Genomic DNA, 56,390 nt, shown 5'->3' with positions numbered 1-56,390 from the left:
GATCCAGAACATCATCCCCACCGCCTTCTTCAACACCACCGGCTGGGCCGCACCCTGGCTGGGCGTGATCGGCAGCCTGTTCGTGTTCAGCGTCGGCATGCTGTTCCTCCGCCGCCAGGCCGGCAAGGCACGCGCCGCCGGTGAAGGCTACGGCACCGAGTTGCGCAACGAGCCGGAAACCGCCGACGACATGAAACTGCCCAACCCGCTGCTGGCGCTCTCGCCGCTGGTGCTGGTGGGCGTCGCCAACCTGCTGTTCACCCACTGGATTCCCCAGGTCTACGGCAAGACCCACAGCCTCCAGCTGGCCGGCATGGCCGCGCCGGTGGCCAGCGACGTGGCCAAGCTGACCGGCATCTGGGCGGTGCAGGCGGCGCTGCTGCTGGGCATCCTGCTGGTGCTCGTGAGCAGCTTCCGGGTCATTCGCAGCAAGATTGCCGAAGGCAGCAAGACGGCCGTCTCCGGCGCACTGCTGGCGGCCATGAACACGGCTTCGGAATACGGCTTCGGCGCGGTGATCGCCTCGCTGCCGGGCTTCCTGGTGCTGGCTGACGCGCTGAAGAAAATCCCCGATCCGCTGGTCAACGAGGCCATCACCGTCACCACCCTGGCCGGCATCACCGGCTCGGCGTCGGGCGGCATGAGCATCGCCCTGGCGGCCATGTCCGAGCAGTTCATCGCTGCCGCCCACGCCGCCAACATCCCGCTGGAGGTGCTGCACCGGGTAGCGGCCATGGCCTCCGGCGGCATGGACACCCTGCCGCACAACGGCGCGGTCATCACCCTGCTCGCGGTCACCGGCCTGACTCACCGCGAAGCCTACAAGGACATCTTCGCCATCACCCTGATCAAGACCCTCGCGGTGTTCGTGGTGATCGGCACCTTCTACGCCACCGGAATCGTATAAGCCGGTTGTTTCCAAGCGGTCGCCACGCGGCGGCCGCCCCGTTCCAGAGGAGATTTGCATGACTCTCAAAGGCAAGACCGCACTGGTCACCGGCTCCACCAGCGGCATCGGCCTGGGCATCGCCGCCCGGCTCGCGGCCGCGGGCGCCAACGTGGTGGTCAACGGTTTCGGTGATATCGACGCAGCGGTGCGCGAGCTGTCGGTGCACGGCACGCGCATCGGCCACCACGGCGCGGACATGGCGCAGCCGGAACAGATCGCCGAGATGATCGCCTACGTCGAGCGCGAGTTCGGCGGCCTCGACATCCTGGTCAACAACGCCGGCATCCAGCACGTTGCGGCGCTGGAGGACTTCCCCGTGGAGCGCTGGAACGCGATCATCGCCATCAACCTCTCCTCGGTGTTCCACACCACCCGCCTGGCGCTGCCGGGCATGCGCCAGCGCGGCTGGGGGCGCATCCTCAATATCGCCTCGACCCACGGGCTGGTTGCCTCGGCAGGCAAGAGTGCTTATGTGGCCGCCAAGCACGGCGTGATCGGCCTGACCAAGACCACCGCCCTGGAAACCGCCACCAGCGCCATTACCTGCAACGCCATCTGTCCCGGCTGGGTGCTGACGCCGCTGGTACAGCAGCAGATCGATGCGCGCATCGCCGGCGGCGCCAGCCCCGAACAGGCGCGCCACGACCTGCTGGCGGAAAAGCAACCGTCGCTGGATTTCGTCACCGCCGAACAGTTGGGCGAGCTGGCGCTATTCTTGTGTTCAGAAGCCGCCGCCCAGGTCCGCGGCGCCGCCTGGAACATGGATGGCGGCTGGGTCGCGCAGTGATTCCCGAGCACCACCGAAGCACTTGCGGCGATGCTTCATGTCAAGATGATGGGTACCGCCTGTCGGCGGTGCCCACCGATCCTTCGCTGGAGTCGTCGTCAATGAACCCACTGCTCTGGACACCCTCCCCCGAACGCATCGCCGCCACCCGGATGGACGCCTTCCGCCGCAAGGTGGCGCAGCAGCACGGCCTCGACCTGCCCGACTACGCCGCCCTGCACGCCTGGAGCATCGCCGAACGCGAAGCTTTCTGGCTGGCCATCGTCGACACCTTCGGCGTGCAGTTCCACGAAGCGCCAACGGCGGTCCTCGAAGAAGGACCGGAAATGCCCGATGCACGCTGGTTCCCCGGCGCCACCCTGAACTTCGCCGAACACCTGCTGAGGCGCCGGGACCACAAGCCGGCGCTGATCGCCATCAGCGAAGATGAACGCCGCGAGGTGATCAGCCATGCCGAACTGGCCGCCCAGGTCGCCGGCCTGCAACGCTCCCTGCGCGAAGCCGGCGTCGGCATCGGCGACCGTGTCGCGGCCTTCATGCCCAACACCTGGCAGACCGTGGTCGGCATGCTCGCCACCACCAGCCTGGGCGCCACCTGGTCAAGCTGCTCGCCGGACTTCGGCACCCATGGGGTGATCGACCGCTTCGGCCAGATCGAGCCCAAGGTGCTGATCGCCGGCGCCGGCTACCGCTACGCCGGCAAGGTGCTGGATCTCACCGCCAAGCTCAATGAAATCCTCGCCCAGCTGCCCAGCCTGGAACAGCTGGTAATCGTCCCCTATGCCAATGGCCATGCCCGCCGCAGCGACTTCCAAACGCCGGCGCGGGTCAGCCTCTGGCAGGACTTCTTCCACAGTGGTGGCGAACCGGTGTTCACCCCGGTGCCCTTCGACCACCCGCTGTACATCCTCTACTCCTCCGGCACCACCGGCGTGCCCAAGTGCATCGTCCATGGCACCGGCGGCGTGCTGCTGCAGCACCTGAAGGAACATGGCCTGCACGTCGACCTGAGCCACGACGACACGCTTTTCTACTACACCACCTGCGGCTGGATGATGTGGAACTGGCTGGTCTCCGGCCTCGCCATCGGCGCCACGCTGGTGCTCTACGACGGCTCGCCCTTCCACCCCGGCCCCGAGCGACTGATGGACCTGATCGACGCGGAGAACATCAGCGTGTTCGGTACCAGCGCCAAGTACATCGCCGCGCTGGAGAAGGCCAATGTGCGGCCGCGCGAGACCCATTCGCTGGAGCGTCTGAAGACGATCCTTTCCACCGGTTCGCCGCTGGCCCAGGTCAGCTTCGATTACATCTACAGGGACGTGAAAGCCGATGTCTGCCTGTCATCGATCTCCGGCGGCACCGACATCGTTTCCTGCTTCGCCATCGGCAATCCCGCCGCGCCGGTGTGGCGCGGGGAAATGCAGTGCAAGGCGCTGGGCATGGCGGTGGAGGTCTGGGACGAAGCCGGCAAACCGGTGCGCGGCGAGAAAGGCGAGCTGGTCTGCGTGCGGCACTTCCCGTCGATCCCCGTGGGTTTCTGGAACGACGAGAACAACGAGAAATTCCTCGATGCCTATTTCGCCACCTTCCCTGGTGTCTGGGCCCATGGCGACTACGCCGAGGAAACCGAGCACGGCGGCCTGGTGATCCATGGCCGTTCCGATGCCGTGCTCAACCCCGGCGGCGTGCGCATCGGCACCGCGGAAATCTACCGCCAGGTGGAAAAGATCGAGCAGGTGCTGGAATCCATCGCCATCGGGCAGGACTGGCAGGGTGACGTGCGCGTGGTACTGTTCGTGCGCCTGCGTGACGGCGTGGAGCTGGACGACACGCTGCAGGAGCGCATCCGCCAGACCATCCGCGCTAACACCACGCCTCGTCACGTACCGGCAAAGATCCTCGCGGTCGCCGATATTCCGCGCACCATCAGCGGCAAGATCGTCGAACTGGCAGTGCGCAACGTGGTGCATGGTCAGCCGGTGAAGAACACCGACGCGCTGGCCAATCCGCAGGCGCTGGAGTTGTTCAGGGACAGGAAGGAGCTGGAGAGCTGATCGGGGGGTGGGGTAGAGGCACAGCATGGGTATCGCTTCGCTCCACCCATCCTACGAGCACCCAACCCACGGCATGCGCCTGCGAGCGCTACTTGAGACGCTCATACCCAGGCAGGCAGACCTCCGGATGCGTGGTCCGGAGGTCGCTGTGCAGGAGGAGTGGAGCGAAGCGATACTCATCGAGCCCGTAACGGGTTACGGCTCCAGCGACTCGGTGCCCAGCTCGTCCCACACCGCCTCGGCGAGGTGGAAGGTGGCGTTGGCCGCCGGAATGCCGCAGTAGATCGCGCTCTGCAGCAGCACTTCCTTGATCTCCTCGCGGCTCACCCCATTGTTGCGCGCAGCGCGCAGGTGCAGCTTGAGCTCGCCCTCGCGGTTCATGCCGATCAGCATGGCGATGGTGATCAGGCTGCGGGTGTGGCGCGGCAGACCGGGGCGGGTCCAGATGTCACCCCAGGCGTGGCGGGTGATCATTTCCTGGAACTCTTCGTTGAAGGCGGTGCGGTTCTGCAGGCTGCGGTCGACGTGGGCATCGCCCAGCACCGCGCGGCGGACCTGCATGCCGGCTTCGTAGCGTTCTTTCTCGTCCATCTCAAACTCCCATCAAATCCCGCGTAGGATGGGTGGAGCGCAGCGATACCCATGCTGTCGTCGCACAGAACCGATGGGTTTCGCTGCGCTCTACGCCATCCTACGAAGAGCAGTTAACCGCGCAGGAAGTGCAGCACACGCTGGCTGAAGGCATCGCCGGCCTGCACGTTGGACAGGTGCGCAGCGCGGAATTCCGCAAGCTCCGCGCCGGGAATGCGCGCCTGCAGGAAGCGGCCGTCCTCGGTGGTGGTCACCGGGTCGGCAGCGCCACAGACCACCAGGGTCGGCGCGGTGATCGCGCCGATCTCGCCCCGGAAATCGGCATCGCGCACGGCCGCGCAGTTGGCCGCGTAACCTTCCGGCGAGGTCTGCGCCAGCATGCCGACGATGGGCTCGACTTGATCCGGATAGCCTTCCGCAAAGTCAGCGGTGAACCAGCGCGAAATCGACGCATCACGCAGGTTGCGCATGGCCTCGGCGCCGCCGCCGAGCACGGTGTCGATGCGTGGATTCCAGATTTCCGGCGTGCCGATCTTGGCGGCGGTGTTGCACAACACCAGGCGCTCGATGCGCTCCGGCGCATGAATGCCCAACCACTGGCCGATCAGCCCGCCCATGGACAGGCCACAGAAATGCGCGCGCGGGATGTCCAGCGCATCCAGTAGCGCAAGCACATCGCGGCCGTTCTGCTCGATGCTGTACGGGCCGGGAGTGACCAGCGAGCCACCGTGGCCACGGGTGTCGTAGCGCAGCACGCGGAAGTGCTCGGTGAAGGCCGGGATCTGCGCGTCCCACATGTGCAGGTCGGTGCCCAGGGAGTTGGACAGCACCAGCACCGGCGCGCCGGCCGGGCCTTCCAGTTGATAGTTCAGGTCGCCATCGGCGAGACGTACGGCAGGCATGCAAGGCTCCTATCGCGACTGTTATCGCAAAGACAATTCTTTGTGTTCGGCCAACGCGCGCTCGACCCAGCGGCGCGCCTGGCCCAGGTAATGGGCGGGATCGAGTAGGCGATCCAGCTCCCCGGCATTCAATTGCGCGGCGACTTCGGCGTTGGCGCCGAGCACCGCGCGCAAGTGCGCGCCCTCCTTCACCGCCTGCTTGCAGCATTGCTCCACCAGATGGTGTGCGGCATCACGGCCAATGCACTGGGCCAGGGCGATGCTGACCGCCTCGGCGAGCACCAGGCCGCGGGTCAGGTCGAGGTTTTCCAGCATGCGCTCGGCATCGACTTCCAGGCCCGGCACGAGAGACAGCGCCTGTTGCAGCGAACCGGAAACCAGGCAGCACAGCTCCGGCAGGCTTTCCCACTCGGCGTGCCACAGGCCGAGGCTGCGCTCATGCTCCTGGGGCATGGCGGCGAGCAGGGTCGAGACCAGACCCGGCGCACGGGTCGCCGCGCCGATCAGTACGGCAGCGCCCACCGGGTTGCGCTTGTGCGGCATGGTGGAGGAACCACCCTTGCCCGGCGCGGAGGGTTCGAAGGCTTCACCGGCCTCGGTCTGCATCAGCAGGCTGAGGTCGCGGCCCAGCTTGCCGAGGCTGCCGGCTATCAGGCCAAGCAGACTGGCGAATTCCACCAGGCGGTCACGCTGGGTGTGCCAGGGTTGTTCAGGCAGTTGCAGGCTCAGCTCTTCCGCCAGCGCTTGGGCCACATCGAAACCCTGGTCTCCAAGTGCGGCGAGGCTGCCGGAAGCGCCGCCGAACTGCAGGCACAGCAGGCGCGGCTTGAGCTCATTGAGGCGTTGACGATGGCGGGTGATCGCGCCCAGCCAGCCGGCGATCTTCATACCGAGGGTGACGGGCGTGGCGTGTTGCAGCCAGGTGCGGCCGACCATGGGCGTGCCGGCGTGGGCCTGCGCCTGAACCGCGAGCGCGTCGGCCAGTTGGGCGAGATCGCTTTCCAGCAGTTCGATGGCGGCACGCAGTTGCAGGACCAATCCGCTGTCCATCGCATCCTGGCTGGTGGCGCCCAGATGGACGTAGCGCTCGGCCTCGGCATCCACGGCGGCGATGCGCTTGCCCAATGCCTTCACCAGCGGGATCGCGGAATTGCCGGCGCTGCAGATGGCATGGGCCAGTGCATCGAAATCATAGAGTTCGGCGCGGCAGGCGGCGGCGATGGGCGCCACGGCACTCGCCGGGATCACACCGACGCGAGCCTCGGCACGGGCCAGTGCGGCCTCGAAGTCGAGCATGCCCTGCACTCGGCCGTGGTCATTGAAGATCGCGCGCATGGCGGGCTGGGTGAAGTAGGCGTCGAACAGAAGGTTGGTGCTCACGTGCAGCTCCGAAAATCGGCGGGCGTAGTCGGGACAGTATGATCGCAGAGGACGACTCTGTAGGAGCGAGCTTGCTCGCGAACCTGAGCCCCGCAGCGGGGGTTGTTCGCGAGCAAGCTCGCTCCTACAAGAGCTAGACGCGCTCGACGACCAGCGCCACGCCCTGCCCCACGCCCACGCACATGGTGCACAGGCCGAGCTTGCCGCCGGACTTCTGCAGCTGATGCACGGCCGTCAGCACCAGGCGAGCGCCGCTGGCACCCAGCGGGTGGCCGAGGGCGATGGCGCCGCCGTTGGGGTTCACCCGTGCGTCGTCATCGGCGATGCCGAGTTCGCGGGTCACCGCCAGGCCCTGGGCGGCGAAGGCTTCGTTCAGCTCGATGACGTCGAACTGGCTGACCGACAGGTTCAGGCGCTCCAGCAGCTTGCGCACCGCCGGCACCGGGCCGATGCCCATCACGCGCGGGGCGACGCCGGCGCTGGCCATGCCAAGCACTTTCGCACGCGGCGTCAGGCCGTGTTTCTTCACCGCTTCGGCACTGGCGAGGATCAGCGCCACGGCGCCGTCGTTGACGCCCGAGGCGTTGCCGGCGGTAACGGTCTTGCCCTCGCCGTTGACCGGTTTCAGTTTGGCCAGCGCTTCGGCGGTGGTGTCCGGGCGCGGGTGTTCATCGGTATCGACAACGGTCTCGCCCTTGCGACCCTTGATCACCACCGGGACGATTTCCTCGGCGAAGTACCCGGAAGCCTGGGCAACGCCAGCGCGCTGCTGGCTGCGCAGGGAGAAAGCGTCCTGATCGGCGCGATTGACCTGGTACTCGTCAGCCACGTTGTCGGCGGTCTGCGGCATGGCATCCACGCCGTACTGCGCCTTCATCAGCGGGTTGATGAAGCGCCAGCCGATGGTGGTGTCCTCGATCTTCTGCCCACGGCCGAAGGCACTGTCAGCCTTGCCCATCACGTAGGGCGCGCGGGACATGGACTCGACGCCCCCGGCGATGACCAGTTCGGCCTCGCCGCTGGCGATGGCGCGGAAGGCGGTGCCCACCGCGTCCAGGCCCGAGGCGCAGAGACGGTTGAGGGTCACGCCCGGCACGCTTTCCGGCAGGCCGGCCAGCAGCAGCGCCATGCGCGCCACGTTGCGATTGTCTTCGCCGGCCTGGTTGGCGCAGCCGAGGTACACCTCGTCCAGCGCGGCCCAGTCGACCTGCGGGTTACGATCGACCAGCGCCTTCACCGGTACGGCGGCGAGGTCGTCGGCGCGCACGCCGGAGAGCGAACCGCCGAAGCGGCCGATGGGCGTGCGTACGGCATCGCAGATGAAGACCTCGCGGCTCATTCCTCACCTCCCAGTTGGCCGTGGGCGGCGGCGGTACGGGCTTCCAGGGCGCGCAGGGCTTCCAGCTCGACGTCGGTCGGTGCGATGGTTTCGCTCACCTGCTCGGCGAAGCGGATCGCCCAGCCGGTGTTCTCCACCACCTGCTCGCGGGTCACGCCCGGGTGCAGCGAGGTAACGATGAATTCGTTGCTGCCGGCTTCCGGCTCCATGATGCAGAGGTCGGTGATGATCGCCACCGGACCCTTGCCGGGCAGGCCGAGCTGCTGGCGGTGGTCGCCGCCCTCGCCGAAGCCGACGGAGGTGACGAAGGCCAGCTTGTCGACGAAGGTGCGGTGGGACTGCTTGAGGATGATCAGCACTTCCTTGGCGGAACCGGCGATCTCCGGTGCGCCACCGGCGCCGGGCAGGCGAACCTTGGGCTTGTTGTAGTCGCCGATGACGGTGGTGTTGATGTTGCCGAAGCGGTCGACCTGGGCCGCACCGAGGAAGCCGACGTCGATGCGCCCGCCCTGCAGCCAGTAGCGGAAGATTTCGCCGGTGGGCACCACGGTGTCGGCGGTTTCGGCCAGCTCACCGTCACCGATGGACAGCGGCAGCACGCTGGGCTTGGCGCCGATGGGGCCGGATTCGTAGATCAGGACCACGTCGGGGGAAGCGGTCAGGCGCGCCAGGTTGGCGGCCTTGGACGGCAGGCCGATGCCGACGAAGCACACGGCGCCGTTCTTCAGGCGGCGGGCGGCGGCCACGGTCATCATTTCATTGGTGCTGTAGGCGCTCATTACTTGGCCTCCGCGAGTTTGGCTTTGAACTCAGAGAAGTCTTTCGTGCCGCGGATGTAGGTATCGATCCAGGCGTTGAAGGTGTCGCGGTCGCGGGCGATCGGGTCCCAGGCCTGGTAGAAGCGGTTGTCGCGCTCGGAGTAGCCGTGGGCGTAGGACGGGTGCGAACCGCCGGGCACCAGGCAGACGGAGGACAGCGCCCAGGTCGGCAGTACGCAGGAATTCATCGGCGCATTCAGGTCATCGACGATTTCTTCGACGGTGACGATGCAGCGCTTGGCGGCCAGTGCGGCTTCCTTCTGCACGCCGAGGATGCCCCACAGCAGCACGTTGCCCTTGCGGTCGGCCTTCTGCGCGTGGATCACGGTGACGTCCGGGCGCACCGAAGGCACGGCGGCCAGTTGCTCGCCGGTGAACGGGCAGTTGATGAACTTGATGTTCGGATTGACCTTCGGCAGGTCGGAACCGGCATAGGCACGCAGCACGGCGAACGGCAGGCCCGAGGCGCCGGCGACATAGGAGTTGGCGAGGTCAGCGTGGCTGTGCTCGTCGATCTCGAGCTCGCGCGGCCAGCCCTTCTCCACCGCGTCACGCAGGCGATGCAGCGAACCGACGCCGGGGTTGCCGCCCCAGGAGAAGGTCAACTTGCGCACGCAACCGGCGCCGATCAGCAGGTCGTAGACCAGGTCGGGGGTCATGCGCACCAGGTGCAAGTCTTTCTTGCCCTGGCGGATCAGCTCGTGGGAGGCGGCGGTCGGGATCAGGTGGGTGAAGCCTTCGAGCGCGACGGTGTCGCCGTCGTTGACGAAGCGCTCGACCGCTTCGCGGAGGGTGAGGAGTTCAGCCATGGTCGGTCTCGTTGTGTAGGGGGTGCCGATGGGAAAACAGTACCGTCGGGGGGATGGGTGAACAATGCGATAATCGACTATTGGTGCGAATATCGAACACTTCTCTTAGGGGGCTAACGGACGTCATACCACTCTGCCGTCCTGGCTCACGGGCCCATCTGGAGACAGGCACAGCGACGAAACGATCGCGGACGGAGTCCGCTCCTACGATCCTGGCGAGGAAGGTACCGGGGGCGTAGAAGCGGACTCCGTCCGCGATTGCTCCTCGGCCACGCCGAGGTCATGCGGCGAGAAGTTCGCGTCAGGCTTGCTGCAGCGCGCGGGGACGGCTGCTGCGGTCCTCGGCATCGGCGGAAACGGCCTGCTGCAGCTGGAAGTCGAACTCGATCTCGGCGAAGCGCCCTTCCACACCACGGGCCTTCGCGGCCGCTGCGTCGTCGACGAAACGCACCTCCCCCACCAATCCGTCACGGGTCGCGTAGGCGAAGTCGTCCCAGAGGTACTGGTCACCGGCGAGGTTGATCTGCGTGGTCAGGTGGCGATGGCCCGGTGCGGAGATGAAGAAGTGGATGTGCGCCGGACGCTGGCCGTGGCGGCCGAGCTGGTTGAGCAGCTCCTGGGTCGGGCCGTCCGGCGGGCAGCCGTAACCGCTGGGCACGATGCTGCGCGCCTTGTAGCGGCCTTCGGCGTCGGTGACGATGCGCCGACGCAGGTTGTACTCGGACTGGCTGCTGTCGAAGTACGAGTAGGTGCCGTTGGTGTTGGCATGCCAGAGATCGACCACGGCGCCGGCCAGGGGCTTGCCGTCGAGGTCGAACACGCGGCCGGAGAGGAACATCACGGTGCCCGGGTCCTTGCCGTCGTCCATCCGCGCTTCGCCTTCGGACAGCGGTGCGCCGGCCACGTACAGCGGGCCTTCGATGGTGCGCGGAGTGCCGCCGCCGATGCCGGCCGCCGCGTCCTGGGCGTCCAGCAGCAGGTCGAGGTAGTGCTCGATACCCAGGCCCGCGACCACCAGGCCGGCTTCCTGGCGGGCGCCCAGGCGGTTGAGGTAATCCACGGCTTTCCAGAACTCATCGGGGGTGACGTTCATGTCTTCGATCAGTTTGGCGGTGTCCTGCAGGATACGCAGGACGAGGTTCTTCACGCGCGGGTTGCCCTGATCGTTCAAGGCGCCGCTGGCTTCTTCGAAGAACTTCTGGATGTCGGCAGTCTGGGAAATCTTCACGGTCATGGTGCGATCCTCAAGTCTTGTTCTTGTTGAGTCGTACGGAACGACAATCAGCGGTCGTCGGAATGGATCGAGGACGGATGGCGGCAGAGTCCGTCGACCTCGATGTCCATGTAGGGGAACAGCGGCAGCTGCATCAGGGTGTCGTGCAGCTCCTCGACACTGGCGAGGTCGAACACGCTGTAGTTGGCGTAGTGCCCGGCAATGCGCCACAGGTGGCGCCATTTGCCCTCGCGCTGCAGGCGCTGGGCCAGTTCCTTCTCGTCGGCCTTGAGCTGGGCGGCTTTCGCCGGGTCCATGTCGACGGGCAATTTCACGGTCATCTTCACGTGGAACAGCATCGGGGCTTCTCCTCTATCGGGCAGTCGGGAAAGGTTGCAAATCAGGTGCGGCGGAAGCGCGCCAGGCGCTCTTCGTCCAGGGTCAGGCCCAGGCCGGGCGTGCGCGGTACGTGCAGCTGGAAGTCGCGGTAGAGCGGCGCCTCGGTGACGATTTCCTCGGTGAGCAGCAGCGGGCCGAACAGCTCGGTGGCCCAGGTCAGCTTCTCCAGGGTGAGGAAGGCGTGGGCCGAGGCCAGGGTGCCGACGGCGCCTTCGAGCATGGTCCCGCCGTACAGCGCGATGCCGGCCGCCTCGGCGATCTGCGCGGTGCGCAGCACGGCGCGCGGGCCGCCGTTCTTGGCGATCTTCAGGGCGAAGATGCTGGCGGCGCCGTCGGCAGCGAGGCTGAAGGCGTCGGCCACGCTCTCGATGGACTCATCGGCCATGATCGGTGCCGGGCTGCGCTGGTTCAGGCGCACCTGGCCGCTGCGGTTGATCCGCGAGATGGGCTGCTCGATCAGGTCGATGCCATTCTCGCCGAGCACCTGGCAGCCACGGATGGCCTGGGATTCGTCCCAGCCCTGGTTGACGTCCACACGCACGCTGGCGCGCTCGCCCAGGGCCTGCTTGATCGCCACCACGTGCTTGAGGTCCTGCTCCAGCGGGTTGGCGCCGATCTTCAGCTTGAAGATGCGGTGGCGGCGGATGTCCAGCATCTGCTCCGCCTCGGCAATATCGCGGGCGGTGTCGCCGGAGGCCAGGGTCCAGGCCACTTCGAGGCTGTCGCGCACGCGGCCGCCGAGCAGTTCGCTGACCGGCAGGCCGAGGCGCTTGCCCTGGGCGTCGAGCAGCGCACTCTCGATGCCGGAGCGAGCGAAGGTGTTGCCCTTGATCGACTTGTCCAGGCGCTGCATGCAGGCGTTGATGTTGCTGGCGTCCTGGCCCTTGAGCAGCGGCGCGAAGTGCGCGTCGAGGTTGGCCTTGATGCTTTCCGGGCTCTCGTTGCCATAGGCCAGCCCGCCGATGGTGGTGGCTTCGCCGATACCCTCGACGCCGTCGGAGCAGCGCAGGCGGATGATCACCAGTGTCTGCTGCTGCATGGTGTGCATGGCCAGCTTGTGCGGGCGGATGGTCGGCAGGTCGACGATGATCGACTCGATGCGTTCGATGACGGGGCTACTCATGGACGGCGTTCCGGTCTGGGGTTCAAGGGGCGGGCTTCTTTCGATACCCAACAGGTCTTTTCACGGATGAAGAAGGATTGCTTCGGGGCGTGCGGGCAGTCCAATATCGTTGCCATCTTGTTGCATACCCTGGAGGTATCATGGAGCTGAGACACCTGCGCTACTTCCGCGAAGTGGCCGGCACCCTCAACTTCACCCGCGCCGCCGAGCGCCTGCACATCGCCCAGCCACCGCTGAGCCGGCAGATCCAGCAGCTCGAGGAACTGCTCGGCGTGCCCTTGCTGGAACGCGGCCGGCCGTTGCGCCTGACCGATGCCGGGCGCTACTTCCATGAGCAGACCGGCACCCTGCTTTCGCAGCTGGAAAGCATCTGCGAGAGCACCCGGCGCATCGGCCGTGGCGAGCGCCAGTGGTTCGGCATCGGCTTCGCACCCTCGACGCTGTATGACGGCCTGCCCGAGTTGATCCGCGAACTGCGCGGCGACGCCGGGCTGGAACTGGGGCTGCAGGAAATGACCACGGTGCAACAGGTCGAGGCGCTCAAAAGCGGGCGCATCGACATCGGATTCGGGCGCATCCGCATCGACGATGCGGCCATTACCCAGCAGGTATTGCGCGAGGAGCCCATGGTTGCCGTGCTCCCGGCCGGGCATCGCCTGCTCGGCGCGCCGCTGAGCCTTGCGCAACTGGCCGGCGAGGACTTCGTGCTCTACCCCGCCAACCCGCGTCCCAGCTACGCCGACCATGTGCTGGCGCTGTTCGCCAACCACGGCCTGAGCGTGCGCGTGACGCAATGGACCAACGAGCTGCAGACCGCCATCGGGCTGGTCGCCGCCGGCCTGGGCGTGGCGCTGGTGCCGGCGTCGGTGCAACAGCAGCACCGCGCCGACATCGGCTACGCCACGCTGACCGACGCCGAGGCGGTCTCGCCGATCATCCTCAGCCAGCGTCGCGGCGACGTCAGTGCGCCGTTGCAACACTGCCTGCGACTGATCGGCGCGCAGCTGCCGTAAGGGCATCATCGCGGCGCCTCAGCCCAGGTCGCCGCCACCCACCGGCAGGGTCACGCCGGTGATGTAGCTGGCCTCGTCGGAAGCGAGGAAGAGGATCGCGCCGACCTGTTCGTCGATGCTGCCGTAGCGCTTCATCAGGCTGCTGTCGAGGGTCTGGTTGACGATCTGCTGGTACCAGAGCTTCTCCTGCTCGCTCTGCTGCGCCGCGTTGCGCGGGATGCGCCGTGGCGGCGCTTCCGTGCCGCCGGGTGCGGTGGCGTTCACCCGTACGCCGCGCTCGGCGGTCTCGAAGGCCAGGCAGGCGGTCAGCGCGTTCACCCCGCCCTTCGCCGCACCGTAGGGCACGCGGTTAACGCCACGGGTGGCGATGGACGAAACGTTGACGATGGCACCCGCGCCCTGCTCCAGCATCGGCACCAGTGCCGCGCGGCAGCACCAGAGGGTGGGGAACAATGAACGGCGCACCTCGGCCTCGATCTCCTCTTCGGCGTAGTGCTCGAAGGGTTTCGCCCAGATGGTGCCGCCGACGTTGTTGACCAGGATGTCGAGGCGGCCGAAGCGCGCGAGCGCCTGGTCGACCACGCCCTGGCAGTCGGCGAAACGCTCCAGGTCGGCAGTCAGGGTCAGCACCTCGCCGTGCTGGCCGAGGACGTCCTGCAGTTCGTGGACGATCTCGGAGCGGTCCACGGCGATGACCCTGGCCCCCTCTTCCACCAGCCGCTCGGCGACGCGCCGACCGATACCCTGGGCGGCGCCGGTGACGAGGGCGATCTTGTTGTTGAATCGGTTCATGGTGACCTCATGACGTCGGGGCAAACCCTGTAGGAGTAAGCTTGCTCGCGAACCAAGCCCCGCTGTGAAGCGGTTCGCGAGCAAGCTCGCTCCTACAAAGGTCCGTCACGCCCAAGTTTTGGTTGTCGAATTCAGGCCGCGCTCGCCGCAAACTTCTCGTAATAGAAATTCGCCGGCGTGATGCCCTGGGAACGGATGTACTGGCTGACCGCCTCGACCATCGGCGGCGGGCCGCAGAGGTAGAGGTCCACCTCGCCGTCGTTCAGGTGCGCGGGCTCGATGTGCTGGGTGACATAGCCCTTGCGCGGGTAATTGCTCTCCGGGCTGGCGACGCAGGCACTGAAGGTGAAGTTGGGAATGCGCGCAGCGAAGGCTTCCAGGCGGTCCATTTCCACCAGGTCGAAGTCGTGGGTGACGCCGTAGATCAGGTGCAGCGGATGCTCGCTGCCACGTTCGGCGATCTGCTCCAGCATCGCTGTGAAGGGCGCCAGGCCCGTGCCGCCGGCCAGCAGCAACAGCGGCCGCTTGATCTCGCGCAGGTAGAAGCTGCCCAACGGACCGGCCAGGGCCATGGCGTCGCCGGCCTTGGCCAGGCCGGTGAGGAAGCTGCTCATCAGCCCGCCCGGGACGTTGCGGATCAGGAAGCTGACTTCACCGTTCTTCTGCAGCGAGCTGAAGGAATAGGCGCGGGTCTGTTCGCTGCCCGGCACCTGCAGGTTGACGTACTGCCCGGGCAGGAAGGCCAGCTTGCTCAGCGACTCCCCCTTGATCGACAGCGCGATAGTGCTTTCGGAGAGCTGGCGTACTGCGCTGATGCTGGCCTCGAAACTGGCCTGGGCAGTCTTGCAGACCTGCGAGGACGCCGGTACGCGCACCACGCAATCGCTCTGCGCACGCATCTGGCAGGTGAGCACGTAGCCCTGCTGGGCTTCGTCCTCGGTCAGGGCATCCTCGATGTAATCCTGGCCCAGGTCGTAGCGGCCCGCTTCGGCAAAGCACTTGCAGGTACCGCAGGCGCCGTCGCGGCAATCCAGCGGGATATTGATGCCCTGGCGGTAGGCGGCGTCGGCCACGGTCTCGCTGGGGCTGGCGTCGATGAAGCGGGTAACGCCGTCTTCGAAGTTGAGGGCGATCTTGTGGTTCATGGCGTGCACCTCGGCACCGCGCAGGCGGCGTCGCGCGCGGCGATTCCACACGCGCGACGCACTGCCCTGCCGGCTTGATCAGATGTGATAGATGTCGATGACTTGCCGTACGTAGTCGTTCTTCAACACGACCTTCTTCGCCTTCACCAACGGCTGCTCGCCACGCACGTCGAGGGTGTAGAAGCTGGTGCCGAAGTAGCTGTCGACGGTCTTGTAGCGGAAGCTCAGGGTGTGCCAGTTGAAGCGCACCTGGCATTGCCCGTCCGCCTCGCCGAGCACCTCGATGTTGCTCAGGTTGTGCGAGGTGCGGGTGTCCGGCAGGGTCGCGCTGGAGCGCTCGGTCTTGATGCGGAACACGCGGTCTTCCAGGCCGCCACGGTTGCCGTACCAGATCAGCGAGATTTCCCGCTGCGGGTCTTCGGTGAGCTGGTCGCGGTCATCCCAGGCAGGCATCCAGAAGGTGGCGTCGGCGGCGTACAGCTCCAGCCAGGCGTTCCACTCCTTGTCGTCGAGGTAGCGCGCTTCGCGGTAGAGGAAGTCGCGGACGGTCTCGTAGCGGCTCATCACACGCCCTCCTCTTTCAGCGCGATGCGGTTGGCCTGCTCGGCGGCCAGCGCGTCGATCATCGTTTGCTGCCAGTACTGGTGCTGCAGTACGAACAGGCCTTCGTCCTCGGTGCGCACACCGGACAGCGCCGGTGCAAGGTCGATCTCCCGCGCCGCGTCATCGGCGCCTTCGATCCAGTGCTGCGCCCCGCGCGACATGTCGTTCCAGCCGCCGGCGCTGCCCTGGTAGGCCTGCTGGCAGGAGCGGAATTCCTCCAGATCGTCCGGCGTGGCCATGCCGCTGACATTGAAGAAATCTTCGTACTGGCGGATACGCTGGGCGCGCGCCTCGGCACTCTCGCCCTTGGGCGCGATGCAGTAGATGGTGATTTCGGTGCGGTTGACGTCGATGGGCCGGGCGATGCGGATCTGCGAGCTGAACTGGTCCATCAGGTAGACGTTCGGGTACAGGCAGAGGTTGCGCGAGTTCTCGATCATCCAGTCGGCGCGGGCCTGGCCATGGTCGCGGGCCAGTTCTTCGCGACGCTCGAAGGCCGGGCGCGCCTCGGGGTTGGCCCAGCGGGTCCAGAGCAACAGGTGGCCGTGGTCGAAGGAGTAGAAACCGCCGCCCTGCTTGGCCCAGCCGCCGGCGCTCATGGTCTTCACCTCGCTTCCAGCCTCACGCTGCTGGCGCTGGTTCTGGGTGGCGGCGTAGTTCCAGTGCACGGAGCTGACGTGATAGCCGTCGGCGCCGTTCTCGGCGGTGAGCTTCCAGTTGCCTTCGTAGATGTAGCTGGAGGAACCGCGCAGCACTTCCAGGCCTTCCGGAGACTGATCGACGATCATGTCGATGATCTTCGCCGACTCGCCCAGGTGCTCCACCAGCGGCTTGACGTCGGCCTTCAGGCTGCCGAAGAGGAAGCCGCGGTAGGATTCGAAGCGCGCCACTTTCGTCAGGTCGTGGGACCCTTCGCAGTTGAAGCCTTCCGGGTAGCCGGCCTCGGCCGGATCCTTCACCTTGAGCAGCTTGCCGGAGTTGTTGAAGGTCCAGCCGTGGAACGGGCAGGTATAGCTGGAACGGTTGCCGGACTTGTGCCGGCAGAGCATGGCGCCCTTGTGGCTGCAGCCGTTGAGGAAGGCGTTGAGCTGGCCTTCCTTGTTGCGCGCGATGAAGACCGACTGGCGACCGATCATGGTGGTCAGGAAGTCGTTCTTCTCGGGAATCTGGCTTTCGTGGGCGAGGTAGACCCAGTTGCCTTCGAAGATGTGCTTCATCTCCAGGTCGAACAGGCGCGGGTCGGTGAACATTTCCCGCCGGCAGCGATAGACGCCGTTGGCAGGGTCTTCCTCAAGCAGCGAACGCAAGTAGTCGATACCCAGGGACATGGCCGGGGCCTCCGTTGTTTTTGTTCAGGCAGGCTCAGGTTATGGCTGGGTTGGCGGGGGCAATATCCGCTTTGTGCAGAGTGCTATCCGTTTTGTGCAGAGGTGGTGGTGAGCGGATGCCCGTCATACGTGGCAGGCGGGTTCGCGAGCAAGCTCGCTCCCACAGGTAAGGGCTGTTTGCTCTTGATGACTTCCAGAGGGACTTCCGAGCACTCCGAATGGCCCCGTTCAGCGAGGGTATTTTTCGCCTAAGCGAAAAACCGGATGTCCGGGGCAAGACCTTTGCCTACTTTGGGGCGTTTGCCAAAGTAGGTCGCCCGAGGGGGCGAAACAAGGAGTCGGCTCGCACGCCGATGCGGCGCAGGACACCCAGACTGCACACCAATCGAATCCTGGAGCCAGGGTCAACCAGCGGGAGTGGATCAGATACGTCGCTTGAAGGTCTCCGACGGCAGCTCCCCGAACTGCTGCCGATACCCCTCGGCAAACCGCCCAAGGTGCAGGAAGCCATAATCCAGCGCCAGCTCGGTTACGCTGCGGACGTTGCAGGTTGGGTCCGCCAGGCAGGCGCGGATGCGCTCCAGTTTGAGGCGGCGGATGTACTGCCGCGGCGTGGTGCCGGCATGCCTCTCGAACAGCGCATAGAGCGAACGCAGGCTCATGGACGCCTGGCGCGCCAGGGCCCCGACGTCGATGTCCTCGCGCAGGTGGCCTTCGATGTAGGCCTCGATGCGTTCGAAGGAAGCACTGGCACCCGCGATGGGCTCGCGGCTGACGTTGGTCTTGAGCAGGGTCAGCAGTTTGCTGGCGACTATCTGCTGGTAGTGCTCGTCTACCCGCGCCAGGCGCTCGCCGGCTTCGGACTCCTGGCAGACCATCGACAGCAGGTTGACGAAGCCTTCCAGCTCGCCCAGCTGGTAGCGGTTCTCGGTGAAGCGCACACCGGTGCGCGGAGAGTTCCAGCGCTGCTCGGCGCAGATGGCTTCGAGCAGCGTCACCGGCACCTTCAGGATGAATTTCTCGCAGTCGTCCGAGTAGGTCAGGTCGACCGGGTCGTCCGGGTTGATCAGCAGCAGCTCGCCCGGCGCCAGGTAGTGCTCCTGGCGCTGGCCGCGCCAGAGGCAGTGGCCGCTGAGAAGAATCTGCAGGTGGAAGATGCTCTCCAGCGCTGGCGAGGTGACGCGCACCGCGCCGCCGTAGCTGATGCGGCACAGGTCGAGGCTGGCAAAACGGCGATGATTGAGGCTGGCCTGGGGATGGCCGTGGGCCGGCAAGCGCAGGTCGTGGCTGCCCACATGCTGGTTGACGTAGCCGGACACCGCATAAGGGTCGGCGCGCTCGAACACGCGGCTGCGCTCGCTCAGCAGGCTTTGCATACAGGCACTCACTCTTGTGTTTGGCCGCGCTCTTCGTCGCGGCTCGTGCGCCCAGTCTATGCCGTGGCCCGGAATACGGGCACGGGCCGGGATGGACGGTCGTGCGGGCAATCCGGTTGCAAGGCAGGCCCGCGAATCCGCTTCACCCTAGGGGCAGGCAACGGCAGGCGCAATTCGACTTGTGGCTCAGTGTCCGCCAATCGCACGCTTTCTTTGCGCACTCACTGCCAGCAGGTGGTGCCGGTTCCGGTGCCGGTATTGCCGCGGGTGCCGGCCTGGTCGAGGGTCAGGGTCAGGCACTCCTTGTCGGCGGCCTGGGTGCCCTTGGCCGTGGCGGTCAGGGTGTAAGTGGTGGCAGTGACGTTGGAGATCGTCAGGCTGTAGTACTGCAGGCCGTTGACGTTACTGGTCATGTTCAGCGCGGCAGCGGTGCTGGCATAGGCATTGTTCTGCGAGTAGTAGCGCTCCTGGCGGGCGGCCGCCTCGCTGAGCAGCGCCTGCGCTTCGACCCGGTGGCTGCGCAGCACGTAGCGCTGGTAGCTGGGGAATGCGATGGAGGCGAGGATCGCCACTATCACCACCACGATCATCACTTCGATCAGGGTGAAGCCGCGCGGGTGTCGCCGGTTGTGTGTCATCGCCTACTCCTTCGCCTGGCGTCAGTTGGGGTTGGCCGGCTGCACCTGCCAGGTGCGCCTGCCGCTCACGCTGCCAAGATTGGTGCTGATGCCGTCCAGTGTGTTGTTGGGGGTGTCCGAGTTGCCCCAGGTGTAGCCGCCGGACAGGGTGATGTCGCCACCACCGGTGATGAAGCCGGAGAGGCTGTCGAAGCGGCCATCGCCATTGAGGTCGAAGACATTGAAGTCGGTACGCCCGCCGCTTTCCGGGTTGACCGCGTAGATTGCGCCGGTCAGCCCCGCCGTGCAGGTGCCGGTCTGCGGGGTGATGGTGCTGAAGATCAGGCTGGAGCCGTACAGCGTCATGTCGTAGATCATGCGCTCGCCGCCCTGGGTGAAGTCGAAGTACCAGCCCCACTTGGCGACGTTGGCGTCGGCGCTGTTGCCCGAGTTGTCGTACCAGGCCACGGCGCTGGTGCTCAGGTTGTAGGTCGTCACCCCGCCCGCGGTCGAGGGGCTGAGGGTCTGCGCCTGCAGGTTGCTGCGGGTGCGCGAACCGGTCAGCGAGGCGCTGGTGGCTTCGCCGGCGGTCTTGCGATCCCAGATGCCGTAGAGACTCTGCACGCCCGTGGAGGTCTTGTCGGCCGTGACCAGGTAGCGCCCGGTGCCGAAGCTGACGATGTAGCCGATGCCGCTGGGGTGCTCGAGCAGCGACGGCGCGGCGGTGATCGGCTGGCGCACCCCGTCGGCGTTGCGCGCCACGTACAGCGGGCTGCCGCCGAAGGACACGGCATAGCGCGATTCGGCAGCGCTGGTGTTGAGCGGGTCGGCCGCGCCAGTGTCGATCAGGTCGAAACGCCAGAGGTTGCCCAGCAGGTCGCCGCCATAGGCGTAGTCGGCAATGCCATCGCTGTTGAGGTCGGCGACGAACAGCCGCGACAGGCCGTTGCCGACGGCATCCAGGCCGCTGGTTTCGGCGGCGGTCAGGCTTGGCGTAGCGGTGATCTTCCTCAGCAGCGCGCCGGTCTGGATGTCGATGATCAGCAGCGAGGCGGTGCTGCTGCCGGTGTCGTAGCCATTGGGCACAAGCGCCGCCCACTTGCCGTTGTGCAGGCGAGCGATGGTCGGGCGTGCGGCGGTGTAGCCCAGGCTGCTGTCGTTGTCGCTGGTGAACTCCCACAGCAACCTGGGCGAGGCCGGGTTGCTGACATCCAGGGCGAAGACCTCGCGCCCGCCGGCACCCAGGCTGCCGAGCAGGACCTTGTGCCAGTCGGCCCCGTAATAGACATCGGCGACCACCGGGCTGCCGTCGACGAAGTAGCGGTGCTCGGTGCCTTGGTTCTGTCCGTAGTCCGAGGCGGTGAGCGCATTGAGACCGGGAATCACCGCGCTGGGGATGAAAGCGAAGAGCTCCGCGCCGGTGCTGGCATTGAACGCGTGCAGCATGCCGTCATTGGCGCCGACATAGACGGCACCGGGCCTGCTGGCCTGGGCGGCGGCGTAAGCGGCGTACTGGGTGGTGCCTTCCAGGGCATCGGCGCGCGAGGCGAGGTAATCGCCGCCGCTGACCAGTGCTGGCGAGGAATTGATGATGTCGCCGATGAGCGAGGCGCGGGTGCGGAAGGTGCTGTTCTCTCCGCGCAGGAAGCCGACGCGGGCCTGCCCGAGGTTGTCCACCACCCCGGCCACGCTGCGGTTGAGCTGAGCCTGCTGGGTGCTGGTCAGGTTGGCCCAGTTGAACGGGGTGAGCGCGCCGGCCTTGGCAAATAGGATGTTGCGCGCGCTGGGCGCGCCCAGTTGCGCCGAGGCGCGCCAGACGACGCTGCTGGTAGCGCCGCTGCCAGTGCGCGATTTCTGCCGCTTGATCACATCGCCGGTCCAGTCACTGGAGGTGAAGCTGGTGCCGTAGACGTACTGGCCGCTGTCCAGCGATTGCGAGTCGACCGCCACCGCGGTGACCGCACTGTTGAGCTGGAGGATTTCGTCGAACGCCGATTTCAGCTGGGCCGCGAGCTGGCTCGGGTCGCTGACCAGGAAGTAATTGTCCGGCACGCCATCGCCGTCGCGGTCCCAGGTGTTGAGATCGGTCTTGCCGTACTTGGCGGCGTACCACAGCGGGTCCTGGAGCGTGGTCACGGCGGTAGTCGCCGAAGGCGTGAAGTTGCGCAGGTGATAGGCCGGGCGGCTGCCGCTGAGCGCTCCGCTGCTGCCATTGAGACCGGGCAACAGCGCGCAGCTGACCGAGGCGCAATCGCCAGGAGACCGGCCCTCGGGCGTGTCGAGGCGGAAGCGGCTGCTGCCACTGCCGCCCCCGGTGACTTCCAGGTAGACGCCATCCTTGGTGGTACCGGCCATGGTGTAGCCCATGTGCGACTCGTCGCCGGCCACCGAGTATTCGGTCTGGCTGGTCACGTCCACGGTGCCGTCGCTTTTCGCCGTCACGGTGTAGCGCACGATGGCGTCCATGTCGTAGTCGCGGCCCTGGGCGGAGTCGTCGTAGACCACGCGGAAGGTGATGGACGTCAGGTTGCCGGCGCTGTCGCGGGTCAGGGTGTCGATGTAGAAGCCGGTGATCTGGCTGACCACGTTCTGGCTGACGTTCATGCTGAACGGCACCAGGCGCAGGGTGCCCTTGCTGGTCTTGATGCGGATGTTGGGCAGGGTCGAGGACAGGGCAATGGAGAAACTCTGCACCTTGTTCGCACCCGCTGTGGTGAGGGCAGTCTGGCTGCCGAAGTAGGACACCGCCGAAGCCGCATAACTGCCCTGCCGGGTCGGCTCCTCTGCCAGGCCGCGGATGGTCGCGAAGCTGCTGGCGGACTTGGCGGTGGGCGCCGAGTCATTGGTGCTGCCGGATTGGCCGACGTTCACCGAGGCGCTGCCGCCGACCTCGCGGCTCCAGAGAGTGGCGCCGATGCTGGCGAAATCGAAGCCGATGTCGGTGGTGGGCCGGCTGTCGGTACCCAGGCTGCTGCCGGGCACGTCGGAGTCGTAGCTCGGGTTGACGTCGCTCATCAGTGTCATGAACGGGCGGGTGCAGGAGGGATAGGTGCTGTAGGGGTTGGTCCAGGAGGAGAGGCTGGAAAGGCCCAGGTTGGTATCGGCAGTGCCGGCGGCATAAGCGCTGTTGGGCGTCTTGCCCGCGTAGTAGCGCAGGGTCTCGTAGCTCATCTCGCCCAGGGGATTGCCCCAGTCGACGCACTTGCCGTTGGTCAGCGGGTTGAGGTTGTAGCCGGTGGAGTCGGTGCAGCCGGCGGAGAACACCAGGCGGTCGAGGTTGGCGACTATGCCGCTGTTGTTCACGTAGCAACGGCCGTTGAAGCAGCCGGTGCCGGTGGTGGAGTCGGTCAGGAAGCGGCCCGTGGAACTGCTGTACTCGTTGCTGAAGGATGCCGCCGCCTTGCGCACCACGCCGCCGCGCAGGTTGTTGGTGTAGGTGCCGGTGACGAGGCCGAAGTACATCTTGTCCGCCGAGCCATAGTCGTGCAGCACGCCGGTGGGTTTGTAGGCGCTGCCGTACTGGGTGCAGTTGCTCTCCAGCAGGCCGGCCACGCAGACCCGCACGCGCACGTTGAGGTCGTAGGCCGGGGTGATGCTCGCATCGCTGTTGGTGGTGCTGGTGAGGGTATTGGTGCCCTGGGCCGATTCCCGCGAGACCCAGCCCCAGATGCGGTAGGTGCCCTGCGTCTGCTGGGTGCTGGTGATGATGCGCAACCTGGGGGTTGCCGAACTGTTGTAGGCCCCCAGGGTGCCGCTACCGATGGAGGTATTGGCGAAGAGCACGTACTTGCCGTTGGTGGGCACGCTGATCGGGGTGTAGTCGGCCAGGCTGTAGCCGTCGCGGGCGACGCTCAGGTACTCCTTGCCCCAGCTGTGCGCATCGTTGGGAATGAAGGCCCGCTCGAGCACGGTAGAGAGCGCCGTGTCGGTGGAGCGGTAGCCCCCGTAGAGCACCTTGCGCAGCACGTCCTGGCGCGACATGGTCAGGTAGTTGAGGTAGTCGCCGCTCCAGCGGCCCGTGGCGCTGGTGCACTTCTTGTTCGCCGTGGTGCTGGAGGGGACGAACGCGCCGCTGGAGGTGTCGTAGATGTAGCACTTGTAGGAGTCGAAATAGCCTGTGTAGTCGATGCCGGGCTTGTAGTAGGTGTCCAGCTGGCCGTCGCCGTCGATGTCGGAGGCATCGTTGTAGGCCGGGAAATACAGCTTCTGGTCGCGGCCGACCACCAGCATGTTCATCGGCGGCGCGATGTTGCTGACGAACAACGGCGTCTGCGCAAGCGAAGCCCCCCAGGCCTGGGCACCGGCCAGGCAGGACAACAGCAGGAGCAGCGTCGCGCGCAGCATTCTCATGGAGCAAACCATGGCGTCGGCATCCTTGTACGGCCAGAACGATTCACGGGATCACCAACCCGAAGGTCGAGCGCAGGCACAGCGCATCGGCGCCGCAGGCTTTGCTGCTGGCGGTACCCTTGTAGGCCTGCGAGTTGACCTCGTAGTAGTAGGTGCAGCCCACCTGCCCCTTCGACAGGTACGAGTTGCCACTGCCACCGGCGCCGCCCTTGCAGTTATTGGCGATGTAGCGCAGGTACCAGCGCGCGCTGCGCAGCAGGCTGGTATTGCCGTCCATCCCGGAATACAGGTTGGAGCTGCTGAAATTCGTGGTGTAGTTGGTCGCCTGGGCGGTGAAACAGGGCGTAGTGCCGGACGTGCAATTATCCAGCGCACGGTTGCTCTTGCGCAGGCGCCCTTCCCCCTCGCGCAGGGCGGACTCGGCAGCGCTCATCAACCGCTGCTGTTCCAGGCGATTGCCGGTCATGCGCCCCTCCAGCTGCATGCCACGCATGCCGCCCACGGCGGCCAGGGTGATGAGCAACAGCATCACCAGCGCGACGAACAACACCGCGCCGCGCTGTCGGCGGCAGGACTCCCGGGTCATGGCATCAGATTCCTCAACATGCGGGTGCCGCTGACGATGCGCCGCACGGGGCCATCGCCATCGGTGCACACCTGGCTGCCGTACAGGTCCTGCCAACGCTGGCAGGTGGTGGCGGCCAGGCCACCGCTGACCGAGCCGCTGCTGGCCAGCAGCAGGGCGTAGCGCAGGCTGCGCACGGTCTGGCCGCTGGCGGGCGTGGCGACGTACTGCGCAACCTGGCGATTGAACTCGTCGCTGCTGCTGTCCACCCCGAAGTCGAAGCGCACCGCCACCACGCTATCCACCAGCGTGGCGCCGTTGCAGGTCAGCTGGCCGTTGCTCAGGGTGAGCTTCTCGACCACGTTGTTGTTCGGGCTGTAGGTGCTGTAGGGCTTGTTCACCCCGGCCTTGGAGCCCAGCGAAGCGCCCGTGCAGTCGACGTCGCTGGTGTCGCGGGGCTGGTAGCGCAGGCAGATCGTGCTCGCATCGACCCGCACCAGCGCCTGGCCAGCTGCGAAGACGCAGCCGTTGCTGGTCTGCGCGGGAAACGCGGCGGTCATCCGCGAGGACGGCAGGCGCCGGTAGCCGGCTTTCGACAGGCGCTCGTCGAGCATCTGCCGGGCATAGCGTGCATTGTCCTGGTTCTGCGCCTGGCCATCGAAATAGCGCGAGCGGTTCTGGCCGTCGAGGAACATCTGGGTCACGCCCAGGATCAGGAACAGGCTCAGCGCCATGGCGATCATCAGCTCGATGAGCGTCACACCGCGCTGCCCACCTGCGCTCGGGCCACGCATCTAGGGGGCCTCCCGCAGCACGTAGCGGCAGATGGTGTCGTCGCCGGTGGCGCTGGCATCCAGGCACTCGCCCGCCTTTACCCGCCAGGCCAGCTGGATTTCAATGGCCGATCCGCTGCCGCTGCCCGCACTGCTGCCGTTGGTGCGGCAGACATGGAACTCGCTGGCCAGGTCCGCGGCGCCGGGCAGCGCCTGGTTCACCCGCTGTGCCCAGCACGCCAGGCGCTGGCTGGCCGTCAAGGTCGACAGTGACGCGCAACTGCCCGGAGCCGCAGGAAAGGACGCGCCGGCGGCCTTGTAGTAGCCCCAACTGGCCGGCGGCACGACCTGCGCCGCACTGCCGTCCTGGGTCGAGTAGATATCCGCGCGCATCATTTCCATCAGCTCGTCCGCCAGTTCCGCGGCGTTGCTTCTGAGCAGGGAGTCCTGTGCGTAGCCGATGGTGCGTGTCTGCATCGCCAGCATGCCAAGCACCCCGACGCAGGTGACCAGCAGGGCCACCAGCACCTCGATCAGGCTGAAGCCCGCCGTGCGCCGGCTCATTGCCCAGTCGCTCCCTGCAGGCTGATGTAGCCCGAAGCGGCCACCTTGATGTTGAACGCCTTGCTCGTGCCGCTGCTGGAAATGCCCAGGTCGACCGCCGCGGCGGTGCCATCGGGTTTGAACGACAGGGCGTTGGCACTGCTGCTCACGCTGAGGCTGCCCGGCAGGTCCAGGCGCTGGCTCACCGATGTGCTGGTGAGCGAACCACAGGTGCTGGCGCGCACCACCACCCACTGCAGGTTGCCGCTGCTGGGGCAGAGCGTCAGGGTCTGGCGGCTGTTCACCGCATCGGCGCGGGAGGCCTGCAGCAGGCGGAAAAGCGTCGAGGCGGCACTTTGCACCCGGCTGGATTCGATCAGGTAGCGAAAGCCGGGCAAGGCCACACCGGCGAAGATCGCCAGCAGCGCAACAACCACCATCAACTCCACCAGGGAAAAGCCTTCCTGGCGTCCGGGGCCGCGCCGCAGGTTCGGGCGGGAACATGAGCATCCAACTGCACGAAGAAACATGGACTTTTCCAACGATGGTCAGGTGGCCGGGCCCCGTGTGGAGCCCCCCTTTTGGGGTGCCAGGACAAAGATTGGCTATTGGTCCGACAGCAATTTCTTCTCAGAGTTGAATCAACTTCAGCGAAACGATAGGAATTTTCGACCGCTCATTCCCACTCAGCGACCGTTCATCCCATTGACGCCAGAACAACTGACGGTGCGTCGCGCTGCATAGCGCCAGAAACGCCCGCTGGCGGGACAGCCGCGACCCTGCATCGCGGCCCCCGTCCGGAGCGCGTGTCAGGTGGCGTCCGCGTGGCTCACCAGCCCCTTGATCACCACCGCGGCAGTGGCGATGGCGGCGGGCACCATCAGCGCCGTCAGCACCTGCTCGAAATTCCAGCCCAGGCCCAGCAGGGTCGCACCGATCCAGGCGCCGAGGATGGCGCCGAAACGGCCGATGCCGAGCATCCAGGACACCCCGGTGGCGCGGCCCTGGGTCGGATAGAAGCGCGCCGCCAGCGACGGCATGGCCGACTGCGCGCCGTTCACGCACATGCCGGCGGCCAGCACCAGCGTCGCCAGCAGCGTCACGGTGCCCAGGCTCTGGCCGACGCAGTAGGCGAATACCCCCGCCAGGCAGTAGAAGATGCCAATGACCTTGTGCGGATTGAAGCGGTCCATCGCCCACCCCACCGCCACCGAACTGAGCACCCCGCCAAGCTGGAACAGCGCGCCGATGAAGGCCGCCTGCTCCATGCTCGCACCGGCGTCGCGCATCAGGGTCGGCAGCCAGCTGGTGAGCAGGTAGACGATCACCAGGCCCATGAAGTAGGTCAGCCACAGCAGCAGCGTTCCCGCGCTGTAGGTGCCGGCGAAGATCACCTTGAACACGTTGCGGCTCTGCACCGTCTTCTGCTCTGGCACGCTGAAGTCCCGCGCGGCGACCACCTCGGCCGGCGCAATGGGCGCCAGCACGCGCTTGACCTTGTCCGCGCCACGATTGCGCACCACCAGGAAACGCGCCGACTCCGGCAGCCAGACCAGCAGCACCACCGCCAGCATCAGCGGCAGCACGCCGCCGAGCAACAGCAGACTGTGCCAGCCGTAGGCCGGAATCAGCTTGGCGGAGACGAAGCCGCCCGAGGCCATGCCCAGGTTGAAGCCGCAGAACATGCTGGTCACCAGCAGCGACTTGAGGCGCTCGGGGGTGTATTCCGAGAGTAGCGTGGTGGCGTTGGGCATCGCCGCGCCCAGGCCGATGCCGGTCAACAGGCGCAGCGCCATCAGTTGTTCGAGGTTGCTGCTGTAGGCCGAGAGCAGGCTGAACAGGCCGAAGAGGAACACCGCCACCACCAGCACGCCCTTGCGCCCGAAACGGTCCGCCAGCGGGCCGGAACCCAGGGCGCCGAACACCATGCCGATCAGCGCGGCGCTCATCACCGGGCCGAGGCTGGCGCGGTCGATGCCCCAGTCCTGGGTCAGAGCCGGGGCGATGAAGCCCATGGCAGCGGTATCCAGGCCGTCGAGGAAAACGATGAGGAAGCACAGCAGCACGATGCGGTACTGGTACAGCGACAGCGGCTGGGCGTTGATGAAGGACTGAACGTCGAGGGTGCCGGCAGCGGGCACGTATGCGGAACTGGTCATGCGAAAACTTCCTGCGAAGGCGTCGTCGCGGAAAGGCCGGCTGCATCGCCCTGCGCTCCCGCAAGCTGGACAGGAATGAGGCGCGAGCCGATGGTCGCACGCACCGGCGGGTGGGACAGGCATACAGGGGCCATGGCTGACGCTCATTGTTGTTATTGCCCGTCCGGCTGGACGGGTCGAGCCACAGTACGAAGAGACGCTCAGCCGTTCAATTCGATAATCGCGCCTGTGGGCGGTTAGCGAACGGGATTACGGCAGCCTGCCCGTCACTGGTTAGAATGCGCGCGCAACCTGCAGATTCAGAGGAAGAAATGAACGACAACGAACGGAAATCGATCAGCAAATGGTTGGCGCTGATCCTGCGCCACAGCCCGGAAACAGCGGGCCTGACACTGGATGCCAATGGCTGGGTGACAGTCGAGGAGCTCCTGCGCAAATCAGCCGACAAGGGGCATCGCTTTGACCGCGGAATGCTCGAAGAGGTCGTGGTCACCAACGACAAGCAGCGCTTCGCTTTCAGTGATGACGGCCTGCGCATCCGTGCCAACCAGGGCCATTCGGTCGACGTCGACCTGCAACTGGAACCTTGCGAGCCGCCGGAAGTGCTCTACCACGGCACGATTCCCGCCTCACTGGCGGCGATCATCCGTGACGGCCTGAAACCGATGAGCCGCCAGCACGTCCACTTGAGCGCCGACCGCGAGACAGCCAATCGTGTTGGCTCGCGTCGCGGCAAGCCGACCCTTCTCGTGGTGCGCAGCGGCCAGATGTGGCGCGACGGCCACCGCTTCTATCGCTCGGCCAATGGCGTGTGGCTGGCGGACGCCGTACCGCCAGCCTATCTGGAACAGCGCTGAGCGAAGCTCAATGGAACAGCCGCGTACCCAGCTCGCGGCTGGCTTCGAGCAGCACCGGCAGAAAGCGCGTTTCCAGCTCCTGGCGCGACACGCGGCCAGCATGGGTGCCGACGTTCAGCGCAGCCAGTACCTGGCCGGCGGAATCCTTCAGCGGCACGGCGATGGAACGCAGGCCAACCTCCAGTTCCTGGTCGATGATCACCCAGCCCTGCTGGCGAATCTCGGCGATGCTTGCGCGAAGCATTTCCGGGGTATGCACGGTGCGGCTGGTCTTCACCTGCAGGTCAGCGTGGGCCAGGTAGTCCTCGAGCGCGTCGTCGTTCAGCCCCGCGAGCAGGATGCGGCCCATGGAGGTGCAGTAGGCCGGTAGGCGGCTGCCGACGCTCAGGTCCACCGAGATCAGGCGCTGCGGCGTGGCCGAACGGGCGATGTAGAGAATCTCGTCGCCTTCCAGCGTGGCCATGGAGCAGGCCTCGTGCAACTGCTCGCTGAGGCGGTCGAGGATCGGCTGGGCAGTGACCGCCAGCGGTGTCGAGGACAGATAGGCGTGGCCGAGGGTCAGCACCTTGGGCAGCAGCGAATAAGTGCGGCCATCGGAAGTGACATAGCCGAGCTTCATCAGCGTATGCAGGCAACGGCGCACGGCGGCGCGGGGGATCTCGGTACGGTGGCTGATCTGCGCAATGGTCAGGTGACGCTTGCGCTCCTGGAACGCATGGATCACCGCCAGGCCGCGGGCCAGCGAGGTCATGAAGTTCGGGTCACCGGTGAACGCCTCGATGCGCTTGGCGGGCGAAGCGATGATTGGCGGCGCGAGGGGTGGCAGGCTGGCACGGGGGGCATCGGTCATTGTTGTTGTCCTGGCAGGCGAATGCCGGGCGATTATCGACACGCACGGGCGATTATCGCAACACGAATGACCGATTATCGAACGGAGCTTATCGACACCCGATACCACTGGCGTAGGGCGCATAACGCGCCAGCGTTATCCGCCGCGTAACGACTGGCGGATAACCTGTTCCAGGTTATGCGCCCTACGGCACTACAAAAGTGCGTTGATGCCTGACCCGGCGTAGGAGCGGACCTCGTCCGCGATCGGTCCGCCCTCGCGCCAATCTACCAACAGGCTCCGCATCTACAACGGCACCAGCTTCAACTGCCGCAACCGGCTCAGCGTGCGCGAGAAGTCCAGCGCCGCGCCACCCGCCGCCAGGTCCTCCAGCGACACCGTGGCGAACAGCTGCAGCTTGAGCTGGCGGTCATAGGCGATGTCGATGAAGTTGAGGAAACGCATGCTCACATCCGGCGGATAGTCCGCCAGCGGGCCGAGGCCGCTCACCGCCATGCGCGGGTAATGCTCGATCAGCCACAGATAGTCACTGGCCGAGCGCGGGCGTTCGAACATCTCGCTGAAATCCATCCACGCACAATGATCGTCGTGGGCGTGCACCTTCAGCGGGTGGTGATTGACGCTCAGCACCTCGTCGAACTTCGCGTCCGCCGCCAGCCCCAGCCGCGAGCCGATCAGTTCGCGGTCATCGACGCGAGCGGGCCAGAGGAAGCTGCCCCACTCTTCCAGCGATGTGCTGTGCTCGCGGTAGTCCTGCCCGGCATCCACCGAGATCACGTCGAAGCGTTTCTCGATCAGCTCGATGGCCGGGCGGAAGCGCTCGCGGTACAGCGGGTTCGGACAGAGATTTTCCGGCTCGTAGTTGGACGTACAGACCAGGCCTACGCCTTCGTCCACCAGCACCCTCAGCATCCGCCCCAGGAGCATGGCGTCGCCGATGTCGTGCACATGGAATTCGTCGAAGCACAGCAGCCTGGTTTCTTCGGCGATGGCGCGGGCCACGCGCACCAGCGGGTCGGACTGCCCGGTGATGACCAGCATGCGCGACTGCAATTCCTGCAGGAAGGCATGGAAGTGCACGCGGCGCTTGGCCTGGGTCGGCGCGGCGGCGAAGAACTGGTCCATGACGAAGCTCTTGCCGCGCCCTACCCCGCCCCACAGGTAGACGCCCGCCACCGGCTTGCGCAGGAAGCCGTGGCGCCCGGCGAGGAAGTCGTCGAGCCAGGTGGCGAGGTGGCCCACCGCTGTGACCTGTGCATCGTCCGCCCGATAGCCGCGCTCATCGAGCGCGGCCGCGAAGTGCCGCCGGACACGGTCGGCGACCGGTTCGGCGGATGTTTCCTGTAGTCGTGTGTCAGAAGTCAAAGAACACCGTTTCCGCATTTCCCTGGACGCGGATATCAAACCGATAAGCGAGCCTCCCGTCCACCTCGCAACGCTTTGCAATAAGGGTTTGCCGACGTTCGGGCTGCTCGATGCGGTTGAGCACCGGGTCCACCGCGTTCGCCTGCGCCTCGTCTTCGAAGTACAGGCGGGTCTGCAGATGAATGTTGATGCCACGGGCAAACAGCGAGACGTTGATGTGCGGCGCCATGGGCACGCCGGCGGCGTTCTTTACCACTCCGGGCTTGATGGTCCGCACCTGCCACTCACCGGCGTCGAAGGTGGTGGCTGTCCGCCCGAAACCGTTGAAGGGCTTTTCCAGATCGTAGGCAGCGTCATACACGCCTTCGTGATTTGCCTGCCACAGCTCCAGGAACGAGTCGCGGATCAGGTGGCCGTTGCCGTCGTAGACGTGGCCAATCAGCAAAATGTGTTCACCGGGCGCGCCGGGCTTGGCCATTTCGCTCCAGATTTCCTGGTCCCGGGTCGGGTTGCCGGCGGCCGCCAGCGCAAGGCCGATGTGCACGTAGGGGCCGGCAGTCTGCGAAGGGGTTTCCGGCAGCAGTTCAATGGGCATGGTCGGTCCTCCTCACTTGTTCTCGAAATGGGTCTTGCGCTGGCCGCGCAGCACGATGTCGAAGCGGTAGGCCAGGCAGTCCATGGGATTGGCGTTGCTCATGTCCAGCTTGGCGATCAGGGTTTGCACCGCGTCCGGATTGGCGATGGACTTGACGATCGGGCACATCGGGATCAGCGGGTCACCCTCGAAGTACAGCTGGGTTATCAGCCGGGTGGAGATCGACGGGCCGCTGATGGAGAAGTGCACGTGCGCCGGGCGCCAGTCGTTCGGACCGTTGCCCCACGGGTAGGGACCGGGCTTGATGGTGCGGAAGATGTAGCGCCCTTCGCTGTCGGTCAGCGCGCGGCCGACACCGCCGAAGTTCGGGTCCAGCGGCGCGAGGTAGCGGTCGTTCTTGTGGCGGTAACGGCCGCCGGCGTTGGCCTGCCACATCTCCACCAGGGTGTGCGGCACGGGCTTGCCGTACTGGTCCATGACCCGGCCGGAAATCAGGATGCGCTCGCCGATCGGCAAGCCACCGTTGTTGAAGTTGAGCAGCAGGTCGTTGTCATGCTCGCCCAGCTTCAGGTGGGAGAAGTCCGGGCCGCTGGTTTCGGAAACCGATTGCGGAATGCTCACCAGTGCCTGGCGCGGCGAACGGGCGATGGAGGTCTTGTAATCGGGCGTGAGGGCTTTGGGGTGCCAGTTTCGGTCACGAATGACGAAGCGGCTGTTCTCCGCGTCGGACATGTCGGTCTCCTCTTGTTGGATTTATCGGAGCCTGTTGCATCAGGCAGTGCGACGGAGTGTCGCCCGCCCATCCCACGCCGAAAATTGAAAAGATGCCCGACAACCATAACCAAATGGTTATGGATAAGTTCCCTCTCGATACGCTTCGCCGACTTCCCGCAGCACCTCCAGGCACCAGTGCGCGCCCAGGGAAAGCGGCAGCGTCGAATTGCTGCACACCCCCACTGAACCGCCCGGTTCCTGTACATCCAGCGGCAATTCGACCATCTCGCCGGAGCGCAGGTCCAGGCGCACCGAATCCAGCGGGGCGATCCACAGCGCCTCGCTGGTCAAGACATAACGACGGCTGAGCACCGTGGACAGGGTCTCCAGCCTCTGGCGCGGCTGGCCGAGGCCGCTCTGCACCAGCAGGCTGTCAGCGGACTTGCGGATGGTGGTACCGGCCAGCGGCAGCACCAGCGGCCAGTCGTCCAGCGCCGAGGGTGGCAGCGGACGCCCCACCAGCGGATGACCGGCGCGCGCCACCAGGGTCATGGACTCGCTGTACAGGTGCTCGAAGGCCAGGCCCTGGATCTGCGGGCTTTCGGTCATGCGGCCGACCACCAGGTCCAGCTCGCCCACCCGCAGTTGCGAGAGCAGATGCGCACTTGGCCCGGTGACCACACTGACCACCAGCGCCGGGTGGCGCTCGTGCAGGCGCCGCACCGTCTCCGGCATCAGCAGGCTTTCCACGGTGGAAAGTACGCCCAAGCGCACCGTACTGGAGGCGTACTCGCCGCCACGCAGGCTGTTCACCCCGTCACGCAGCGCCTGCACGCAGGGGCCGGCGTAGCGTAGGAAGGCTACCCCCGCCTCGGTCAGGCTGGAGCCGCTCTTGCCGCGCTCGAACAGGCTGGCTTCCAGCAGGTCCTCCAGCTCCCGGAGCGTCTTCGAGATGGCCGGCTGGCTCACCGCCAGGGCGTCCGCCGCGCGGGCCAGGCTGCCCTGCCGCGCCACTTCGAGGAAACACACCAGGTGACGGAACTTGATACGCGAATCGATATTCATGGCAGCTCAGCGCGGCTCGCGGAACGCGCGGGGCGAAACCCCGGCGTAGCGCTTGAAGAATCGGGAAAAGTAGGCCGGTTCGGAGAAGCCCAGGCTGTCCGACACCTGCTGGATGGTCATGGCTGTGTACACCAGGTTGCGCTTGGCCTCCAGCAACAGGCGCTGGTGGATCATCTGCAACGCCGACTGCCCGGCCAGGCGCCGGCACAGTGCATTGAGGTGCGCGGCGCTGATGCCCAGCGCCGCCGCGTAATGCTCGATGGGCCGGTGTTCGCGGAAATCCTGCTCCAGCAGACGGGAGAACGCATGCACATGCTCGACGCCGCGGTCCAACTGGCTGGCTTGCTCACGGGACAACTCGAGCGCCCGGCGGTTGAGCCAGACCAGCAGCATATTGAGCAGCGAGTGCAGCATCAGGTCCCGTCCCGGCGCCTGCTGGGCGTACTCGCGCGCGATGGACTCGAACAGCGCATCCAACTGGCGCTTGCCCGCGCCCACGGTGAAGCACGCCGGCTGCTCCAGTACCGGGCTCTGCAGCAGTCCGCCGAGTTGCTCGGCCAGCGGCAGGCCCATGCTCAGCACCCAGCCCTGCACATCCTCGGCAAAGCGGAAGCCATGCACCGCCAGCGCCGGCGTGACCTGCAGCGAAGCCTCGCGGACCGGCGTCACCCGCCCCTCTACTTCCAGCTCCGCCGCTCCGGACTGCACATAGAGGAGCTGCACCAGATCGCCATGCCGATGCGGGCGGATCTCCCAGTCATGCAGGCGGCTGCGCGAGGCGATGGACTCGCAGTGGATCAGGTCCGGCGTCGGCCATGCCGCCGTTTCGCCATACAGGCGGAACACCGGGACCGGCGTGTCAGCTTGTTGTTCGATCACCGCCCACATCCATGAAAAGTCCAAGAAGACTGTTGGAAATTACCTTCAAAGGCCCTGCTCATCCACAAAAAATGCAGGAGACAAAAACAACAGCGCTCTCCAAGGAGCCACCCCATGAAGACTCAAGTCGCCATCATCGGCGCCGGCCCTGCTGGCCTTCTGCTTGGCCAGCTGCTGCACAAGGCTGGCATCGACACCGTGATCCTCGAACGCCAGACACCCGACTATGTCCTCGGCCGCATCCGCGCTGGCGTCCTTGAACAGGGCACCGCCGACCTGTTGCGCGAAGCCGGCGCCGGCGCGCGGATGGACGCCGAAGGCCTGCTGCATGACGGCTTCGAACTGGTCCTCAACGGCCGCCGCGAGCGCATCGACCTCAAGGCCCTTACCGGCGGCAAGCAGGTGATGGTCTACGGCCAGACCGAAGTCACCCGCGACCTGATGCAGGCCCGCGCGGCCAGCGGCGCGATGAGCGTGTACGAAGCGGCCGACGTGGAGCTGCACGACGTCACCCGCGAAAAGCCCTACGTCACTTTCACCCACCAAGGCGAACGCGTGCGCCTGGACTGCGACTACATCGCCGGCTGCGACGGCTTCCACGGCGTGGCCCGGCGCAGCATTCCCGCCGAGCGCCTGAAGGTCTTCGAGCGTGTCTATCCGTTTGGCTGGCTTGGCCTGCTCAGCGATACCCCGCCGGTCAACCACGAACTCATCTACGCCAGCAGCGAACGCGGCTTCAGCCTGTGCAGCCAGCGCAGCGCTACCCGCAGCCGCTACTACCTGCAGGTGGGGCTGGAAGAGAAAGTGGAGGACTGGTCCGACGAGCGCTTCTGGGAGGAGCTCAAGCGCCGCATCCCCGAGGACGCCGCACGCCAGCTGGTCACCGGGCTATCGCTGGAAAAGAGCATCGCCCCGCTGCGCAGCTTCGTCGTCGAGCCACTGCAATACGGCCGGCTGTTCCTCGTTGGTGACGCGGGCCACATCGTCCCGCCCACCGGCGCCAAGGGCCTGAACCTCGCCGCCAGCGACGTCGACGCGCTGCACCGCATCCTCGTGAAGGTCTACGGCGAAGGCCGCACCGACCTGCTGGAGCAGTATTCGCCCATCGCTCTGCGTCGCATCTGGAAGGCCGAACGCTTCTCCTGGTGGATGACCTCGATGCTGCACCGGTTTCCCGACAGCGACGCCTTCACCCGGCGCATGCTGGAGACCGAGCTGGACTACTTCGTCGGCTCCGAGGCCGGCCGCACGACCATCGCCGAGAACTATGTCGGCCTGCCGTTCGAGGAAGTGGCCTGACGGCATTTCCGCAAATCCGTAGGGCGCATAACGCGACGGCGTTATCCGCCGCTCAGGAGCCGGCGGATCACCTGTTCCGGGTGATTCGCCCTACGGATTTGCAGGAGCAAGCTCGCCCCTGCAGAAAAGCCGCATCTATCCTTAACCTCCAGCCACGCCGCTCGCCGCGACACCGCCGGAGGCGACCATCGACCCGGACGAAGCGAACTTCCTCAGCTACCTGCTCGCCGAAGCCGGCGATGGGGACGCGCGCGCCTTCGCCACGCTGTACCGCTGCACCGCCCCGCGCCTCTACCCACTGGCGCTGAAGCTGAAGACCGACCAGACAGCCGCCGACGCCCTGCTGGTCGACACCTTCCTCCACGTCTGGACCGATGGCGACCGTTACCACCCGACGCGCATCGCTGCGCTGGACTGGATGGTAACCCTGCTCTGCCAACTCGCCGGCCACCCTTCCCCACCGCCCAGCGACGAACCCTGGCCGGAACTGCCGCCACCGGACGAACTCTGGCCCACCATCCACGCGCGCCTCCCCGATGACGAAGACGACAGCCCCCACCTGCGCTGGCCACTGATCGTCGCCAGCGTCGTCGGCCTGCTGACCGGCGCGGCGATCTGCCTGAGCCTGCTGCTGGAACTGCGCCCCGGGTGATTGCCTGAAAGACGATGGGTATCGCTTCGCTCCACGCCCCCCTACAAAGGCGCGTCACTGCGATCCCCGAGGTTTCCGTAGGATGGGTGGAGCGAAGCGATACCCATGCTGCCGCCGCGCCCATTTTCCGTTAACCCGGAAATCCGGGATTTCCTGCCAAGCGCCGTAGCCCGCCATAAAAACCCTGAATTCCGTACGGCATCACCTTGCCAAGCCGCTGCGTACTTGGCATAAACGTCCGATTCTTTTTCGCACATATAACAAGGAAGTTTCGATGCGCATTCTCGGACGCGTCCTACTTGCAGTCCTGCTGCTCCTCTTGCTCGTCGGCGGCGTCATCGCCTGGTACACCGCGCATCCCAATCTCCCCGAATATTCCAGGCCGGAGAAGATGGTCCATCTCGACCAGTGGAGCCCGGCGGACCGCGAAACCTACTACTACACGCCCCAGGGCACCCAGGTGAAAGGCCTGCGCTACGACTGGTTCACCCACCTCGAGCAGCCCTTCAACAAGGACAAGTTCGCCAGCCCGGAAAACCTCGCGCGCTTCGGCTTCCTCATCGAGCCCGAGCAGATCGGCCGCGACGCCGACGACACCCTGGCCGCCAGCGCCAGGAATCCTGGCAACCTGCCGGTCGGCTTCGCCCGCCACCAGGACGGCGAGACCGGCGCCTGGTACCTCGACATCACCTGCTCCGCCTGCCACACCGGAGAGTTGCGCTACAAAGGCACCGCCGTGCGCATCGACGGCGGCGCGGCCATGCACTCCATTGCCTCGACCGTGCCTACCCTGCGCGGCGGCGCGTTCGGCCAGGCGCTGGGCGCCAGCCTGGCGTCCACCTACTACGTGCCGTGGAAGTTCGACCGCTTCGCCAAGGGCGTGCTGGGCGACCGCTATCCCAAGGGCAAGGCCGCGCTCAAGCGCGACGTGCGCAACGTCCTCGGCACCCTGCTCTCCACCGCCTGGAACGACACCCACCGCGGCCTCTACCCGACCCTGGAAGGCCCCGGCCGCGCCGACGCCTTCGGCCGTATCGCCAACAGCGTGTTCGGCGACGGCATCGACGCCTCCAACTACCGCGTCGCCAACGCCCCGGTGAACTATCCGCAGGTGTGGGACATCTGGAAGTTCGACTGGGTGCAGTGGAACGGCTCGGCCATGCAGCCCATGGCGCGCAACATCGGCGAAGCCCTCGGCGTCGGCGCCACCCTGCGCCTGTTCGAGAGCGACGGCAAACCGGTGATGGGCGATGAGCGCTACGCCTCCAGCGTGCGCCTGCGCGACCTCTACACCCTTGAAGAAACCCTCAAGCAACTGAAACCGCCGGCCTGGCCGAAAGCGGTGTTCGGCGACATCGACCTGAAGAAAGCCTCCCTGGGCCGCGCCCTGTTCCAGGCCAACTGCGTCTACTGTCACGGCCCGCATGTGAAGGAGCCCGGCGCGGCGGACTACATCGCCCCGGCCCGCGTGCCCGAATGGCGCATGAAGATGGTGCCCACCAGCGAGATCGGTACCGACCCGACCACCGCCGACAACATCGCCGACCACACCTTTGACGTGCGCCCGCTCAAGCTCAAGGTCGAAGAACTCACGGCCATGAACGTCCACCTCTACCCCAGGAACGACGTGCCGCTGGACCTCTCGAAGATCTCCGCCGCCAAGGGCCTGGCCTACGTCACCGCCTTCGTCGAGCAGCGCGCCTACCGCGACGCGCACATCAGCGAAGCGCAGCAGCAGCAAATGAACGGCTACGGCCTGCCCATCGGCGTACAGGAGCTGCGCGCCTACAAGGCCCGCCCGCTGGACGGCATCTGGGCCACCCCGCCCTTCCTGCACAACGGCTCGGTGCCCAACCTGTTCCAGATACTCTCCCCGGTAGCCGAGCGCGACGCGCAGTTCTGGGTCGGCAGCTTCGAGTACGACCCCAAGTTCGCCGGCTACCGCACCGAGCGCTTCCCCGGCGGCTTCCTCTACAAGACCAGCGTCACCGGCAACAGCAACCGCGGCCACGAATTCCGCGACGGCTGCCGCAAGGACGGCGTCATCGGCCGCGCCCTGTCGCCGGAAGAGCGCTGGGCGCTGGTGGAATACCTGAAGGTGCTGGGCAACGCCGAGTACGAAAACCAGCTCGACCCGAACGTCCCCACCCCGCCGTGGACGCCCGGGCCGAAGTGCGAATGACCGGCCAGCGCTGAACAGATCTTCGCTTTTCGTAGGAGCGAGCTTGCTCGCGAACGGATTTTCCGTTGACGCCTGAGCTGGGCGGGTTCGCGAGCAAGCTCGCTCCTACAGGTAAAGCTCCCGAGCACCACCGAATCACCGACCCCATCCCCTCTCCCTTCAGGGAGAGGGCTAGGGAGAGGGAAACGCCCCACAGCAAGCCCCCACGGGCCAGGGAACGGAATCCCCTCCACAGAAAGAAAACACCAAAGGACCCGTGCCATGCGCTCCCTGCTCACCCGAATCTGGCTCTTCCTCGGCAAATGGCTCGGCCGTCTGCTGCTCGCCGTCGCCGCCATCGGCCTGCTCGGCTGGGGCCTCGGCAGCCTCTACTACGCCTGGAAATTCTCCGGCCCCGTCTCCGCCCAGGAAGAAATCCCGCCGGGCGAAGCCCAGCTCACCCAGGTGATCATCCAAGACGCCGTGCGCATCGTCGAACAGCACCGCGACAACACCCGCGTGCTGCGTGATGCCCACGCCAAGGCCCACGGCTGCGTGAAGGCGGAAGTGACCGTTGCCAGCGACATCGCCCCCGGCCTGCGCCAGGGCGTGTTCGCCGAACCGGGCCACAAGTGGGACGCCATGGTCCGCTTCTCCAACGGCAACGCCTACCCGCAGTTCGACAGCGCCCGCGACGCCCGCGGCATGGCGATCAAACTGCTCGACGTCCCCGGCGCCAAGCTGATGCCCGGCAAGGGCCACGACACCGAGCAGGACTTCGTCATGTTCAACCACCCGGTGTTCTTCGTCCGCGACGTCGCCGAATACCGGCAGAACTTTGCAGCGCAAGCCAGCGGCCAGAAGGTCGCCGCCTTCTTCCCCAGCTGGAAGCCCAGCACCTGGGAAATCCGCCACCTGGTCATCGCCCTGCAGACCCTCGCCCCCGCGCCGGACAGCCCGTTCGAAACCGGCTACAACGGCATCGCCCCGTACAAGCTGGGCGAGGCCAACAACATCAAGTTCCGCGTCATCCCGCAGACCGAAGGCTGCCCGGCCTACCAGCTACCCAAGCTCAACGAGAAGCTGCCCAACTTCCTGCGCACCGCCATGTACCAGCAGCTCTCGGTCGACCGCGTCCCCGCCTGTTTCGCCCTGCAAGTGCAGAAACAGGACCCGAGCAAGTACATGCCCATCGAAGACACCAGCGTCGAATGGAGCGAATCCGACGCCCCCTTCCAGACCGTCGCCACCGTCACCATCCCGCCTCAGGACTTCGACAGCCGCGAGCAGAACCTCGCCTGCGACAACATCTCCTACAACCCCTGGCACGCCCTGCCGGAACACCAACCCATTGGCGGCATTAACCGGCTTCGCAAGGCGGTTTATGAGGCGGTGAGTGTTTATCGGCATCAGCGGAATGGGGTACGTGGGGAATAGGACCAGCGCGCAGAACTCAAACACAGCACCATCGAAATCCAGCAGTAAAAGAATTGGCAGTTGCAAGACTGGCTGATTATTCAAGTCAAGAGCCCAAAACGATTAAACACTTACACCAGTGCCATCGATGGGCGACTTCAAGGCGAATGTCGGCAAGCCGCGTACCATCGAACAACTCAGGGCAGAGCAAGCAGACTGAAGGAAGAGAGCCATCGTGAAAACTGAACTCAGATCCAGCGAGACGGTCATCCGCAAAGGTGCTGCCAATCTTCAGCGGGGCATCGAAACGGTTGGTGGTCACCTTTACCTGACGAATCAACGCTTGGTCTTCGAAGCGCACGCCATCAACTTCCAATCCAAGCCGACCGAGATTGAACTGCGCGATATCCGCTACACCGGTACGGTCTGGACGAAATTCCTTGGCCTGATCCCGTTATTTCCCAATTCGCTGGCCATCCATACCCAGGAAAGCGATCCGCTTCGACTCGTCCTTTTCGGGCGCAAGAGTTGGGCACAGTCCATCGAGACTGCAATGTCGGGGAAGGTCAGATGATCAGCAAGTCTGCTGCTGATTGAGTAGCAGGTGCTCGACTGCGACTGGTGTTCAGTGGCGGAACACTTGACCTCTCCGCCGTGAAATTCTTACGCTCCTCCCGCCCCGTGAAAAAGACGGGGCCGGGATTAGCAGCCCGAACACTCCAAAGACTCGGTAATGCCACGGCATTTCCCGACGACTGCGTTCGTCTGGAGATCGCCAGTTATGGCGGCCGCACTGGGAGGCTTTCGGGCCTGCCGATGTCTTTGGAGATCGGTACTGCTAACCCTTTGCGGCTCGCCTCCATTACCGATTAGCAGCGGCTGGTGGCGATTTTTTGGACTCTCCAAAGGACTACCACCATGGACGATCTACCCTTACCCACCCCACTCCCCTTCCTCCGTAATCGCCGCACCCTGCGCGCCCTGCTGATCGACGATCAGGTCTGGTTCCTCCTCCCCGATTTCTGCCGCGTGACGGGTTACCACTACGAAGAACGCCTGGCCATGCGCATGGCCGACGACCAGATTCGCCAGGAGCGGCTGCTGACCGAGGACGGCCTGGAACTCGACTACGTGCTGATCAGCGAATCCGCCGTGTACCAGGCGCTGGTGCTGTTCAACGTGCCGGACTTCGGTTCGCTGCGGCGCTGGATCAGCGGCACGGTGGTGCCGCAGGTGCGCAGCCAGTTCAAGGCCAGCGGCCCGCGCCATGTGCAATTGCAGTTCGAGCGGCACTGCCTGCGGGTGCTGGATTGGCAGGATGACCTCTGGGTGAGCTTCGGCGACCTGCCGCGCGTGCTGGGCGGGCGTTCGCCGATTGCCGGGCGCTCGGGTTGGCGCGGCTGGGCGAAGCGGCTGCGGACGTAGGGCGCATAACGCGGCACGCGTTATCCGCCGTTTTGGCGTGGCAGCGAAGCGGCGGATAACCGCTTCGCGGTTCTACGGCGCCAAAGGGGTTCATTCGTAGGATGGCGTGGAGCGCAGCGATACCCATCAATAGCCTGCGCACCGGCAGCACGGGGCCACCCATCCTACATGCGCCAGGCCATGACCCGGCGCAGCGGTGTCAGAGCTCCCCGCCCAGCTTGAGGAGGGTCACTATCAGCCCGCCGAGGGTCATGAAGGACGCGAGCAGCGTGCCGAGGATCAGCGGGACGACGCCGCCCGGCGAGACGTAGGGCGTCACTTCCAGCAGGAAGCCGGGGCGGATGTGATACGGGGTCAGGCAGCTGATCCGGTAATCGCCGGGTTCGCTGCAGTGGAATTCGCCCAGCGGGTTGCTGGAGTTGCCGCCCATGTCGCTGCGGCGCACGGTGAAGACGTTGAAGCGGCTGTACGCCTCGTAGGGCACGGGGTTGCCGGTGGCACAGGCGGTAACGGCGAAGTCGGCGTCGAAGTGCGCGGTGCCGGTGACGACGGTGAAGGGCGGGAAGACGATGTTGACCACGTAGCGACCTGGTTGCGGCAGCGCCACCACTTCCGCGCGGGCGGGGTCGGCCCAGCGGTAGCAGACGTCGGGTGCGACCACCCGGCGCAGCCCGCCGATACAGCGGAACAGCAGGTAGCCGCCGAGCAGCATGACCAGCGGTGCACTCCACAGTAGCATCGAGAAATCTGACTTCATATCGCCATTCCTTGGTTAATCATCGTCTGTCCCGCTACCACGCAGCGGATGGCCTATCCGCGTCAGAACGCCGGCCGGTGCGGCAGTTCCTGGCTGGAGTACTCCAGCCTCCGAAGTGGGCCGCGCGAGACTTCGTAATTATCGCCGCCATGCGCAGGAATTTTCCGATAGAGCTCATTCTTCCGGCTCCCTAGCCTTGCGCTCCATGTCATGGACGCGCGCCAACTGCTCATCCCGAGCAGAACTTCCCGCCGCCGTCCTGCCCTGGAGCCTTGCATGTCCGCCGCCGAGAAGAAGTTGAACAAGCTGTCCGCCACCTTCCGGGCGGCGCTGGCCAAGGGGAATTACCGACTGGGCCGCGATACGGCGCGCGAGGCGCTGAAAATCGCGCCGAATCATCCCACGCTCCTGGCGGACTATGCCCTGTGCCTGATGCGGACCAAGGACCATGAGCTTGCCTACAGGACGTACCTGAAGCTGCTGAACAAGCTGGGCGAAGACAACATGCCGGGCACCGCGCTGGACGGGCTGACCGAGGTCTGCGGCTGGCTGAAGCGTGACGATCTGGTGCGCCGCTACGGCAACCTGTCGCTGAGCGTGGCCGACCGCAAGTACAGCCAGTTTTCTGCCTACCCTCTGCCCGACGCGCCGCCGCCGGCATTCGACGGCACCTGTCCCGAGCGCAACCTGATCGTCTTTTCGCTGTTCGGCGCGCGCCCGCGTTATTGCGAGAGCGCGCTGAAGAACGTGGAGGCTGCGTGCGAGCTGTTCCCGCAATGGCGCTGCCGCTTCTACGTGGACGACTCGGTGCCGCCGGCGGTGCTGGCCCGATTGAAGGAGGCTGGCGCGCAGGTCGTGCAGGTGGATGAGGCAACGCGCAGTGCCATCCCTGCCACCATGTGGCGCTTTCTGGTGATGGAGGACGGTGAGGTCTCGCGCTTCCAGGTACGTGACGCCGACTCGCTGCTCTCCGAGCGCGACCGCGCGGCGGTCGAAGCCTGGCTGCAGAGCGGCTGCTGGTATCACCACATGCGCGACTACTTCAGCCATACCGAGTTGCTGCTGGCGGGCATGTGGGCCGGCTGCCACAACCCGAACCTGCCGGGCATCCGCGAGCTGATCGCCCAGTACCTGAAGGAGGAGGACGCGCACCAGCGCTTCGCCGACCAGTACTTCCTTCGCCGCAGTCTGTGGCCGACCATCCGCCAGAGCCTGCTGAGCCATGACGATCTGTTCGGCTTCCTCGACGCGCAGCCGTTCCCGTCACACGGGCCGGTGCGCTGGAAGACCGATGCCTTCCATGTGGGCTGCAATGCCAGTTACCAGGGCATCAAGGTGCAGAGCAAGCTGAAGGACGGCGAGTTGCAGCCCTGGGGTCTGTTCGATGCCGAGGGTGGGTTGTTGTGCCGTTACGAGTCGCCGGTCAGTCGCGGGCATTGGGAGGAATGGATGCCCTACTTCCTCTGCGAGGCCATTACGGAGGGCAGCTGCACGGTGCGTAACCTGGCGAAGTGAGCGGATCGCGGGCGGCGTGCGCTTCCAACCCGGAAGTTTTTTCCGCAACTCAACCCTCTCACCCGCCCTCTCCCTTCGGAGCGGAACGCGCGGCCAGGGCAGCGGCACGAACAGTCTCACCGCCAGGCGGTGCGCTCAGGCGTCAGCCAGCGGGCGCGGCTTGTTGACGTACTTGAAGGTGCCCGAAGCGGTTGCAACGACCACCCCATGGCTGTTGCGCAGCTCGCCTTCGCAGAAGGCGATGGAGCGGGCGTGGTGCTGGACCCTGCCGTGGGCCTCGAGCACCTCGCCAACCTCGCCGCCGGGGCGCAGGAAGCTGGTTTTCATCTCCACGGTCACTACTCCGCGATGGGCTTCGTCGGCGTCGCTGGCGCTCAGGGCCATCGCAACGTCGAGCAGGGTCATGATCAGCCCGCCATGGGCGTTGGCCCAGCCATTCACATGCTGAGGCTCGACACGAACCACCAGACAGCCCGGCCCGTTTCCATCCTCCGCCGGGGCATGGCGGAACTGCAGGAAGTCGAGCATGGGAATGGCGATGCCACGGTGGGCGGTGTAGAGCTTGAGCGAGTCGATATCGAGGGGCATGGGGCTTTCCGGAAGCTTCGAATGGGGCCCGGCGATGTTCCCCGCTCCAGCCGGCGGACTGCAAGCCCGGCGTAGCTTCATGCATGGCGGAAATGCCCACCGATGGGGGCGCCGGGGCTGCCCGACCGATAGTCAGCGGGACTTGCGGGTGCCGCTCTTCTTTTCCGTCTGGCGCTCGACGGCCTGGACGAAGAGTTCCTCCACCAGTAGCGACTGGATGGGAGTGCGGGTTTCCAGCGACAGGCTCATGGCTTCCAGCTTCTGGTTCACGCCCAGGCGGGCGATGCCGCACAGCAGGATGCGCTGGGCGCCGAAGATGTTGCCTTTGTCGACGACGACTTCCCGAGGCTTTTCGCCATCCAGGTAACTGACTTTGAGAGCGATTGCAGTGTCGTCGTGCACGGCCAGGTTGAGCCAGATGGCGACGTTGAACTCGACCACCCAACCCAGTCCTGTCTTCTTGGCCACGGCCTCGCGGACCAGATGAGCAGGGACCGGACCCAGGGGGGTGCTGTGGTTTTCCATGGGGCTACTTCTGACTGCTGCGGGTAGAGCGAAATGCGCTAACGGAAGACCCGATTTTATGTGAAGCAGTTCAAATTTACAGGGGGATTTTTGTAAGACGACGGCTACTGGGTATGCCCGACGTTACAGAAGCGAACCGCTCTGGAATGGTGCTTCTGGCGAGGAAAGCTCTGAAGGAAGCGAAGCGCCAGCGCGAATTATCAGAGACTGGCCGACGAAGTGGGATTACGGCGGGACTCACCTCACACAAGGCCGATCCGGCGGGGTACCGAATCGACCTTGCCGAGCCTCCTTGCCTGGCGCTTGCGCCAGCGAGGCAGGGTCTGCGGCCCGCGCACTCAGGTCGCGCCAGCGACGCTGCGGAGCCTGTGTTCGCTCGAGCGATTCTTGCGCACTTCCCGGCGCTCTCTGAAATCCAGTTCCTCCAGGGCGTCCATGCGGTCCTGCAGGTCTTCGATGACCTGCGGGGTCAACAGCTTGCGATGTCGAGTCATACGCACCTCCTGCGTGCTGATGCCTCATTAATTGGACTAGCACGCGCTGAGGAAGATTCAACAGCCAGGCGGGATGGATTGACCGAGTGGTCAAGCGGCGGGTGTAGGAAAAGGAGCTAAAAAGTCGCGCGGAGATGGAACATCTGCGCGCGGGATCATTCCCCGCCCTGGCTATGCGCCCCGCTCCGAAGGGAGAGGGGCGCGTAGCCAGGGTTAGGGAAAGGACTCACATGCCAGGATTCAACGCAACTCGTCGACCAGACTCGCCACCGTCACCAGCACCGCCCCCGCCAGCGCCTTCGAGCGCGCCCCGCTCCACCCGGTGCGCGCATTGGGCGCGAGGTTGTGGTCCTTGAACGGCATCTCCAGGGTCAGCGACAGGCAGTCGTAGGTGCGGCCGACATGGTTGCAGGCCAGGGTCAGGTTGGCCTGGCCCGGTGCGTCCTTCGGGTAGCCGTGCACGCTCTGGAATTCGCCGTTGGCTTCCAGGCGCTCGCGGAACAGGCTTTCCAGGCGATCCAGGCGCGGCGTGAACTCGGGGTTGCCTTCGCAGCCGGCGGCGAACACAAAGGGAATTTCCTCGTCGCCGTGCACGTCGAGGAACAGGTCCACGCCGTACCGGGCCATCTGCTCCTGCACGAACAGTACTTCCGGGCTCTCCTCGGCGCTGGGCGCGGCCCAGGCGCGGTTGAGGTCCTTGCCGGCGGCGTTGGTGCGCAGGTGGCCGTGGAAGGCGCCGTCGGGGTTCATGTTCGGCACCAGGTAGAAGTCGGCACGCTCCAACAGGCGCTGGATGTCAGGGTCGCCGGATTGCAGGCGCTCGATCAGGCCTTCCATGAACCATTCGGCCATGTGCTCGCCGGGATGCTGCTGGGCGATCAGCCAGATCCTGGACGCCCCTGCCGTGCCATTGCCGATACGCAGCAGCGGCAGTGCGCGATTCTCCAGGCTGTAGCCGGTGGCGAGCAGTTCGGCACCGTTGGCCAGGGCGCGTTTGACCAGCTCGGCGTGGCGCTCGCGGCTGTAAGGCTCGAAGTAGGCGAACCAGGCCTGGGGTTGCTCGGCGGTGAGGCTGAAGTGCAGCCCGTTGGAATCGTAGGTGCTGGGCACGCGGAACCAGTCACGCTGATCAAAGGAGGCGACGGCGTTGTAGCCCGGCCAGCCGCCGGTGTAGCTGGAGCCGGGGGTATTGGTCAGGCTGAACTGGTAGTGCTGGCCGGGCTGCAGGCCCTCGGCCTTGAAGTGGAACCACTGGAAGTGCGGGCTTTTCGTGTCCGGGCGCAGCGCCAGGCGCACGTGGCGCGGGTCGCTGTCGTCGATGACCTGGATGTTGCCGCTGTCGAAATCGCAGTCGATCTTCATGAATTCTCCGTAGACGCACGAGCCTGAGGCGCCAAAGCCCTGCATTTTCGCCCTCCTCGCCGCGCCTGTCATGTCTGCGTGACTTGCGCGGCAGCATATATTATGTTCGTAATATAAATTGAGTAACGCTTATCCCGAGCCTTGCGCTGGTGATCCGGCGAGTGCCGACTAACCTCGATTCATCCCTTTTTCCTACTGCGGAGAACACTGCATGAGCGCATACGATGTGATCGTCATTGGCGGCGGCCCCGGTGGCTACAACGCGGCCATTCGCGCGGGCCAGCTCGGCCTGAAGGTGGCCTGCGTGGAGGGCCGCGAAACCCTCGGCGGCACCTGCCTGAACGTGGGCTGCATGCCGTCCAAGGCGCTGCTGCATGCCTCCGAGCTGTATGAAGCGGCTGCCGGCGGCGAGTTCGCCAACCTCGGCATCCAGGTCAAGCCCAAGCTGGACCTGGCGCAGATGATGAAGCAGAAGGCGGAGAGCGTCGCCGCGCTGACCAAGGGCGTGGAGTTCCTGTTCCGCAAGAACAAGGTGGACTGGGTGAAGGGCTGGGGCCGCATCGACGGGCCGGGCAAGGTCGAAGTGACCGCCGCCGACGGCAGCAGGACCGTGCTCAGCGCCAAGGACATCATCATCGCCACCGGCTCGGAGCCCTCCCCGCTGCCGGGCGTGGAAGTCGACAACCAGCGCATCCTCGATTCCACCGGCGCGCTGTCCATCCCGGAAGTGCCCAAGCACCTGGTGGTGATCGGCGCCGGGGTGATCGGCCTGGAGCTGGGTTCGGTGTGGCGTCGACTGGGTGCGGAAGTGACGGTGATCGAATACCTCGACCGCATCTGCCCCGGCATGGACCTGGAAACCGCCAAGACCTTCCAGCGCACGCTGACCAAGCAGGGCATGAGCTTCAAGCTGGGCTCGAAGGTCACCCAGGCCAAGGTCAGCGGCAAGCAGGTGACCCTGAGCGTGGAGCCGGCCGCCGGCGGCGCGGCGGAGTCGATCCAGGCCGATTACGTCCTGCTCGCCATCGGCCGCCGCCCCTATACCCAGGGCCTGGGGCTGGAGAGCGTGGGACTGACCACCGACAAGCGCGGCATGCTGGAGAACCACGAGCACCGCAGCAGCGTACCGGGCATCTGGGTGATCGGCGACGTGACCTCCGGCCCGATGCTCGCGCACAAGGCCGAAGACGAGGCCATCGCCTGCGTCGAACTGATAGCCGGCAAGGCGGGCGAAGTGAACTACGACGTGATCCCCAGCGTGATCTACACCCACCCGGAAGTCGCCACCGTGGGCAGGACCGAGGAGCAACTCAAGGCCGAGGGCCGCGCCTACAAGGTCGGCAAGTTCCCCTTCACCGCCAACAGCCGGGCGAAGATCAACCACGAGACCGAGGGCTTCGTGAAGGTACTGGCGGACGAGCGCAGCGACGAGATCCTCGGCGTGCACATGATCGGCCCGAACGTCGGCGACATGATCGCGGAATACTGCGTGGCCATGGAGTTCCGCGGCGCCGCCGAAGACATCGCGCGTACCTGCCACCCTCACCCGACCCGTTCCGAGGCGCTGCGCCAGGCGGCGATGAACGTGGACGGATGGGCCATGCAGGCCTGACCGCCCGTCGCCTCTGACGAGCGGTAGGTGCGGCGCGACAGCGCACCCGAAACAGCGCTGCAGGCCACGGATGGCGGGGCCTGCGGCGTTTCGCTCGGATTAATTTGCGACCAGTTTGTGTACAAACGCGACATGGGCTGTGACTTTCTTCGACTCTGAAACCATCAATTGCGTGAACGAACACGAAAGTGGATGAACCGCTTTCGCCACTTCGCAATGGATTACCGCAGAGAGATCACAACCATGCATGCGACTCTTCGTTTCAACGAGGCTCTGCTGATCACCGGACGAGCCTTCCAACCCTTCCACTGCGTAACCTGGGTTGACCAAGGGGGCGACGGCAGCCTCGACCTGTCCGTCCTCGATCGTACCGGTGCCCGTCTGCTGGGCCTCACCCGCATTCCCAGCTCCGCCTACTCCGACCCGGAGCAGCTCGAGGGCCTGCTGAACCAGGCCCGCGACGAGCTGAACCGCGAAGGCTACCGCCTGCAGGAATGGCACATGCCCGCCTGATCCGCAGACAGGTACCACCGAAAAAGCCCGGCCCCAGCCGGGCTTTTTCATGGGCGCTGCCAACCGTCGGCAAGCGCTCAATTTCCCGCCTCCTTCGCCGATAGCGCGTTATCGGTCACTTCTGCTGCTGCATCGTTTCAGCTTCGATTCCGAACCCTGGCCTCCCGCTCGTCCGAATCCACTCGGGTGACGCGGTTTTTGCGGTTCAAGCGACCGACAATGATGGCAATTTGCATCCATCCTGTGCTCTGCTTCGCACCGACTCATCAGTCACCCCATCCACCGGGCCTTCGGCACGCAGTACGGTCTTCGTTCAATGCTCGATCTGCAGCGATATTTCTACAGTGGCGACACCCCTTCGCTGTTGGTTTTCGGCGAGCACAACACCGCGCTGGTGCTGCTCTCCGTGCTCATCGCCATTTTTGCCTCGACCATGGCCCTGCAATTGTCGGGCGTGGCGCGGCTGGCCCGCAGCCCGTACTACCGCCAGTTGGCCATCGGCACTGGCGCCGTGGCGCTGGGCGGCGGCGTGTGGGCGATGCACTTCATCGGCATGCTGTCCTTCCAGCTCTGCGCGGCGGTGCGCTATGACCCGCTGGTTACCCTGCTCTCCGGCTTGCCCAGCCTGTTCGCGTCGTGGATTGCCCTGAATCTGCTGGCCCGGCGCAACGTCAGCCACCTTCAATTGATCGGCGGGGGCGTGCTGGTCGGCGCCGGGATCGGTACCATGCACTACAGCGGCATGGCCGCCATGCAGATGGCCCCGCTGTTGCGCTACAACCCGTGGATGTTCGCCCTGTCGATCCTCGTCGCCGTGGTGCTGGCGGTCATCGCGCTGTGGGTCCGATTCGGCCTGCGCGGGCGGATGCGGCCGAACCTGGCAATACTGGTCAGCGGCGTGGTGATGGGCCTGGCCATCGCCGGCATGCATTACACCGGCATGGCCGCGGCGCGCTTCGTCGGCATGGAGGAGTTCGGCACACCCCAGGGCGTACAGGGCAGCTTCTACCTGGCGCTGGCGGTGTCCATGGCCACCATCAGCCTGAGCATCTGCGTGGCCGCGGTGAACGGCCTGTTGCGCTACCGCCAGCTGTTCCAGGAACTCCAGCGTCGGCGCAAGCACCTGGATTCGCTGCTCGACGCCGCTGTCGAGGCCATTCTCACCATCGACCACAGCGGCGTGATCCGCTCGGTCAACCACGCCGTACTGCGCCTGTTCGGCTGGGCACCGCACGAGTTGGTCGGGCAGCCCATGCAAGTACTGATGAACCAGGCCTACGGTGAGCAATTCCGCGTGGCGCTGGAAAACTACAAGCGCAGCGGCGAGCGCCAGTTCCACAACTCCGAGCTGGAGCTGGAAGGCCTGACCCGCGAGGGTCGCGAATTCCCCGCACGGGTCAGCCTGGGCGTCACCGACCACGACGGCAAGCCCTGGTTCGTCGTGTTCGTCGCCGACATCAGCGAACGCCGCGAGATGGAGCAGGCCCTGCGCACCCGCGAGGAACAGTACCGCTCGCTGATTCGCAACATGCCCGGCATCGCCTTCCGCGTCCTGCCGGATGACGCCTGGAGCATCCTGTTCGTCAGCGATGCGGTCGAGGCCGTCACCGGCTGGTCGGCGCAGGATTTCATCGATCAGCGCGTCAACTTCAACCAGCTCTACCACCCCGACGACCAGCACGCGGTGAACGAGGAAATCCGCCGCGCCATCGCCGAGGGTTGCAGCTATGTCGTCGAATACCGCCTGTTCGACCGCACCGGCCACGAGCGCTGGATCTGGGAAAGCGGCAGCGCCTGCTACGACGAGGCCGGCAAGCCGCAGTGGATCGACGGCGTGCTGCTCGACCAGACCGAAACCAAGCTGCTGAGCAACGAGTACGAAGGCAAGGTCACCGCCATTGGCCGCGCCATGGCGCTGATCGAATTCGACCTGGACGGCCGCGTGCTGGCTGCCAACGAAAACATCCTCGAACTCTTCGGCTATACCGAGGCCGAAGTGCTGGGCCAGCACCACAGCCTGTTCTGCCCGCCGGGCACCGCGACCAGCGCCCAGTACCGGATGTTCTGGCAGGGATTGCGCGAGGGCCAGCACAGCGCCGGCGAATACCGCCGCCTGGCCAAGGACGGGCGTGAAGTATGGATCCACGCCACCTACAACCCGATCCTCGACTTCGATGGCAAGCCGGTAAAGGTGGTGAAGCTGGCCACCGACCTCACCCCACGCCGGGTCATGGAGCAGGAGCTGCGCAGCGCCCGCGACCGCGCCGAACAGGCCGCCGCCGCTCGCAGCAGCTTCCTCGCCAACATGAGCCACGAGATCCGCACGCCGATGAACGCCATCATGGGCTTCACCGAACTGCTGCTTGACTCGCCGCTGGAAGACAACCAGCGGCGCTACCTGACCACCGTGCAGAATGCCTCGCGCTCGCTGCTGGGGCTGCTCAACGACATCCTCGACACCGCCAAGCTCGACCGTGGCGCCATCGAACTGGAAGCCCTCGACTTCTCCCTGCCGGAGCTGTGCGAGCAGGTCTGCGCGGCGCTGCGACTGTCCGCCGAGCGCAAGGGCCTGAACCTGCAGATCGATTACGGCCAGCGCGCCGGCGAATACTTCCGCGGTGACCCGCTGCGCCTGCAGCAGGTGCTGACCAACCTGCTGGGCAACGCGGTGAAATTCACCGAGCGCGGTGAAGTGCGGCTGGTCATCAGCGGCGAACCGGGCGCGCTGCGCCTGGCTATCCGCGACACCGGCATCGGCATCGCCGCCGACCGCCTGGAGCGCATCTTCGACCCCTTCGCCCAGGCCGACGCCTCCATGAGCCGGCGCTTCGGCGGCACAGGGCTGGGCACCACCATCTCACGCCAGCTGGTGGAGCTGATGGGAGGCCGCATCAGCGTGGAAAGCGAAGTGGGCCGCGGCAGCGTGTTCACCGTCGACCTGCCGCTGCCGGCCGGCCGCAGCGTGCAATCAACCGCCCGCAGCCACGCGCCGAGCCTGCCGCCGCTGCGCATCCTGGTGGCCGACGACGTACCGCAGAACGTCGAGCTGCTCGAGCTGAACCTCCGCCGCCTGGGCCATCGCCCACACAGCGTCGGTGATGGCAAGGCCGCCGTGGAAGCCTATAGCGCGCAGGCCTTCGACCTGATCCTGATGGATGTGCAGATGCCTGGCATGGATGGCCTCGAAGCCACCCGACAGATTCGCGCCATCGAACAGGAACGCGGCATGGTGGCCGTGCCGATCATCGCCCTCACCGCCAGCGTGCTCGACCGCGACCGGCAGAACGCCCTGGATGCCGGCATGAACGGCTTCGCCAGCAAGCCGCTGGAGCTTGCCGGCCTGCTCGATGAAATGGCCCGTCTGCTCGGCGCGGCGCCGGCTGCGTGCAGCACGCCAGTCGCCGAAAGCGCACCGCTGGCGACCCTGGATTGGGACACCGGGGCCCGCCTGTGGGGCGGCCCGTTACCCATGGCGCGGGCCGTCCTGCGCTTCCTCAATGAGCAGGAAACCAGTCTGCTCAACTTGGAAAACTCAGTGAAAGAGGGTGATCGTGCCGGCATCACCGCCCTCAGCCACCGACTGCGCGGCGCCGCCGCCAACCTTGCCCTGCCGCGCCTGGCCGGCGCCATCGGCGCGCTGGAAGGCGCCGCCGACCATGGCACGGCTGAACAGCTGGGCACTGCGCTGGAACGGGTCCGTGCCGAATTCTCCACCGTCCGCGAATCGGTGCCGCTGGTGCCGGAAGCCGGCACCGAAGCGGTCAGTGATGTCGTTGGCGAAGTCGCTTCGCAGGACCTGCTCGATGCGCTGCAAGCCCTGCAACTGGCCCTCTCCCGGGGCGGCCTCGATGACCAGGCGCTAGAGCGTCTGCGCCGGGGTACCGCCCAGGGCGAGCACCGCGAGGCTTTCGAGGCCCTGCGCTTTGCCATCGACGATTTCGATTTCGATCAAGCCCTCGAATGGGTCCGTACCCTCGGCACCCGCCTGGAGCAAGCATGACGTTCACCGCCCAAGATCATCGCCCCTGCCTGCTGCTGGTGGACGACGAAGCCACCAACCTCCAGGTGCTGCGCCACATCCTGCAGGACGACTACCGCCTGCTGTTCGCCAAGGACGGCGACAAGGCGCTGGAACTGGCCAACCGCGAGCGCCCCGACCTGGTCCTGCTGGACGTGATGATGCCCGGCATGACCGGCTTCGAGGTCTGCCAGCGGCTCAAGTCCGAGCAAGCCACCGGCAGCATTCCGGTGATCTTCGTCACCGCCCTGGCCGATGTGCCGGATGAGGCCAGGGGCTTCGAGGTCGGCGCGGTGGACTACATCACCAAGCCGGTCAGCCCGCCCATCGTCAAGGCTCGGGTGCGCACCCACCTGTCGCTGGTGCGCGTGGAGGAGCTACGCGAGACACGCCTGCAGATCGTCCAGCGCCTGGGCAAGGCATCCGAATACAAGGACAACGAGACCGGCCTGCACGTCATCCGCATGAGCCACTACGCGCATATCCTGGCGCGCGCCGCCGGCTACCCGGAGAAAGCCGCCGACGATCTGCTCAACGCCGCCCCCATGCACGACGTGGGCAAGATCGGCATTCCCGACGCCATCCTGCAGAAGCCCGGCCGGCTCGACGAGCGCGAATGGCAGGTGATGCGCCAGCACCCGGAGATCGGCGCGCGGATCATCGGCGAGCACGACTCCAACCTGCTGCGCCTGGCCCGCAGCATCGCCCTCACCCACCATGAGCGCTGGGACGGCAGCGGTTATCCCAACGGCCTGCGCGGCGAAGAGATTCCGCCCGAGGGCCGCATCGTCGCCATCGCCGACGTGTTCGACGCGCTGACCAGCGTACGCCCGTACAAACCAGCTTGGAGCATCGAGGAGGCAGTCGAGCTGCTGCGCCGGGAGAAAGGCAGCCAGTTCGACCCGGAGCTGGTGGAGCTGTTCCTCGGCTGCCTGCCCGACATCCTTGCGGTGCGCGAACGCTGGGCCGACGCCGGCTGAGCGGCAGCACGCGCGATTCCTGCTTTACTCTCTGACCTTTACCTTTGCCGAGAGCAAGCAAGATGAATGCGAAACAGCACGACGCCCTGCTGGCGACCTTGCAGGCCCGCTTCGAACAGCATCCCGAGCGCCACCGGGGCATCGACTGGGCGGACGTCCAGGCACGCCTGAAGGCCGCCCCGGCCAAGCTAAAGGCCCTGGAGCAGATGGAAGCCACCGGTGGCGAGCCCGATGTGGTCGGCCGCGAGAGCGCTAGCGGCGCCATCCTGTTCTTCGACTGCTCTGCCGAAACCCCGGCCGGGCGCCGCAGCCTGTGCTACGACCGCGAGGCGCTGGACGCGCGCAAGAAAGACAAGCCCGCCGGCTGCGCCACCGAATTGGCCGCGCAGATCGGCATCGAGCTGCTGGACGAGGCGCAGTACCGCCAATTGCAGGAGCTGGGCAGCTTCGACCGGAAGACCTCCAGCTGGCTGCGTACACCGGGCTCCATGCGCAAGCTGGATGGCGCGCTGTTCGGCGACCGCCGCTACGAGCGGGTTTTCACCTACCACAACGGTGTGCAGTCCTATTACGCTGCACGGGGCTTTCGCGGCGTACTGAAGGTCTGACGGCCCGCGGCAGACGACCTGGCAAGATTCGTGGGGCGACAGACGTTGCCGCCAGCGTCGATCACCGCCACACTCGTTGCGTCTACCGAACGAGTCTTGCCATGGAACCGCCGCGCCGCATCGCCAGCCTGCTCTACCCCGAGGTCATGAGCCTGGATATCACCGGGCCGCTGCAGGTATTCGCCTCCGCCAATGTCGAGCGCGAGCGTCACGGCCTGGCGCCGGTTTACGAACTGCTGGTGCTGGGTGAACAGGCCGGGCCGGTCGCGACCTCCGCCGGCATCCGCATCTGCGCCGATCAGGCTTGGCGCGAGATCGACCCCACCACGCTGGACACGCTGCTGGTGCCCGGCGGGCCGGGCGTGCCGACCCAATGCGAGAACATTGAGCTGCTGCACTGGCTGGCGGCCGCCGAACCCCAGGTGCGCCGGCTCGGGTCGGTGTGCTCCGGTGCGCTGATCCTCGCCGCCGCCGGCGTGCTCGACGGCCGCCCGGCCACCACGCACTGGGCGAATGTCGATGAACTGTGCGCCGGCTTCCCCGAAGTACTTGTCCAGGGCGATCGCCTGCATACCTACGATCCGCAGCGCCGGAACGGCGACGATCATGTCTTCACCTCGGCGGGTGTCACCGCCGGCATCGATCTGGCCCTGGCGCTGGTGGAGGCAGACCTCGGCCGCGCGCTGGCTTTGGCTGTGGCGCGGCGGCTGGTGATGTTCCTCAAGCGCCCCGGCGGCCAGGCGCAGTTCAGCCACTGGCTGACCCCGGAACCCACCCGCGCGCCGCGTCTGGCCGCGCTGCTGGAGTGGATCCCGGCGCACCTGGGCAACGACTTGTCGCTGGAAGCCCTGGCCGAGCAGGCCTGCATGAGCCCGCGCACGCTGTCGCGAGTGTTCATCAGCGAACTGGGCATGGGGCCAGGCCGGTATGTCGAACGAGTCCGGCTGGAAGCGGCGCGCGCACTGCTGCAGGACGCCCAGGCATCGATCAGCACGGTCTCGCGGCTGTGCGGCTTCGGCCATCCGGAAAACCTGCGCCGCACCTTCCACAAGCACCTGGCGATCAGCCCCCAGGAATATGCCGAGCGCTTCGGCCAGTTGCACTGACAACCCAAACAACCCAAAGGAACATCGCCATGCTCGAACTCCGCCCCGGCTGCGAATGCTGTGACCGCGACTTGCCCGGTGACAGCGCCGACGCGCGCATCTGCAGCTTCGAATGCACCTTCTGCAGCGACTGCGCCGAGCAGGTCTTGCATGGCAAATGCCCGAACTGCGGCGGCGAGCTGGTGCCGCGCCCGCGCCGGCCGCTGTCGAGGCTGACGACCAGTCCGGCCTCGACCCAACGGGTGCTCAAGCCTGCCGGGTGCCAGGGCTGATCCCGACCCGCATCATCCGCCGCGATCGAATATATGAGGCGCCGGCGTTGCCGGCGGTTCGCCAGCAAGCTCGCCCCAATAGTGGGAAGCGCCGTGGTGAATCTCCGTGCAGGAGCCGACTCCGCCCGCGATGGGTCCACCTGGCGCCGAAGAGCACCACGGAGCGATCTCACGCAACAGACGGGGCCCAGCGCCGCGCAGCGAACCCAAACGAAAAAGGCGGCCTGAAGGTCGCCTTTTTCGCTGCTCGATCGCCTGAGTTTAGTAGTAGGCGTTCTCGCGGTTGCTGTGGTCGGTGACGTCACGCACGCCCTTCAGCTCCGGGATGCGCTCGATCAGGGTCTTCTCGACGCCATCCTTCAGGGTCATCTCGACCGCGCCGCAGCCCTGGCAACCACCGCCAAAACGCAGCACGGCGATATTGTCCTCGACCACGTCCACCAGGCTTACCTGGCCGCCGTGGCTGGCCAGGCCGGGGTTGATCTCGGTCTGCAGATAGTAGTTGATGCGCTCGTTGAGCGGGCTGTCCTCGTTGACCATCGGCACCTTGGCGTTGGGCGCCTTGATGGTCAGCTGGCCGCCCATGCGGTCGGTGGCGTAATCGACCACGGCGTCGTCAAGGAACGGCTCGCTGATGGCGTCGATGTAGGCGGTGAAGGCTTTCAGGCCGACCGGGGTGTCTTCCGGCTTCTGCTCGCCCGGCTTGCAGTAGGCGATGCAGGTTTCGGCGTACTGGGTGCCCGGCTGGGTGATGAAGATGCGAATGCCGATGCCGGGGGTGTCCTGCTTGGACAGCAGCTCGGCCAGGTAATCCTGTGCGGCTTCGGTGATGGTGATAGCGCTCATGGCAACTCCTCGCAAACGTGGCGCCAGTTTACGCCATTCGGGGGTAAGGGATAAAGCCCTACCGTTTTAGTAGGAATAATTCGCAGCTGGATGAACATCAGATAGCCCGCTCCTACACGGTCACAGGTTCTCGTAGCGGTTCATGTCCAGCACGCCCGCCTCCACCGGCTCGGTTTCACGCAGGTAGGCATCCAGGTCATGGAAGTAGAACCAGAACTGCGGGTGGCTGCGGCGAATCCCCCAGCGGTCGGCAACCTTCTCGAAGTCCGCGGCGCCCTTCGCCTG

General features: G+C 65.8%; 53 protein-coding genes (2 of these 53 only partly in view). 19 read left to right on the top strand and 34 right to left on the bottom strand.

All coding sequences use genetic code 11. The features are described from left to right. The 3 genes from MJ122_RS10685 to MJ122_RS10675 all read left to right on the top strand — a co-directional run. Nucleotides 1-907 carry the 3' portion of a GntP family permease gene (locus MJ122_RS10685; RefSeq protein ID WP_239744135.1) on the top strand. 485 nt of this gene lie to the left of the window's left edge, so 907 of the gene's 1,392 nt are visible here — the last part of the coding sequence; the start codon falls outside the window, past its left edge; the stop codon is at nt 905-907. 58 nt (nt 908-965) lie between these two features. Next, nucleotides 966-1,736, top strand: coding sequence for a 3-hydroxybutyrate dehydrogenase (locus MJ122_RS10680; RefSeq protein WP_239744134.1), 771 nt, complete (start codon nt 966-968; stop codon nt 1,734-1,736). Nucleotides 1,737-1,837: 101 nt separating this feature from the next. Beyond that, entirely contained in the window at nt 1,838-3,793 is a 1,956-nt protein-coding gene (locus MJ122_RS10675; RefSeq protein ID WP_239744133.1) for an acetoacetate--CoA ligase, read from the top strand. Nucleotides 3,794-3,988: 195 nt separating this feature from the next. Here MJ122_RS10675 and pcaC read toward each other — a convergent pair whose 3' ends face one another. From pcaC to MJ122_RS10630, 9 genes are all read right to left on the bottom strand, one after another. After that, a complete protein-coding gene (gene pcaC, locus MJ122_RS10670; RefSeq protein ID WP_088417378.1) occupies nt 3,989-4,384 on the bottom strand; it encodes a 4-carboxymuconolactone decarboxylase in 396 nt (131 codons plus the stop codon). A gap of 113 nt (nt 4,385-4,497) precedes the next feature. Then, a complete protein-coding gene (gene pcaD, locus MJ122_RS10665; protein WP_239744132.1) occupies nt 4,498-5,286 on the bottom strand; it encodes a 3-oxoadipate enol-lactonase in 789 nt (262 codons plus the stop codon). Between the two features lie 21 nt (nt 5,287-5,307). Next, nucleotides 5,308-6,672: a 3-carboxy-cis,cis-muconate cycloisomerase gene (locus MJ122_RS10660; protein WP_275590658.1), complete on the bottom strand. Its 1,365-nt coding sequence runs from the start codon at nt 6,670-6,672 to the stop codon at nt 5,308-5,310. A 127-nt stretch (nt 6,673-6,799) separates the two neighbouring features. Beyond that, nucleotides 6,800-8,005: a 3-oxoadipyl-CoA thiolase gene (gene pcaF, locus MJ122_RS10655; RefSeq protein WP_239744131.1), complete on the bottom strand. Its 1,206-nt coding sequence runs from the start codon at nt 8,003-8,005 to the stop codon at nt 6,800-6,802. Then, nucleotides 8,002-8,784, bottom strand: coding sequence for a CoA-transferase subunit beta (locus tag MJ122_RS10650; protein ID WP_088417382.1), 783 nt, complete (start codon nt 8,782-8,784; stop codon nt 8,002-8,004). The genes pcaF and MJ122_RS10650 overlap by 4 nt, the downstream gene beginning before the upstream one ends. Then, nucleotides 8,784-9,632, bottom strand: a complete 849-nt coding sequence (locus tag MJ122_RS10645; RefSeq protein ID WP_239744130.1) for a CoA transferase subunit A — start codon at nt 9,630-9,632, stop codon at nt 8,784-8,786. The genes MJ122_RS10650 and MJ122_RS10645 overlap by 1 nt, the downstream gene beginning before the upstream one ends. Before the next feature lie 301 nt (nt 9,633-9,933). Then, nucleotides 9,934-10,866 (bottom strand): catechol 1,2-dioxygenase, encoded by a 933-nt coding sequence (gene catA / locus MJ122_RS10640; RefSeq protein ID WP_239744129.1) that lies wholly within the window; start codon nt 10,864-10,866, stop codon nt 9,934-9,936. 47 nt (nt 10,867-10,913) lie between these two features. Then, nucleotides 10,914-11,204, bottom strand: coding sequence for a muconolactone Delta-isomerase (gene catC, locus MJ122_RS10635; RefSeq protein WP_017519458.1), 291 nt, complete (start codon nt 11,202-11,204; stop codon nt 10,914-10,916). Between the two features lie 41 nt (nt 11,205-11,245). Further along, entirely contained in the window at nt 11,246-12,367 is a 1,122-nt protein-coding gene (locus MJ122_RS10630; protein WP_239744128.1) for a muconate cycloisomerase family protein, read from the bottom strand. Between the two features lie 140 nt (nt 12,368-12,507). Here MJ122_RS10630 and MJ122_RS10625 point away from each other — a divergent pair, with 140 nt between their 5' ends. Then, a complete protein-coding gene (locus MJ122_RS10625; RefSeq protein ID WP_088417386.1) occupies nt 12,508-13,380 on the top strand; it encodes a LysR family transcriptional regulator in 873 nt (290 codons plus the stop codon). An 18-nt stretch (nt 13,381-13,398) separates the two neighbouring features. Here MJ122_RS10625 and MJ122_RS10620 read toward each other — a convergent pair whose 3' ends face one another. The 12 genes from MJ122_RS10620 to MJ122_RS10565 form a co-directional block, all read right to left on the bottom strand. Beyond that, a complete protein-coding gene (locus MJ122_RS10620; RefSeq protein ID WP_239744127.1) occupies nt 13,399-14,172 on the bottom strand; it encodes a 1,6-dihydroxycyclohexa-2,4-diene-1-carboxylate dehydrogenase in 774 nt (257 codons plus the stop codon). Between the two features lie 131 nt (nt 14,173-14,303). Beyond that, nucleotides 14,304-15,317 (bottom strand): benzoate 1,2-dioxygenase electron transfer component BenC, encoded by a 1,014-nt coding sequence (benC, locus tag MJ122_RS10615; RefSeq protein ID WP_239744126.1) that lies wholly within the window; start codon nt 15,315-15,317, stop codon nt 14,304-14,306. A 78-nt stretch (nt 15,318-15,395) separates the two neighbouring features. Continuing rightward, complete coding sequence (benB, locus tag MJ122_RS10610; RefSeq protein ID WP_239744125.1) at nt 15,396-15,884, bottom strand: benzoate 1,2-dioxygenase small subunit; 489 nt, start codon at nt 15,882-15,884, stop codon at nt 15,396-15,398. Then, nucleotides 15,881-17,248: a benzoate 1,2-dioxygenase large subunit gene (gene benA, locus MJ122_RS10605; RefSeq protein WP_239744124.1), complete on the bottom strand. Its 1,368-nt coding sequence runs from the start codon at nt 17,246-17,248 to the stop codon at nt 15,881-15,883. Before benA ends, benB begins: the two co-directional genes overlap by 4 nt. A 422-nt stretch (nt 17,249-17,670) precedes the next feature. Continuing rightward, nucleotides 17,671-18,624 (bottom strand): AraC family transcriptional regulator, encoded by a 954-nt coding sequence (locus tag MJ122_RS10600; RefSeq protein WP_239744123.1) that lies wholly within the window; start codon nt 18,622-18,624, stop codon nt 17,671-17,673. Between the two features lie 221 nt (nt 18,625-18,845). Next, the gene (locus tag MJ122_RS10595) at nt 18,846-19,262 is read right to left on the bottom strand and encodes a type IV pilin protein (protein ID WP_239744122.1); all 417 of its coding nucleotides are present in this window, start codon (nt 19,260-19,262) and stop codon (nt 18,846-18,848) included. 21 nt (nt 19,263-19,283) lie between these two features. After that, nucleotides 19,284-23,591, bottom strand: a complete 4,308-nt coding sequence (locus MJ122_RS10590; protein WP_239744121.1) for a PilC/PilY family type IV pilus protein — start codon at nt 23,589-23,591, stop codon at nt 19,284-19,286. 43 nt (nt 23,592-23,634) lie between these two features. Next, nucleotides 23,635-24,177, bottom strand: coding sequence for a PilX N-terminal domain-containing pilus assembly protein (locus tag MJ122_RS10585; RefSeq protein WP_239744120.1), 543 nt, complete (start codon nt 24,175-24,177; stop codon nt 23,635-23,637). Then, nucleotides 24,174-24,950: a prepilin-type N-terminal cleavage/methylation domain-containing protein gene (locus MJ122_RS10580; RefSeq protein ID WP_088417396.1), complete on the bottom strand. Its 777-nt coding sequence runs from the start codon at nt 24,948-24,950 to the stop codon at nt 24,174-24,176. The genes MJ122_RS10585 and MJ122_RS10580 overlap by 4 nt, the downstream gene beginning before the upstream one ends. Beyond that, nucleotides 24,951-25,493 carry a type IV pilus modification protein PilV gene (gene pilV / locus MJ122_RS10575; protein ID WP_239744119.1) on the bottom strand — a complete coding sequence of 181 codons (543 nt, stop codon included), beginning with the start codon at nt 25,491-25,493 and terminating at the stop codon, nt 24,951-24,953. Continuing rightward, entirely contained in the window at nt 25,490-26,002 is a 513-nt protein-coding gene (locus MJ122_RS10570) for a GspH/FimT family pseudopilin (protein WP_239744118.1), read from the bottom strand. The genes pilV and MJ122_RS10570 overlap by 4 nt, the downstream gene beginning before the upstream one ends. Before the next feature lie 279 nt (nt 26,003-26,281). Further along, on the bottom strand, nt 26,282-27,631 hold the full coding sequence (locus MJ122_RS10565; protein WP_239744117.1) for an MFS transporter: 1,350 nt from the start codon (nt 27,629-27,631) through the stop codon (nt 26,282-26,284). 311 nt (nt 27,632-27,942) lie between these two features. On the opposite strand from MJ122_RS10565, the gene MJ122_RS10560 reads away from it, so the two are divergent. Continuing rightward, the gene (locus tag MJ122_RS10560) at nt 27,943-28,488 is read left to right on the top strand and encodes an RNA 2'-phosphotransferase (RefSeq protein ID WP_239744116.1); all 546 of its coding nucleotides are present in this window, start codon (nt 27,943-27,945) and stop codon (nt 28,486-28,488) included. Nucleotides 28,489-28,495: 7 nt separating this feature from the next. On the opposite strand, the gene MJ122_RS10555 is transcribed toward MJ122_RS10560, so the two are convergent. The 6 genes from MJ122_RS10555 to MJ122_RS10530 all read right to left on the bottom strand — a co-directional run bounded on the left by MJ122_RS10555 (nt 28,496) and on the right by MJ122_RS10530 (nt 33,953). Beyond that, nucleotides 28,496-29,338 carry an IclR family transcriptional regulator gene (locus tag MJ122_RS10555; RefSeq protein WP_017519476.1) on the bottom strand — a complete coding sequence of 281 codons (843 nt, stop codon included), beginning with the start codon at nt 29,336-29,338 and terminating at the stop codon, nt 28,496-28,498. Nucleotides 29,339-29,623: 285 nt separating this feature from the next. Next, entirely contained in the window at nt 29,624-30,703 is a 1,080-nt protein-coding gene (gene zapE, locus MJ122_RS10550) for a cell division protein ZapE (protein ID WP_239744115.1), read from the bottom strand. Then, nucleotides 30,693-31,298, bottom strand: a complete 606-nt coding sequence (gene pcaG, locus MJ122_RS10545; RefSeq protein ID WP_088417402.1) for a protocatechuate 3,4-dioxygenase subunit alpha — start codon at nt 31,296-31,298, stop codon at nt 30,693-30,695. Before pcaG ends, zapE begins: the two co-directional genes overlap by 11 nt. A 12-nt stretch (nt 31,299-31,310) precedes the next feature. After that, on the bottom strand, nt 31,311-32,030 hold the full coding sequence (gene pcaH, locus MJ122_RS10540; protein ID WP_088417403.1) for a protocatechuate 3,4-dioxygenase subunit beta: 720 nt from the start codon (nt 32,028-32,030) through the stop codon (nt 31,311-31,313). A gap of 117 nt (nt 32,031-32,147) precedes the next feature. Beyond that, nucleotides 32,148-33,077, bottom strand: a complete 930-nt coding sequence (gene pcaQ, locus MJ122_RS10535) for a pca operon transcription factor PcaQ (RefSeq protein ID WP_088417404.1) — start codon at nt 33,075-33,077, stop codon at nt 32,148-32,150. Between the two features lie 6 nt (nt 33,078-33,083). Beyond that, nucleotides 33,084-33,953: a helix-turn-helix domain-containing protein gene (locus tag MJ122_RS10530; RefSeq protein ID WP_239744323.1), complete on the bottom strand. Its 870-nt coding sequence runs from the start codon at nt 33,951-33,953 to the stop codon at nt 33,084-33,086. A gap of 117 nt (nt 33,954-34,070) precedes the next feature. On the opposite strand from MJ122_RS10530, the gene pobA reads away from it, so the two are divergent. The 6 genes from pobA (at nt 34,071) to MJ122_RS10500 (ending at nt 40,909) form a co-directional block, all read left to right on the top strand. Next, nucleotides 34,071-35,255 (top strand): 4-hydroxybenzoate 3-monooxygenase, encoded by a 1,185-nt coding sequence (pobA, locus tag MJ122_RS10525; RefSeq protein WP_239744114.1) that lies wholly within the window; start codon nt 34,071-34,073, stop codon nt 35,253-35,255. A gap of 418 nt (nt 35,256-35,673) precedes the next feature. Then, a complete protein-coding gene (locus MJ122_RS10520; RefSeq protein WP_239744113.1) occupies nt 35,674-35,907 on the top strand; it encodes a hypothetical protein in 234 nt (77 codons plus the stop codon). 274 nt (nt 35,908-36,181) lie between these two features. Then, a complete protein-coding gene (locus tag MJ122_RS10515) occupies nt 36,182-38,089 on the top strand; it encodes a di-heme-cytochrome C peroxidase (protein WP_239744112.1) in 1,908 nt (635 codons plus the stop codon). Nucleotides 38,090-38,350: 261 nt separating this feature from the next. Beyond that, the gene (locus tag MJ122_RS10510) at nt 38,351-39,505 is read left to right on the top strand and encodes a catalase family protein (RefSeq protein WP_239744111.1); all 1,155 of its coding nucleotides are present in this window, start codon (nt 38,351-38,353) and stop codon (nt 39,503-39,505) included. Between the two features lie 214 nt (nt 39,506-39,719). Further along, nucleotides 39,720-40,058, top strand: coding sequence for a hypothetical protein (locus MJ122_RS10505; RefSeq protein WP_239744110.1), 339 nt, complete (start codon nt 39,720-39,722; stop codon nt 40,056-40,058). Between the two features lie 344 nt (nt 40,059-40,402). Continuing rightward, nucleotides 40,403-40,909, top strand: a complete 507-nt coding sequence (locus MJ122_RS10500; protein ID WP_239744109.1) for a BRO family protein — start codon at nt 40,403-40,405, stop codon at nt 40,907-40,909. Nucleotides 40,910-41,108: 199 nt separating this feature from the next. On the opposite strand, the gene MJ122_RS10495 is transcribed toward MJ122_RS10500, so the two are convergent. Further along, entirely contained in the window at nt 41,109-41,666 is a 558-nt protein-coding gene (locus MJ122_RS10495; RefSeq protein ID WP_197698113.1) for a hypothetical protein, read from the bottom strand. Nucleotides 41,667-41,942: 276 nt separating this feature from the next. Here MJ122_RS10495 and MJ122_RS10490 point away from each other — a divergent pair, with 276 nt between their 5' ends. Further along, nucleotides 41,943-43,181, top strand: coding sequence for a tetratricopeptide repeat protein (locus MJ122_RS10490; protein ID WP_239744108.1), 1,239 nt, complete (start codon nt 41,943-41,945; stop codon nt 43,179-43,181). 135 nt (nt 43,182-43,316) lie between these two features. On the opposite strand, the gene MJ122_RS10485 is transcribed toward MJ122_RS10490, so the two are convergent. The 4 genes from MJ122_RS10485 to MJ122_RS10470 form a co-directional block, all read right to left on the bottom strand. After that, nucleotides 43,317-43,769: a PaaI family thioesterase gene (locus tag MJ122_RS10485; RefSeq protein ID WP_239744107.1), complete on the bottom strand. Its 453-nt coding sequence runs from the start codon at nt 43,767-43,769 to the stop codon at nt 43,317-43,319. 132 nt (nt 43,770-43,901) lie between these two features. Beyond that, nucleotides 43,902-44,294 (bottom strand): hypothetical protein, encoded by a 393-nt coding sequence (locus MJ122_RS10480; protein ID WP_239744106.1) that lies wholly within the window; start codon nt 44,292-44,294, stop codon nt 43,902-43,904. 338 nt (nt 44,295-44,632) lie between these two features. Further along, complete coding sequence (locus MJ122_RS10475) at nt 44,633-44,788, bottom strand: hypothetical protein (RefSeq protein ID WP_172419198.1); 156 nt, start codon at nt 44,786-44,788, stop codon at nt 44,633-44,635. 240 nt (nt 44,789-45,028) lie between these two features. After that, the gene (locus MJ122_RS10470) at nt 45,029-46,150 is read right to left on the bottom strand and encodes a M14-type cytosolic carboxypeptidase (protein ID WP_239744105.1); all 1,122 of its coding nucleotides are present in this window, start codon (nt 46,148-46,150) and stop codon (nt 45,029-45,031) included. A gap of 211 nt (nt 46,151-46,361) precedes the next feature. On the opposite strand from MJ122_RS10470, the gene lpdA reads away from it, so the two are divergent. From lpdA to MJ122_RS10435, 7 genes are all read left to right on the top strand, one after another. Further along, nucleotides 46,362-47,762 (top strand): dihydrolipoyl dehydrogenase, encoded by a 1,401-nt coding sequence (gene lpdA, locus MJ122_RS10465; protein WP_088417416.1) that lies wholly within the window; start codon nt 46,362-46,364, stop codon nt 47,760-47,762. A 243-nt stretch (nt 47,763-48,005) separates the two neighbouring features. Then, the gene (locus MJ122_RS10460; RefSeq protein WP_026079120.1) at nt 48,006-48,275 is read left to right on the top strand and encodes a hypothetical protein; all 270 of its coding nucleotides are present in this window, start codon (nt 48,006-48,008) and stop codon (nt 48,273-48,275) included. A gap of 316 nt (nt 48,276-48,591) precedes the next feature. Continuing rightward, nucleotides 48,592-52,275 (top strand): PAS domain S-box protein, encoded by a 3,684-nt coding sequence (locus tag MJ122_RS10455; RefSeq protein WP_239744104.1) that lies wholly within the window; start codon nt 48,592-48,594, stop codon nt 52,273-52,275. Beyond that, nucleotides 52,272-53,273: a two-component system response regulator gene (locus MJ122_RS10450; protein ID WP_239744103.1), complete on the top strand. Its 1,002-nt coding sequence runs from the start codon at nt 52,272-52,274 to the stop codon at nt 53,271-53,273. Before MJ122_RS10455 ends, MJ122_RS10450 begins: the two co-directional genes overlap by 4 nt. 62 nt (nt 53,274-53,335) lie before the next feature. Further along, nucleotides 53,336-53,881, top strand: a complete 546-nt coding sequence (locus MJ122_RS10445; RefSeq protein WP_239744102.1) for a DUF4256 domain-containing protein — start codon at nt 53,336-53,338, stop codon at nt 53,879-53,881. Nucleotides 53,882-53,982: 101 nt separating this feature from the next. After that, nucleotides 53,983-54,987, top strand: coding sequence for a GlxA family transcriptional regulator (locus MJ122_RS10440; protein ID WP_239744101.1), 1,005 nt, complete (start codon nt 53,983-53,985; stop codon nt 54,985-54,987). Between the two features lie 29 nt (nt 54,988-55,016). Continuing rightward, complete coding sequence (locus tag MJ122_RS10435; protein WP_088417421.1) at nt 55,017-55,259, top strand: DUF1272 domain-containing protein; 243 nt, start codon at nt 55,017-55,019, stop codon at nt 55,257-55,259. A 261-nt stretch (nt 55,260-55,520) separates the two neighbouring features. Here MJ122_RS10435 and nfuA read toward each other — a convergent pair whose 3' ends face one another. Continuing rightward, nucleotides 55,521-56,105, bottom strand: coding sequence for a Fe-S biogenesis protein NfuA (gene nfuA, locus MJ122_RS10430; protein WP_017519500.1), 585 nt, complete (start codon nt 56,103-56,105; stop codon nt 55,521-55,523). Between the two features lie 120 nt (nt 56,106-56,225). Continuing rightward, nucleotides 56,226-56,390, bottom strand: partial view of a fatty acid cis/trans isomerase gene (locus MJ122_RS10425; RefSeq protein WP_239744100.1) — the final stretch only. It continues 2,124 nt past the right edge of the window; only the last 165 of its 2,289 coding nucleotides appear in the window; the start codon falls outside the window, past its right edge; the stop codon is at nt 56,226-56,228.

Origin of the sequence: Pseudomonas sp. DP-17, from assembly GCF_022380625.1 — a bacterium.
GTDB classification, from domain to species: Bacteria; Pseudomonadota; Gammaproteobacteria; order Pseudomonadales; family Pseudomonadaceae; genus Pseudomonas; species Pseudomonas nitroreducens_A.
Note: the sequence above shows the minus strand (reverse complement) of the source record. Positions and strands in the feature narration are given on the sequence as shown.

Bases quoted from the DNA above. Each gene is read 5' to 3' on its own strand.
- MJ122_RS10680 (WP_239744134.1), top strand. From the start codon at position 966: ATGACTCTCAAAGGCAAGACCGCACTGGTCACCGGCTCCACCAGCGGC.
- MJ122_RS10675 (WP_239744133.1), top strand. From the start codon at position 1,838: ATGAACCCACTGCTCTGGACACCCTCCCCCGAACGCATCGCCGCCACC.
- pcaC (WP_088417378.1), bottom strand. From the start codon at position 4,384: ATGGACGAGAAAGAACGCTACGAAGCCGGCATGCAGGTCCGCCGCGCG.
- pcaD (WP_239744132.1), bottom strand. From the start codon at position 5,286: ATGCCTGCCGTACGTCTCGCCGATGGCGACCTGAACTATCAACTGGAA.
- pcaF (WP_239744131.1), bottom strand. From the start codon at position 8,005: ATGAGCCGCGAGGTCTTCATCTGCGATGCCGTACGCACGCCCATCGGC.
- MJ122_RS10650 (WP_088417382.1), bottom strand. From the start codon at position 8,784: ATGAGCGCCTACAGCACCAATGAAATGATGACCGTGGCCGCCGCCCGC.
- MJ122_RS10645 (WP_239744130.1), bottom strand. From the start codon at position 9,632: ATGGCTGAACTCCTCACCCTCCGCGAAGCGGTCGAGCGCTTCGTCAAC.
- catA (WP_239744129.1), bottom strand. From the start codon at position 10,866: ATGACCGTGAAGATTTCCCAGACTGCCGACATCCAGAAGTTCTTCGAA.
- catC (WP_017519458.1), bottom strand. From the start codon at position 11,204: ATGCTGTTCCACGTGAAGATGACCGTGAAATTGCCCGTCGACATGGAC.
- MJ122_RS10630 (WP_239744128.1), bottom strand. From the start codon at position 12,367: ATGAGTAGCCCCGTCATCGAACGCATCGAGTCGATCATCGTCGACCTG.
- MJ122_RS10625 (WP_088417386.1), top strand. From the start codon at position 12,508: ATGGAGCTGAGACACCTGCGCTACTTCCGCGAAGTGGCCGGCACCCTC.
- MJ122_RS10620 (WP_239744127.1), bottom strand. From the start codon at position 14,172: ATGAACCGATTCAACAACAAGATCGCCCTCGTCACCGGCGCCGCCCAG.
- benC (WP_239744126.1), bottom strand. From the start codon at position 15,317: ATGAACCACAAGATCGCCCTCAACTTCGAAGACGGCGTTACCCGCTTC.
- benA (WP_239744124.1), bottom strand. From the start codon at position 17,248: ATGTCCCTGGGTATCGACTACTTGCGTTCGCTGCTTGAGGAAGACCCT.
- MJ122_RS10600 (WP_239744123.1), bottom strand. From the start codon at position 18,624: ATGCAAAGCCTGCTGAGCGAGCGCAGCCGCGTGTTCGAGCGCGCCGAC.
- MJ122_RS10595 (WP_239744122.1), bottom strand. From the start codon at position 19,262: ATGACACACAACCGGCGACACCCGCGCGGCTTCACCCTGATCGAAGTG.
- MJ122_RS10590 (WP_239744121.1), bottom strand. From the start codon at position 23,591: ATGAGAATGCTGCGCGCGACGCTGCTCCTGCTGTTGTCCTGCCTGGCC.
- MJ122_RS10585 (WP_239744120.1), bottom strand. From the start codon at position 24,177: ATGACCCGGGAGTCCTGCCGCCGACAGCGCGGCGCGGTGTTGTTCGTC.
- MJ122_RS10580 (WP_088417396.1), bottom strand. From the start codon at position 24,950: ATGCGTGGCCCGAGCGCAGGTGGGCAGCGCGGTGTGACGCTCATCGAG.
- pilV (WP_239744119.1), bottom strand. From the start codon at position 25,493: ATGAGCCGGCGCACGGCGGGCTTCAGCCTGATCGAGGTGCTGGTGGCC.
- MJ122_RS10570 (WP_239744118.1), bottom strand. From the start codon at position 26,002: ATGTTTCTTCGTGCAGTTGGATGCTCATGTTCCCGCCCGAACCTGCGG.
- MJ122_RS10565 (WP_239744117.1), bottom strand. From the start codon at position 27,631: ATGACCAGTTCCGCATACGTGCCCGCTGCCGGCACCCTCGACGTTCAG.
- MJ122_RS10560 (WP_239744116.1), top strand. From the start codon at position 27,943: ATGAACGACAACGAACGGAAATCGATCAGCAAATGGTTGGCGCTGATC.
- MJ122_RS10555 (WP_017519476.1), bottom strand. From the start codon at position 29,338: ATGACCGATGCCCCCCGTGCCAGCCTGCCACCCCTCGCGCCGCCAATC.
- pcaG (WP_088417402.1), bottom strand. From the start codon at position 31,298: ATGCCCATTGAACTGCTGCCGGAAACCCCTTCGCAGACTGCCGGCCCC.
- pcaH (WP_088417403.1), bottom strand. From the start codon at position 32,030: ATGTCCGACGCGGAGAACAGCCGCTTCGTCATTCGTGACCGAAACTGG.
- pcaQ (WP_088417404.1), bottom strand. From the start codon at position 33,077: ATGAATATCGATTCGCGTATCAAGTTCCGTCACCTGGTGTGTTTCCTC.
- pobA (WP_239744114.1), top strand. From the start codon at position 34,071: ATGAAGACTCAAGTCGCCATCATCGGCGCCGGCCCTGCTGGCCTTCTG.
- MJ122_RS10520 (WP_239744113.1), top strand. From the start codon at position 35,674: ATGGTAACCCTGCTCTGCCAACTCGCCGGCCACCCTTCCCCACCGCCC.
- MJ122_RS10515 (WP_239744112.1), top strand. From the start codon at position 36,182: ATGCGCATTCTCGGACGCGTCCTACTTGCAGTCCTGCTGCTCCTCTTG.
- MJ122_RS10510 (WP_239744111.1), top strand. From the start codon at position 38,351: ATGCGCTCCCTGCTCACCCGAATCTGGCTCTTCCTCGGCAAATGGCTC.
- MJ122_RS10500 (WP_239744109.1), top strand. From the start codon at position 40,403: ATGGACGATCTACCCTTACCCACCCCACTCCCCTTCCTCCGTAATCGC.
- MJ122_RS10495 (WP_197698113.1), bottom strand. From the start codon at position 41,666: ATGAAGTCAGATTTCTCGATGCTACTGTGGAGTGCACCGCTGGTCATG.
- MJ122_RS10490 (WP_239744108.1), top strand. From the start codon at position 41,943: ATGTCCGCCGCCGAGAAGAAGTTGAACAAGCTGTCCGCCACCTTCCGG.
- MJ122_RS10485 (WP_239744107.1), bottom strand. From the start codon at position 43,769: ATGCCCCTCGATATCGACTCGCTCAAGCTCTACACCGCCCACCGTGGC.
- MJ122_RS10480 (WP_239744106.1), bottom strand. From the start codon at position 44,294: ATGGAAAACCACAGCACCCCCCTGGGTCCGGTCCCTGCTCATCTGGTC.
- MJ122_RS10475 (WP_172419198.1), bottom strand. From the start codon at position 44,788: ATGACTCGACATCGCAAGCTGTTGACCCCGCAGGTCATCGAAGACCTG.
- MJ122_RS10470 (WP_239744105.1), bottom strand. From the start codon at position 46,150: ATGAAGATCGACTGCGATTTCGACAGCGGCAACATCCAGGTCATCGAC.
- lpdA (WP_088417416.1), top strand. From the start codon at position 46,362: ATGAGCGCATACGATGTGATCGTCATTGGCGGCGGCCCCGGTGGCTAC.
- MJ122_RS10460 (WP_026079120.1), top strand. From the start codon at position 48,006: ATGCATGCGACTCTTCGTTTCAACGAGGCTCTGCTGATCACCGGACGA.
- MJ122_RS10455 (WP_239744104.1), top strand. From the start codon at position 48,592: ATGCTCGATCTGCAGCGATATTTCTACAGTGGCGACACCCCTTCGCTG.
- MJ122_RS10450 (WP_239744103.1), top strand. From the start codon at position 52,272: ATGACGTTCACCGCCCAAGATCATCGCCCCTGCCTGCTGCTGGTGGAC.
- MJ122_RS10445 (WP_239744102.1), top strand. From the start codon at position 53,336: ATGAATGCGAAACAGCACGACGCCCTGCTGGCGACCTTGCAGGCCCGC.
- MJ122_RS10440 (WP_239744101.1), top strand. From the start codon at position 53,983: ATGGAACCGCCGCGCCGCATCGCCAGCCTGCTCTACCCCGAGGTCATG.
- MJ122_RS10435 (WP_088417421.1), top strand. From the start codon at position 55,017: ATGCTCGAACTCCGCCCCGGCTGCGAATGCTGTGACCGCGACTTGCCC.
- nfuA (WP_017519500.1), bottom strand. From the start codon at position 56,105: ATGAGCGCTATCACCATCACCGAAGCCGCACAGGATTACCTGGCCGAG.